General features: G+C 47.0%; 55 protein-coding genes and 5 tRNA genes. 45 read left to right on the top strand and 15 right to left on the bottom strand.

Annotated elements, in window-relative coordinates:
• Positions 1-307 precede the first annotated feature (307 nt).
• Positions 308-802 (top strand): hypothetical protein, encoded by a 495-nt coding sequence (locus G6R30_RS02540; RefSeq protein WP_213821162.1) that lies wholly within the window; start codon positions 308-310, stop codon positions 800-802.
• 490 nt (positions 803-1,292) lie between these two features.
• On the opposite strand, the gene G6R30_RS02535 is transcribed toward G6R30_RS02540, so the two are convergent.
• Complete coding sequence (locus G6R30_RS02535) at positions 1,293-1,988, bottom strand: hypothetical protein (protein WP_213821160.1); 696 nt, start codon at positions 1,986-1,988, stop codon at positions 1,293-1,295.
• Between the two features lie 480 nt (positions 1,989-2,468).
• Here G6R30_RS02535 and G6R30_RS02530 point away from each other — a divergent pair, with 480 nt between their 5' ends.
• The 8 genes from G6R30_RS02530 to G6R30_RS06195 all read left to right on the top strand — a co-directional run bounded on the left by G6R30_RS02530 (position 2,469) and on the right by G6R30_RS06195 (position 11,473).
• Complete coding sequence (locus tag G6R30_RS02530; RefSeq protein ID WP_238476776.1) at positions 2,469-5,588, top strand: type I restriction endonuclease subunit R; 3,120 nt, start codon at positions 2,469-2,471, stop codon at positions 5,586-5,588.
• A 21-nt stretch (positions 5,589-5,609) separates the two neighbouring features.
• The gene (locus G6R30_RS02525; RefSeq protein WP_213821159.1) at positions 5,610-7,253 is read left to right on the top strand and encodes a type I restriction-modification system subunit M; all 1,644 of its coding nucleotides are present in this window, start codon (positions 5,610-5,612) and stop codon (positions 7,251-7,253) included.
• Positions 7,250-8,440: a restriction endonuclease subunit S gene (locus tag G6R30_RS02520; RefSeq protein WP_213821157.1), complete on the top strand. Its 1,191-nt coding sequence runs from the start codon at positions 7,250-7,252 to the stop codon at positions 8,438-8,440. Before G6R30_RS02525 ends, G6R30_RS02520 begins: the two co-directional genes overlap by 4 nt.
• 320 nt (positions 8,441-8,760) lie before the next feature.
• The gene (locus G6R30_RS02515) at positions 8,761-9,123 is read left to right on the top strand and encodes a restriction endonuclease subunit S (RefSeq protein WP_238476775.1); all 363 of its coding nucleotides are present in this window, start codon (positions 8,761-8,763) and stop codon (positions 9,121-9,123) included.
• 120 nt (positions 9,124-9,243) lie between these two features.
• A complete protein-coding gene (locus G6R30_RS02510; protein WP_213821153.1) occupies positions 9,244-9,762 on the top strand; it encodes a restriction endonuclease subunit S in 519 nt (172 codons plus the stop codon).
• A gap of 115 nt (positions 9,763-9,877) precedes the next feature.
• Positions 9,878-10,396, top strand: a complete 519-nt coding sequence (locus G6R30_RS02505) for a restriction endonuclease subunit S (protein ID WP_338018323.1) — start codon at positions 9,878-9,880, stop codon at positions 10,394-10,396.
• A gap of 150 nt (positions 10,397-10,546) precedes the next feature.
• The gene (locus tag G6R30_RS02500; RefSeq protein WP_213821151.1) at positions 10,547-11,029 is read left to right on the top strand and encodes a Panacea domain-containing protein; all 483 of its coding nucleotides are present in this window, start codon (positions 10,547-10,549) and stop codon (positions 11,027-11,029) included.
• Positions 11,030-11,044: 15 nt separating this feature from the next.
• Positions 11,045-11,473 carry a hypothetical protein gene (locus G6R30_RS06195; protein ID WP_238476773.1) on the top strand — a complete coding sequence of 143 codons (429 nt, stop codon included), beginning with the start codon at positions 11,045-11,047 and terminating at the stop codon, positions 11,471-11,473.
• A 73-nt stretch (positions 11,474-11,546) separates the two neighbouring features.
• Here the strand turns inward: G6R30_RS06195 and G6R30_RS02490 are convergent, their stop codons facing one another.
• Positions 11,547-12,476 (bottom strand): site-specific integrase, encoded by a 930-nt coding sequence (locus tag G6R30_RS02490; RefSeq protein ID WP_213821149.1) that lies wholly within the window; start codon positions 12,474-12,476, stop codon positions 11,547-11,549.
• Between the two features lie 141 nt (positions 12,477-12,617).
• On the opposite strand from G6R30_RS02490, the gene G6R30_RS02485 reads away from it, so the two are divergent.
• Together G6R30_RS02485 and G6R30_RS02480 are read left to right on the top strand one after the other, a co-directional pair.
• Positions 12,618-12,983: a hypothetical protein gene (locus G6R30_RS02485; protein WP_213821147.1), complete on the top strand. Its 366-nt coding sequence runs from the start codon at positions 12,618-12,620 to the stop codon at positions 12,981-12,983.
• Between the two features lie 137 nt (positions 12,984-13,120).
• A complete protein-coding gene (locus G6R30_RS02480) occupies positions 13,121-13,591 on the top strand; it encodes a hypothetical protein (RefSeq protein WP_213821144.1) in 471 nt (156 codons plus the stop codon).
• Positions 13,592-13,731: 140 nt separating this feature from the next.
• Here the strand turns inward: G6R30_RS02480 and G6R30_RS02475 are convergent, their stop codons facing one another.
• Positions 13,732-14,295 carry an FUSC family protein gene (locus tag G6R30_RS02475; protein ID WP_213821143.1) on the bottom strand — a complete coding sequence of 188 codons (564 nt, stop codon included), beginning with the start codon at positions 14,293-14,295 and terminating at the stop codon, positions 13,732-13,734.
• Between the two features lie 90 nt (positions 14,296-14,385).
• Here G6R30_RS02475 and G6R30_RS02470 point away from each other — a divergent pair, with 90 nt between their 5' ends.
• From G6R30_RS02470 to G6R30_RS02450, 5 genes are all read left to right on the top strand, one after another.
• Positions 14,386-15,129 carry a nitroreductase family protein gene (locus G6R30_RS02470; protein ID WP_213821140.1) on the top strand — a complete coding sequence of 248 codons (744 nt, stop codon included), beginning with the start codon at positions 14,386-14,388 and terminating at the stop codon, positions 15,127-15,129.
• A gap of 124 nt (positions 15,130-15,253) precedes the next feature.
• Positions 15,254-15,538, top strand: coding sequence for a co-chaperone GroES (locus G6R30_RS02465; RefSeq protein WP_213821138.1), 285 nt, complete (start codon positions 15,254-15,256; stop codon positions 15,536-15,538).
• Positions 15,539-15,612: 74 nt separating this feature from the next.
• Positions 15,613-17,241, top strand: coding sequence for a chaperonin GroEL (gene groL, locus G6R30_RS02460; protein ID WP_213821136.1), 1,629 nt, complete (start codon positions 15,613-15,615; stop codon positions 17,239-17,241).
• Between the two features lie 136 nt (positions 17,242-17,377).
• Positions 17,378-17,821: a DUF3290 family protein gene (locus G6R30_RS02455; RefSeq protein WP_213821134.1), complete on the top strand. Its 444-nt coding sequence runs from the start codon at positions 17,378-17,380 to the stop codon at positions 17,819-17,821.
• Positions 17,821-18,465, top strand: coding sequence for a DUF421 domain-containing protein (locus G6R30_RS02450; protein WP_213821132.1), 645 nt, complete (start codon positions 17,821-17,823; stop codon positions 18,463-18,465). Before G6R30_RS02455 ends, G6R30_RS02450 begins: the two co-directional genes overlap by 1 nt.
• Before the next feature lie 241 nt (positions 18,466-18,706).
• Here G6R30_RS02450 and rpiA read toward each other — a convergent pair whose 3' ends face one another.
• From rpiA to G6R30_RS02440, 3 genes are read right to left on the bottom strand one after another with little or no spacing between them, the layout of a single operon-like run.
• Complete coding sequence (rpiA, locus tag G6R30_RS02445; RefSeq protein ID WP_213821130.1) at positions 18,707-19,396, bottom strand: ribose-5-phosphate isomerase RpiA; 690 nt, start codon at positions 19,394-19,396, stop codon at positions 18,707-18,709.
• A gap of 9 nt (positions 19,397-19,405) precedes the next feature.
• On the bottom strand, positions 19,406-19,681 hold the full coding sequence (locus G6R30_RS06300; protein ID WP_338018324.1) for a PfkB family carbohydrate kinase: 276 nt from the start codon (positions 19,679-19,681) through the stop codon (positions 19,406-19,408).
• The gene (locus G6R30_RS02440; protein WP_338018322.1) at positions 19,624-20,337 is read right to left on the bottom strand and encodes a PfkB family carbohydrate kinase; all 714 of its coding nucleotides are present in this window, start codon (positions 20,335-20,337) and stop codon (positions 19,624-19,626) included. The genes G6R30_RS06300 and G6R30_RS02440 overlap by 58 nt, the downstream gene beginning before the upstream one ends.
• Positions 20,338-20,596: 259 nt before the next feature.
• On the opposite strand from G6R30_RS02440, the gene G6R30_RS02435 reads away from it, so the two are divergent.
• Entirely contained in the window at positions 20,597-21,820 is a 1,224-nt protein-coding gene (locus G6R30_RS02435; protein ID WP_213821128.1) for a NupC/NupG family nucleoside CNT transporter, read from the top strand.
• Positions 21,821-21,893: 73 nt separating this feature from the next.
• On the opposite strand, the gene cbpA is transcribed toward G6R30_RS02435, so the two are convergent.
• Positions 21,894-22,544 carry a cyclic di-AMP binding protein CbpA gene (cbpA, locus tag G6R30_RS02430; protein ID WP_213821126.1) on the bottom strand — a complete coding sequence of 217 codons (651 nt, stop codon included), beginning with the start codon at positions 22,542-22,544 and terminating at the stop codon, positions 21,894-21,896.
• Positions 22,545-22,658: 114 nt separating this feature from the next.
• On the opposite strand from cbpA, the gene pth reads away from it, so the two are divergent.
• The 15 genes from pth to G6R30_RS02355 all read left to right on the top strand — a co-directional run bounded on the left by pth (position 22,659) and on the right by G6R30_RS02355 (position 38,353).
• Entirely contained in the window at positions 22,659-23,225 is a 567-nt protein-coding gene (gene pth, locus G6R30_RS02425) for an aminoacyl-tRNA hydrolase (RefSeq protein ID WP_213821124.1), read from the top strand.
• Positions 23,226-23,227: 2 nt separating this feature from the next.
• Positions 23,228-26,785, top strand: coding sequence for a transcription-repair coupling factor (gene mfd, locus G6R30_RS02420; RefSeq protein WP_213821123.1), 3,558 nt, complete (start codon positions 23,228-23,230; stop codon positions 26,783-26,785).
• Positions 26,775-27,050, top strand: coding sequence for an RNA-binding S4 domain-containing protein (locus tag G6R30_RS02415; protein ID WP_213821122.1), 276 nt, complete (start codon positions 26,775-26,777; stop codon positions 27,048-27,050). The genes mfd and G6R30_RS02415 overlap by 11 nt, the downstream gene beginning before the upstream one ends.
• Before the next feature lie 76 nt (positions 27,051-27,126).
• Positions 27,127-27,513: an FtsB family cell division protein gene (locus tag G6R30_RS02410; RefSeq protein ID WP_213821121.1), complete on the top strand. Its 387-nt coding sequence runs from the start codon at positions 27,127-27,129 to the stop codon at positions 27,511-27,513.
• 45 nt (positions 27,514-27,558) lie between these two features.
• The gene (tilS, locus tag G6R30_RS02405; protein ID WP_213821120.1) at positions 27,559-28,896 is read left to right on the top strand and encodes a tRNA lysidine(34) synthetase TilS; all 1,338 of its coding nucleotides are present in this window, start codon (positions 27,559-27,561) and stop codon (positions 28,894-28,896) included.
• Complete coding sequence (hpt, locus tag G6R30_RS02400) at positions 28,896-29,432, top strand: hypoxanthine phosphoribosyltransferase (protein WP_213821119.1); 537 nt, start codon at positions 28,896-28,898, stop codon at positions 29,430-29,432. Before tilS ends, hpt begins: the two co-directional genes overlap by 1 nt.
• A 67-nt stretch (positions 29,433-29,499) precedes the next feature.
• Positions 29,500-31,587: an ATP-dependent zinc metalloprotease FtsH gene (gene ftsH / locus G6R30_RS02395; RefSeq protein WP_213821117.1), complete on the top strand. Its 2,088-nt coding sequence runs from the start codon at positions 29,500-29,502 to the stop codon at positions 31,585-31,587.
• 52 nt (positions 31,588-31,639) lie between these two features.
• A complete protein-coding gene (hslO, locus tag G6R30_RS02390) occupies positions 31,640-32,569 on the top strand; it encodes an Hsp33 family molecular chaperone HslO (protein ID WP_213821115.1) in 930 nt (309 codons plus the stop codon).
• Between the two features lie 102 nt (positions 32,570-32,671).
• Entirely contained in the window at positions 32,672-34,156 is a 1,485-nt protein-coding gene (gene lysS, locus G6R30_RS02385) for a lysine--tRNA ligase (RefSeq protein WP_213821113.1), read from the top strand.
• 68 nt (positions 34,157-34,224) lie between these two features.
• A tRNA-Asn gene (locus G6R30_RS02380) sits at positions 34,225-34,297 on the top strand.
• Positions 34,298-34,445: 148 nt separating this feature from the next.
• Positions 34,446-35,702, top strand: a complete 1,257-nt coding sequence (locus tag G6R30_RS02375; protein ID WP_213821111.1) for an MFS transporter — start codon at positions 34,446-34,448, stop codon at positions 35,700-35,702.
• Between the two features lie 178 nt (positions 35,703-35,880).
• On the top strand, positions 35,881-37,131 hold the full coding sequence (locus G6R30_RS02370) for an MFS transporter (RefSeq protein ID WP_213821109.1): 1,251 nt from the start codon (positions 35,881-35,883) through the stop codon (positions 37,129-37,131).
• A gap of 173 nt (positions 37,132-37,304) precedes the next feature.
• Positions 37,305-37,377, top strand: a tRNA-Asn gene (locus tag G6R30_RS02365).
• Positions 37,378-37,380: 3 nt separating this feature from the next.
• Positions 37,381-37,453: transfer RNA gene (locus G6R30_RS02360), tRNA-Thr, on the top strand.
• Between the two features lie 141 nt (positions 37,454-37,594).
• The gene (locus G6R30_RS02355; RefSeq protein ID WP_213821108.1) at positions 37,595-38,353 is read left to right on the top strand and encodes an SDR family NAD(P)-dependent oxidoreductase; all 759 of its coding nucleotides are present in this window, start codon (positions 37,595-37,597) and stop codon (positions 38,351-38,353) included.
• A gap of 22 nt (positions 38,354-38,375) precedes the next feature.
• Here G6R30_RS02355 and G6R30_RS02350 read toward each other — a convergent pair.
• Positions 38,376-38,461: transfer RNA gene (locus tag G6R30_RS02350), tRNA-Leu, on the bottom strand.
• 122 nt (positions 38,462-38,583) lie between these two features.
• Here G6R30_RS02350 and G6R30_RS02345 point away from each other — a divergent pair.
• The 4 genes from G6R30_RS02345 (at position 38,584) to G6R30_RS02330 (ending at position 41,859) form a co-directional block, all read left to right on the top strand.
• Positions 38,584-38,919, top strand: coding sequence for a hypothetical protein (locus G6R30_RS02345; protein WP_213821106.1), 336 nt, complete (start codon positions 38,584-38,586; stop codon positions 38,917-38,919).
• Positions 38,916-39,692: a triose-phosphate isomerase gene (gene tpiA, locus G6R30_RS02340; RefSeq protein ID WP_213821104.1), complete on the top strand. Its 777-nt coding sequence runs from the start codon at positions 38,916-38,918 to the stop codon at positions 39,690-39,692. Before G6R30_RS02345 ends, tpiA begins: the two co-directional genes overlap by 4 nt.
• A 180-nt stretch (positions 39,693-39,872) precedes the next feature.
• A complete protein-coding gene (eno, locus tag G6R30_RS02335) occupies positions 39,873-41,198 on the top strand; it encodes a phosphopyruvate hydratase (protein ID WP_213793390.1) in 1,326 nt (441 codons plus the stop codon).
• A gap of 88 nt (positions 41,199-41,286) precedes the next feature.
• On the top strand, positions 41,287-41,859 hold the full coding sequence (locus tag G6R30_RS02330; RefSeq protein ID WP_213821102.1) for a DNA-3-methyladenine glycosylase I: 573 nt from the start codon (positions 41,287-41,289) through the stop codon (positions 41,857-41,859).
• 85 nt (positions 41,860-41,944) lie between these two features.
• Here the strand turns inward: G6R30_RS02330 and G6R30_RS02325 are convergent.
• A tRNA-Arg gene (locus G6R30_RS02325) sits at positions 41,945-42,016 on the bottom strand.
• An 18-nt stretch (positions 42,017-42,034) separates the two neighbouring features.
• Positions 42,035-42,670, bottom strand: a complete 636-nt coding sequence (locus G6R30_RS02320; protein ID WP_213821100.1) for a YigZ family protein — start codon at positions 42,668-42,670, stop codon at positions 42,035-42,037.
• An 86-nt stretch (positions 42,671-42,756) separates the two neighbouring features.
• Between G6R30_RS02320 and G6R30_RS02315 the strand changes: the two genes are divergently transcribed.
• The 7 genes from G6R30_RS02315 (at position 42,757) to G6R30_RS02285 (ending at position 49,582) form a co-directional block, all read left to right on the top strand.
• Positions 42,757-44,052 (top strand): DEAD/DEAH box helicase, encoded by a 1,296-nt coding sequence (locus tag G6R30_RS02315; protein WP_213821098.1) that lies wholly within the window; start codon positions 42,757-42,759, stop codon positions 44,050-44,052.
• Positions 44,030-44,728, top strand: a complete 699-nt coding sequence (locus tag G6R30_RS02310) for a ComF family protein (RefSeq protein ID WP_213821095.1) — start codon at positions 44,030-44,032, stop codon at positions 44,726-44,728. The genes G6R30_RS02315 and G6R30_RS02310 overlap by 23 nt, the downstream gene beginning before the upstream one ends.
• Positions 44,729-44,898: 170 nt before the next feature.
• Positions 44,899-45,882 carry a rod shape-determining protein gene (gene mreB, locus G6R30_RS02305; protein WP_213821093.1) on the top strand — a complete coding sequence of 328 codons (984 nt, stop codon included), beginning with the start codon at positions 44,899-44,901 and terminating at the stop codon, positions 45,880-45,882.
• An 11-nt stretch (positions 45,883-45,893) separates the two neighbouring features.
• Positions 45,894-46,103 (top strand): DUF2969 family protein, encoded by a 210-nt coding sequence (locus G6R30_RS02300; RefSeq protein ID WP_213821091.1) that lies wholly within the window; start codon positions 45,894-45,896, stop codon positions 46,101-46,103.
• A gap of 70 nt (positions 46,104-46,173) precedes the next feature.
• A complete protein-coding gene (locus G6R30_RS02295; RefSeq protein WP_213821089.1) occupies positions 46,174-47,385 on the top strand; it encodes an FtsW/RodA/SpoVE family cell cycle protein in 1,212 nt (403 codons plus the stop codon).
• A gap of 10 nt (positions 47,386-47,395) precedes the next feature.
• The gene (locus G6R30_RS02290) at positions 47,396-48,385 is read left to right on the top strand and encodes a DUF2785 domain-containing protein (RefSeq protein WP_213821087.1); all 990 of its coding nucleotides are present in this window, start codon (positions 47,396-47,398) and stop codon (positions 48,383-48,385) included.
• Between the two features lie 39 nt (positions 48,386-48,424).
• Positions 48,425-49,582, top strand: a complete 1,158-nt coding sequence (locus G6R30_RS02285) for a D-alanine--D-alanine ligase family protein (protein WP_213821085.1) — start codon at positions 48,425-48,427, stop codon at positions 49,580-49,582.
• Between the two features lie 61 nt (positions 49,583-49,643).
• On the opposite strand, the gene G6R30_RS02280 is transcribed toward G6R30_RS02285, so the two are convergent.
• The 4 genes from G6R30_RS02280 to rpsD all read right to left on the bottom strand — a co-directional run bounded on the left by G6R30_RS02280 (position 49,644) and on the right by rpsD (position 52,910).
• Positions 49,644-50,096: a universal stress protein gene (locus G6R30_RS02280; RefSeq protein WP_213821082.1), complete on the bottom strand. Its 453-nt coding sequence runs from the start codon at positions 50,094-50,096 to the stop codon at positions 49,644-49,646.
• A 354-nt stretch (positions 50,097-50,450) separates the two neighbouring features.
• The gene (locus tag G6R30_RS02275; protein WP_213821080.1) at positions 50,451-51,749 is read right to left on the bottom strand and encodes a replication-associated recombination protein A; all 1,299 of its coding nucleotides are present in this window, start codon (positions 51,747-51,749) and stop codon (positions 50,451-50,453) included.
• 65 nt (positions 51,750-51,814) lie between these two features.
• Positions 51,815-52,183, bottom strand: a complete 369-nt coding sequence (locus tag G6R30_RS02270; protein WP_213821078.1) for a DUF1694 domain-containing protein — start codon at positions 52,181-52,183, stop codon at positions 51,815-51,817.
• Positions 52,184-52,298: 115 nt separating this feature from the next.
• The gene (rpsD, locus tag G6R30_RS02265) at positions 52,299-52,910 is read right to left on the bottom strand and encodes a 30S ribosomal protein S4 (protein ID WP_213821076.1); all 612 of its coding nucleotides are present in this window, start codon (positions 52,908-52,910) and stop codon (positions 52,299-52,301) included.
• A 332-nt stretch (positions 52,911-53,242) separates the two neighbouring features.
• Here rpsD and G6R30_RS02260 point away from each other — a divergent pair, with 332 nt between their 5' ends.
• Positions 53,243-54,943, top strand: a complete 1,701-nt coding sequence (locus tag G6R30_RS02260; RefSeq protein WP_213821074.1) for a septation ring formation regulator EzrA — start codon at positions 53,243-53,245, stop codon at positions 54,941-54,943.
• Positions 54,944-54,982: 39 nt separating this feature from the next.
• Here G6R30_RS02260 and G6R30_RS02255 read toward each other — a convergent pair whose 3' ends face one another.
• The gene (locus tag G6R30_RS02255) at positions 54,983-56,392 is read right to left on the bottom strand and encodes an APC family permease (RefSeq protein WP_213821072.1); all 1,410 of its coding nucleotides are present in this window, start codon (positions 56,390-56,392) and stop codon (positions 54,983-54,985) included.
• 112 nt (positions 56,393-56,504) lie between these two features.
• Between G6R30_RS02255 and G6R30_RS02250 the strand changes: the two genes are divergently transcribed.
• Positions 56,505-57,065, top strand: coding sequence for a guanylate kinase (locus G6R30_RS02250; RefSeq protein WP_213821070.1), 561 nt, complete (start codon positions 56,505-56,507; stop codon positions 57,063-57,065).
• Positions 57,066-57,149 lie beyond the last annotated feature (84 nt).

Below are 57,149 nucleotides of genomic sequence, written 5' to 3'. Positions count from 1 at the left end.
ATTTATTGATCGAATCAATGAGGTTTGAAGCCTGCTACACTACCTTGGCCCCGGCGCCGACATCTGGTACGAGCGCGCACAAGAACGCTATCAGCAAAAGTTTCACCAAGATTTTCCAATACTAAACAGCGTCTTTGATTGGCTTAAATCAACTAAAGGAGGCTGCATCACCGCTCGCCGCATGCGCCTATTCTACCACCTCATTTTTTTCATGAACAAACCCTTCAAAGAAGAATATGAAGAGGGGATGATGTTGTGAATTGAAACAAAATGGATGTCACTAAGCACCATACGATAGGAAATTTTTATGCAAGCTATCTTTGACGAACTATTAGACAATGCTCTTAAAAGAGTTTATAAAGTCACTTTTTATAATGGCGAAACAGCACTCGTAACTGTTTTCAAAGAAACTGGTGAATACCACTATTCTGGCTTTGTGGAAGAAGAGTATACTAACCTCTTTCCTGATAAAATCGAAAAAGCTGTCCGACAAAAAATGCTGCAACACGGGGTGTCGCTCGACAAGCACTTTTCAATTGGACAGCCATTACGAAAAATGGGCTCTTTCTACTTTATCTCAATGACTCGTCTTCAAGATGACGATGACATTTTGAAATATGAAATCAGCTATGGTCAGCAAATCATCGATGGATATGCTTGGCTTGATAAAAAGACCGGAAAGTTCACCTATGAAGGAAATGCCATCATCTTAACCAAGGAAGGCACGATTGAAAACGCCCTTCGTAGAATGGCCTATTCGATTCATGGATCCCTAGAACACCTTGCAACTGGAGTAGGATAATCAAACCAAGTAAAAAAGACAGCGCAAGCTGTCTTTTTTCTTTGGCTAAATACGGAAGGTTAATCTACCACGATCCCATGAAAACGCCGACTAGGGGCCTAAACCAATAGGCACGGATTAACCCTGGGAATATTTAAACTGAGTAGGGTCTTTCTAGAAATAACACTCCATAACTTTCTCAATTTCAAGTTCTCGATTGTACGATGTTTCCATTTTACTTTCTGTGGGGAGCTTGTTGTCCATTACCCATTCTTCCAATAGATCCATAACCATGTCTTCCATATCTTTGGACATTCCTAGTTTCATAAATTGACTTTTCATATTTTCAGATAAATCTAAGTCTAGCGGATCATATGCGCAATGATTATTTGAACTTCTTGAAGTATAGAACATTAATTCATTTCGGGTAATTTGTTTTTTTACAAAAATGGAGTGTGTTGATTTTTCGTAATTTAATAAGGTGGATTGGGATTTACTATCGCATTTAGTCTCAGTAGTATAGAGTTTCATGTTTCTTGATAAAGCAATCAATTTTTTTGAAATACTTTTTAGTTAAATTTTGTATAACAACTCCGATAGAATATAGCGCTTTTTCTTTATCTGATAATGAGTCAGGCAAACCCTGCATAAACTTATGTTTTAAGGCATAGTTTAAAAGGCTGTTTACTATTTCTGCTTCTTTTTGGAAATTTATATCTTGTGGATTGAAATGACCATACCGATATTTTGAATAAAAATTATCAAAAATTTGTAAAACGTATTTTTCGGATCCGTTTAATTCTAAAGATCCTTGTTTAATGGTATTTATCAACTTGTTTATCTTGATGTTGCTATGTGAATGCAAGACTTCATCCTCTTCTTTTTCGAAGGAGGAATACTCCGTCATTTTGTCATATTCTTCATCAATGCTTAGATAATAGTCTTTTAGTAGACCGTTTATTTTGTTGGGATACTGTTCCTTTAGAAGAAATAAACTAATAATTTTACCCATTCGTTCAAAAGCAACGCTGTGATTAATTAAAAAAATAAAGGCTGCAGAATTGTCTAAATAGGAAACCTCTTTACTGTTTTTGGGATAAAGAGGCTCATCATTCTCCATCGCTTCAAATCCGTTATACAAGAGTTCGCCGCAAAGAGATAGTTCTCTTCCTAGGTGAAAATTAAAGAAATATTGTTCAGGATTCATTTTTATTCTCCATTTAGTCCTTACTATCCTATTTTAACTTAATATTTGGAATTGTTTTCTTTATATAATTTCCTGCTAGCTGATTACCATCGGCCATTCTTGTCAAATATGTTCAACTTATCCAGGTGTTTTATCTATTACTGATTGGTGAAGTGATCTTTGGAATTTATAAAAAAATATTAAGGCTCCGATACCTATTATTTTTTAAAATACCTCCGTGGGACTTCCACTTGCTTAGGACTCTCGAAAGTGAATCCGAGAATCACATTCAAGATTGTGTAGTGGTAGAAATGATGGAAGAAATCCGGGCAAAACCAGCACTCAATCACCCTGGATTACCTGCAATTATCAATCGAACTAAATTCACAAAAAGCGTATAATATCCTTTATGATTCGGTCCAACAAGAGAGACCGATTTTCGATACAATTAATAGGAGAATATCTATTAATTTAGAGAAGTAAAAGGGAGTATTTTAGGGAATGAATGCCATAGCCGATCAACAACGTGAATTGGAATTTGAAGATGAACTCATTGCTTTTCTTCAACAACTAGGTGGAACTAAGCAATGGGAATATCGTTCAGATATTAAGACAAACGAACAGTTATGGGCGAACTTTAAGCAAATTTTAGAACGCAATAATCCGAAGTTGGATAAGCCACTTTCAGATCAAGAATTCAAGCAAGTTCAAACAGTTATTACAAATATCCAAACACCGTATGAAGCAGGACAATTTCTGTATGGATCAAACGGTACTTCCCAAATTGAAGTTGATTTAGATGATGGCACACACGTCTTTTTGGACGTCTTTGATTCTTCACAAATCGGGGCAGGAAATACGGTTTATCAAGTCGTGAACCAGATTCAGCGTCCCAAAGTACAAGCCGGCCGCGAAAATCGACGTTTTGATACAACCTTGCTTATTAACGGATTGCCAATCATTCAGATTGAAGAAAAGACGAACTCTCATCCTTCTTCTGAAGCCTTGAATCAGATGGAAAAGTACACCCAAGAAGGGCAGTACTCAGATATTTTTTCAATGATTCAGATTCTGATTGCCATGACGCCATCTGACATTCAGTACATGGCGGCTGCAACGGCTGACAAGTTTAACAAGGCTTTTGCCTTCCGTTGGCAGCGAGAGAAAGATAATACCCGTGTTAACGATTGGAAGGAGTTTACAAACGAATTTCTATCAATCCCAATGGCGCATCAAATGGCGACAAACTTTATGGTTTTGGATGGGACGAAGGGCCGTGAAATGCTCAAGGTCATGCGTTCGTACCAAGTATACGCAACGAAGCGTGTCCTTGATAAAGTCGAACGTCATCACTTTGGCATCGATGATCCAAAGCTTGGTTATGTCTGGCATACGACGGGGTCAGGAAAGACGATTTCTTCTTTTAAAGCAGCTTGGTTAGCATCACGTAAGCCGAATGTTGAAAAAGTCGTTTTCATGGTTGATCGTGTCGCCTTAACGGATCAAACCACTTCACAGTACACAGCTTTTGATCCAGACGCTACATCAGATAGTAAAACGTCAGTGGTTTCAGATACGGCTAACGTGTCTGATTTGAAGAAAAAACTTCAATCAAAAGATGTAAAAGGGATTATCGTCACATCGAACCAAAAGATGAATCGTTTAGCTGATAAGTATGCAGCTGAGCGAGACAAATTCGATAAAAATATTCTTTTCGTGGTTGACGAAGCACACCGCTCAACTGGTGGAGAAGGTTTTGAAAAAGCACGTAAATTCTTTAAGAATGCTGCTTGGATTGGATATACTGGAACGCCGATGTTCGAAAAGAATCCAAGTACTCAAGATATCTTTGGTGGATTACTTCATTCCTATACGATTCGTGAGGCCATCGCTGATCACAACGTGCTTGGTTTTAATGTCGAATTCCGAACTACTTTGCCTGAAAAAACGGTGAAGGAAGAGTATCTGCCACAGTATTATGCGGGGCAACATCCAGATTGGGATGACACTAAGATTCAGCAAAAGATTAATACGATGACAGCTGCCGATATCGATCAGGCTGTTGAACCAAATATTTATGATAACAACGATAAGCACGTTGAAGAAGTTGTTTCTGAAATTTTGGAACACTGGCAAAACCGTTCGGCTGACTATAAGTACAACGCCCTCTTTACGACTCACGCTTCAGGAAACAAGCCATCCGTTCCACTGGCAATGAAGTACTATCGTGAATTTAAGAGACAAAACACAGAGGATAATCCAAAGCTAAAGCGAAAGCTGAATATCGCGATTACCTTCTCGTTAAATAAGAGTAACGACGACAACATGAATGAGAATAATGAGGCATGGCGTGAAGCGGTGTCTGATTATTCTGAAATGTTTGGGGGTAAGTTCTCGGAAGAAAACGAGGATGAATATACGGCAGATGTTGCAGCCCACTTAAACCGTTCGTCTGGTGATGGCAAAGTCCTGGATTTGGTTATTGTTGTTAACCGTTTCTTAACTGGTTTCGATGCACCAAAAATGAACACGCTTTACGTTGATCGTACCCTTGCGGGCGCTGGTTTAATTCAGGCATATTCACGTACAAACCGTATCGAAAACAACACGACAAAACCATATGGTTTGATTATCAACTACCGTTGGCCAGAATTGTCAAAGCAAATTATGAATCAAGCTTTGGAACTGTATTCGAACAAGAATTCAGCTGATATTGATAATTCGGGAGATAAAGATGAAGGAGACGGAAACGGCCCCATCCTGGCTAAACCATTCAAGGAAGTCATCGAAGATGCATCCGAAGTAGTCAACAATCTTCGTGCCTTCACTCAAGACTTTATCGACACGCCAAATTCTGAAAATGATCAAGAAGAAATGATGAAGGACTTACGTCGCTATAATCGCTTGGTTAACCAATTAAAGCAATACCCAGAATATAACTACGATGAACCTGAAGCCCTTCTTGAAAAGATTGGCCTGAACGAAGAGCAGGAACGCACGTTAACTGGTTCATTGACGACACAAATCAAAGAAAAAGTTGCCAAACGAGAAGGTGTTGAAATTAGTGAGCTTGACCTTGAAATGACTCACATTTCAGATGTTAAAGTGAACTATGATTATCTGAAAGATTTACTTGCCGACTTGGCTAATCAAGTTCACGACAATGAACACGAAAAGGCCACTAAAACATATGAAGATATTCAAAAGCAAACGAAGCAGTTGGATGATCAAAAGTACGCTAAGCAAGTTCAGCGAACAGCATCTGGACTCCGTTCGGGAGAGATGAAAGCTGGGGATTATCCAGTGAAGGCTGATGATGTTGAAGGCCTATTGAAGGATTCAGAAAATGTTTCCAAACGAGGAACTATCCGTCAGTTCATTAACCAGTGGGGACTGGACGCAAAAGTTGCTGAAATTCAAAAAGTCTTGGACGAACATCAAAAGGGTTCAGATGATTTGAATACGATGGGACAGTTGGATGAATTGCGCCAAAATGGTCAGGCAAATTATAAAGAACTAGCCAATGATCCTGAAGTAAAAAACTTGAAGAAAATTAAGTACCGCAATGCTTTCAGTGAAGCCTTTACAAAGTTTGCGGATGCCTTTGTCGAAGAATACTAAGAAAAGATTGAAGGAGACAGTATGTCTGAACAGAAAACGGCACAGTCAATTACCAGCCAATTGTGGTCCATGGCCAATGACTTGCGGGGAAACCTTGATGCGTCCGAATTCCGAAACTATATTTTGGGATTCATGTTCTATCGGTACCTTTCAGAACACCAAGAAGACTATATGGTTCGAGAAGAGCTCTTGGATGTTAAAGAAGGCGAAAGTGTCAACGATGCTTATCGTCGTGAAGCTCAAGGTGACGACCGTGAAGAATACATTGAAGACATCGCCCGTAGTTTAGGTTATGCCATCGAGCCTGAGTTTACTTGGAAGACGATTGTCGACAAGGTACACTCCGGAGATATTAAGCCGTCTGACTACCAAGACATGTTCGATGAGTTTAACAAAAACGCTCAGCTTAACCAGTCTGCTCAGGAAGATTTTAGTGAAATCTTTGCTGACGTTAACTTGGGAAATTCCCGTCTTGGTAACTCGACCGCTGCTCGTGCCAAGTCATTGGGTGCCGTTGTGGAATCCGTTGATACTTTTGATTATGAAGATGAAAACGGGCATGACATTTTAGGAGATGTTTACGAATATTTGATCGCCGAATTTGCCGGTAATTCTGGTAAAAAGGCTGGAGAATTCTATACGCCCCACCAAGTGTCAAAAATCTTGGCTAAGTTGGTTGCTTTGGATGCCAAGGAAGACGGACAATTTACGGTCTATGATCCGGCCATGGGGTCTGGTTCCCTTTTGCTTACAGTGCAAGACCAGTTAAAGAATGGTCATGACAAGGGACGCGTCGCCTTTGAAGGTCAGGAGTTGAACACAACCACTTATAACTTGGCTCGTATGAACTTGATGATGCACGGTGTTGATTATCAAAATATGGATTTGCGTAATGCTGACACTTTGGAAGATGATTGGCCATCACGTGAGAGTAACGGTGTTTTGTCTCCTGTCACTTTCGATGCTGTCGTTGCCAACCCACCATACTCTGCCAAGTGGGATAACAACGATAACAAGATGAAGGATCCACGCTTCAAGGACTTTGGTAAGTTGGCACCGAAATCAAAGGCTGATTATGCCTTTGTTTTGCACGGCCTTTACCACTTGGACCGTGAAGGAACGATGGCCATTGTTTTGCCTCACGGTGTTCTTTTCCGTGGTGCCGCTGAAGGAATGATTCGTCAGGCTATCATTGAAAAGAACTACCTGGACGCTGTCATTGGTTTACCAGAAGGGATTTTCTTCTCAACCGGAATTCCAACGGTCGTTTTGGTTTTCAAGAAGAACCGGACGAATAAGAATATCTTCTTTATTGATGCCTCGAACGATTATGAAAAAGGCAAGAAACAGAACATTTTGCGTGATAAAGATGTCGATAAAATTATCGAAACCTATGAAAAGCGCGAAGATGTCGAAAAATATGCGCACGTTGCCGAGATGGACGAAATCAAAGAAAATGATTTCAACTTAAACATTCCCCGCTACGTTGACACGTTTGAAGAAGAAGAACCAGTCGATGCTGAAGCCCTTCTCAAAGACATGACCGAAATCGATTCTGAAATCGCCGATTTAACGAAGCAAATTAATGAACAAATGGACGACCTTGTGGCTACTAACCCCGAAAGCCAGAAAACGCTCGATCTGATAAAGCAGGTGTTGAAATGACAGGCCTAAAAAACGATAAAAAAATGGTCCCCAACATCCGTTTCAAAGGCTTCACGGACGATTGGGAACAGCGTAAGTTGAGTACATTCGCAGATCGTTTTGATAATTTGAGAGAACCCATAACAGCCGGTAAACGTGTTAATGGGGATATTCCGTATTACGGGGCTAACGGAATCCAAGATTATGTCGACGGATATACACACGACGGTGACTTTTTATTAATCGCAGAAGATGGGGCAAGCGACCTGTCTAACTATCCTGTTCGTAGGGTTAACGGTAAGGTTTGGGTGAATAACCATGCCCACGTTGTAGCCGGAAAGATGGATGCAGCCGATAATGGATTCCTGTCGAATTCATTTAAAACCATAAATATAGAGCCGTTTCTTGTTGGAGGTGGAAGGGCTAAGTTAAATTCTGATGTGATGATGAAATTAGAATTTAAGTTGCCCGAATATCAAGAACAAAAAGAAATTGGCTCGTTGTTAGACAAAGTTGATAACGTTCTTACTCTTCATCAACGTAAGTTGGAAGGTCTCGAGAAACTCAAAAAACTACTTCTCCAAAAAATGTTCCCCCAAAATGGAGAGTCGGTTCCTGAATTGAGATTCAGTGGATTTACTGATGATTGGGAACAGCGTAAGTTAGGTGAACTGACTACTTGGTCAAAAGGATTTGAACTATCGAAAGATAAGCTGAATAGTGAAGGGGTTGGATCCAAAGCATTGCATTATGCTGATTTGTATAAATTTAAACCCGTAGAGCGTGATGTGATTCATTGGACGACTAGTGAAGAGGGATATGACTTAAAAAGTAATTCGTTGTTATTCCCAATGTCTGATGTAACCTCTGTAGGGCTTGCTAGAACATCGTATTTAACTGATAATAGTGTGAAAATTGGTGGAGATGTTCTTATTGCTGAATTGAATAAGGACACTGAGGCAGGTTTTTTATCTTATCAGATTAATGCAGTACCAAATAAGATTATTCCGTTTGTAACTGGAACTACAATACGTCATATTAATTCAAAATCACTTTCAAAAATTATCTATTCTATTACTGGTACCCAAGAGCAAAAGCAAATTGAAACTATTTTGTTAAGTCTAGGTAGCCTCATCACTCTTCATCAACGAAAGTTGGAAAAACTTGAATCAGTTAAAAAATCTCTTTTGCAAAATTTGTTTGTTTAGGAAGAGAAGATACCATCGTTTGCTTTAATATTTAGAAAAAATATTTTTATTCCTGATAAGTATAATTCTATTTAAACATTTCTACTGCTTTATACGAATAGTTATAAGTAGAATAGCTTCATCAAAACAATAAGATAAATGTGAACTGATAGTATAAAATACTATCAGTTTTTTATTTTGGTTGGGAACAGCGTAAGTTTGGCGAAATATACAGTAAAGTGATAGAAAAAAATGACGGATAATTTGATTCAAGTAAAATTATTTCTGTCGCCAATATGTACTTTAAAGATTCACATGTAAATAAATCTACTATGGATTATATGAAAACATATAATGTTTTCAGACAGGGGGACATAGCGTTTGAAGGTAATAAAAGTAAAAATTTTGCTTATGGAAGATTTGTTGAAAATACTATCGGAGAGGGTATAGTATCCCATGTTTTTGATGTGTTTAGACCAAGGATTTCTTTTGATAGTTCTTACTGGAAATACTTTATTAATTATGAACCTATTATGGGGCGGAAATTAATGAGGTCTACAACAAAAGCTACAATGATGAGTAATCTTGTAGCAAAAGATTTTTTAAAACAGAATGTAGTTGTTCCAAAATATGTAGAACAAAAAAAGATTGGTGAATTATTAATCGAAATTGAATTACTTCTTACTCTTCATCGGCGTACATGACATTTTGTTTAGAGATATAAGCATTGCATATTCAGTTATGTTTTAAAATAATAGTTACGATTTTTCGACGGACATATTTCCAAACTAAATACAGATTAATGTATAAAAGGATGATGTTTAATGAAAAATTATTGGGAACAGCGTAAGCTTTCAGAATTAGCATCTATTTATTCTGGAGGAGGAACACCAAAAACCGGAGTTACAAAATACTGGGGTGGTAGTCTTCCTTGGATTCAATCATCAGACTTACAAGAAAATAATTTGTATGATGTTAATTATCGAAAATGGATCACGAATGAAGGACTTCAAAAATCGGCAGCAAAGCTAGTGCCTAAAAATTCTATCGCGCTTGTTACCCGTGTAGGAGTTGGTAAATTAGCGTTTATAGGAAATGAGTATTCCACTAGCCAGGATTTTATTTCTCTAAGTAACTTGCAAGTTAAGCCTGATTTTGCTGTATATTTATTATTCAAATTGATGAACAAGTTAGGTAATGCAGCACAAGGAACTTCAATTAAAGGGGTTACTAAAACAGAATTGATGCTACAACAGATCAATGTTCCTGCAAATTCTGTTGAACAGCAGCAAGTGGGACAGTTAATAAAAAAAGTTGATAAGCTCATCACTCTTCATCAGTAAATAGAAAATACAAAGTAACTATTATACATTGAGTTTAGAAAGATAAGTAAATTCTTCAAGACGCATTGTATACTAAACTTTATTATTTATTTTGTTTTACAAAATAGCTTCTCACGTGAGTCCTTGGGAACAGCGTAGGTTAGGGGAATACGCTTTCTTTCGGCGCGGATCGTTCCCACAGCCATACGGTAATCCAGAATGGTATGGCGGGAAAGGGGCTATGCCGTTTATTCAAGTTGTTGATGTAAATAAAGATTTATCGTTAGTTCCTGAAACAAAGCAGAAAATTAGCAAAGTAGCTCAACCAAAAAGTGTGTTTGTTCCCAAAGGTACCGTTGTTGTCACGCTTCAAGGTAGTATTGGACGTGTTGCCGTCACGCCGTACGATTCCTACGTAGACAGAACCCTTTTGATTTTTGAGAACTATCTTAGGAAAACTGATGACCACTTCTGGGCGTACGTGATTCAAAATAAATTTAATATTGAAAGCAGAAAGGCCCCTGGCGGAATTATTAAAACAATAACCAAAAAAGCCCTATCGGACTTTCAGGTTAAAATTCCTGGATACGAAGAACAAAAAAGTATTGGTGAGTTGACCAGTAAAGTCGATAAGCTTATTACTCTTCATCAGTAATGAAAATTCTTGTATCCTCATATTTTAGAATTAATTTTTGGCGTTAATGCGAGTTAGGGCTTTGTTGATGACTGGTTTTAAAATATGTAGTATATTGAATTCAGAAGAATAATTTGATTTAAAGATTGAACAGGAAGGAGTGTCCAATCCATGGTTGAATTTAGCGCTTTACAAATTACAAATTGGTTCCGTGCCACGAATTATGCTGATATGCAGCATAAAGAAATGGTGGAGCCGTTATCGCAGATGAAGGTGATGAAGTTACTTTACTATGCACAGGGCGTCATGCTGGCTGCCTATGACCGGAAACTTTTTTCGGACGATATTGTTTGTTGGAAGTACGGTCCAGCGGTTGAAAGTGTTCATGCTAAGTACAAGGGACAAAAAGAAATTGTTCCTTCTGATGGAATAGAAACGCTTAGTAATGCGGATTTAGATGATTTTCAATTGGTAGCAAGTGATGAAGAGGCCGTTTCTGTCTTATGCGCGGTTATGGCGAAGTATGGTGATCGAAGCGCCATTGATTTAATGAATATGACCCATCAGGAAACACCCTGGAAAGAAACAGCACAAAGTTCAATCATTAGTCCTCGGTTGATTCAGGATTACTTTAAAATGAACGTTCTTGCTTAAGTTCAGGTAGATACGATGCCGAAAAAGATTGATTTACGTGAAAGTGATTCTGCTTTTCCGACCAAGTTGAGTGTGAATCAAAGGAATATGCACAATGAATGTATGGTGTTTAATTTTTCATTTCTCACAAAGCATAAAAAATATAGTCTCTCAAAATTGGAGAAAGATGTTTACAAAGCGCTTTTTCATGCAGTCGAAAAGTTGTCGAATGAACACATTACCATTATCTTGAATCGACCAAAAGAACAGGGTGTTGAATTCATTGAACGACTAAAACACGTCATTACACCTGAGGAATTTATTCAAACAGAACGTGAAAAGGAATGTGATGATAAATTCTGTGTCGTCCGTATTAGTAAAAAGGGACGATTGATTGGCAAGTTAAACGGTAATTTGTTTTATGTTCTGGCGGTGGATACAAAGTTTGATTTGTATGATCATTAATGAGCCATGGTTTTCTTGTTACTTTGAAAAAGGCGTTCAGCTTGCATAGCTGAACGCCTTTTATGATCCATTCTTAGCTTAAACCTGATAATGAACGCATAACTAAATCGACGTCTTGGTTTTCTAATTCTTGGATAATGTGAAGATAGGTTTTCTGTGTGGTGGTCATGGAGGCATGACCAAGTCGCCGAGCTACACTGGCGATCGAAACACCGGCAAAGAGAAGGAGAGAGGCATGTGTATGTCGAAGACCGTGAATGGAGATGGTTGGGACTTCGGCATCTTTACAGTGACGAAAGAGTAGGTTGTTGATTGTTGAGTTATAAACCTTTTCTTTTTCTTGCACAAAAATTGGTTCGTCTTCGGGAAGGTTTTTGAGTAATTCAGAAAACTGGATGACGGTTTGCCAATCGATTTGGATTTTACGAACGGAAGACTGGTTTTTAGTGGGTAAAAAGCCGCCGCTTTCTTTATAATTCCAGGTTTTGTTGATGGTTAGCATTTGATGCGCAAAGTCGAAATCGTTTGGAGTTAATGCGAGTGCTTCGGAAAAGCGCATGCCGGTTTTGGCAATGAGAAGGATAAACCAGTCCCAATTGACCTCTGAACCAAGATCAAGTTGCGTTAGCATGGTGTGTAGTTCGAATTGATTGAGATACTTTGGCTTTTTCGTACGTGGTGTTCGTCCTTTGATAATCGCTTTGCGTGTTGGATCACGTTCGATTAAACCATCGTCGACAGCATCTAAAATCGCCCCTTTTAATTGATGATGGAAGTCCATAACCGTTTGTCGTTCGTGCCCCTCTGCATAGTCGTTTAATAGTTGCTGATAATTGATTCGAGTCATTTCGCTGACTTTTAAAGAGGGCGCTAGCTTGATTACCCATTGATGGGTCATTAGGTATTTATTCATCGTGACTTTACGAATGGCACCTTCTTTATACATACTAATCCAGCGTTTGTAGTAGCGATGGAAGAGCTCGTTTTGGTTCGCCTTGGTCATGTAGTGTCCTTTCAAGTTAATCTAGTTAGTGAAAAAGCAGCCGGGAAAGACTGCTTTTTCTTCTTTGTTTTTATATATAATAGAGTAATCGTTTGTAACAATTAGGTTTATGAAAAATTGGAATATAAAAGGTGAAGATTTATGACACGAATTTGGGATTTTATGACTAGCGGCTTGTCTGACGAAGAATACACGAATAAAAAGAATTATTACGTACAAGAAAAAACAGTTGATGCGATCAAAGCGGGGATAATAAATACTGAAAATAATTTGAAACTTTGCGATTCAACCGTGTCGATTGTTGTGCCAATTCTTTCGGCAATTGTAGGCCTTTTTTTGAAGGGGTACGTTCCTGCATCTGCTGTTTTATCTTTTATTATGATACTGGGGATGATTTTTATTGGAATCGAATTAATGCTTTTAATTTCAGTTCGGCCAAAAATTTATGCAGAATTAGCGACTTATAAAGACGCGCTAGATGAAAAGAGAGAGGCTGATAAAAAATAGTGAGAGATTTTTTTACTACGAAATTTCAGCATTTTTATATATGAAATTGCTAAAAATAACTTGATTCTCTGAAGGAATAATAAGTTGTATCCGGTGTAGATAAAATGAAGTGAGGGCAACAAGTCGTGAAGAATGAGATGGATCGATTCAATGTTAGAAACGTAGTTAAGAAGGCTATAGAAGAAATAGAAAATCCTTCTCGTATAAAGAAAAGGAATGATCGACAATCTACGTGGGATAGAATTGTGTCAGGTATTGGTTTTTTCTTTCATTTCGATCAGAAAGATGTGAAAAGATTTAATGACTATATAAAATTAAAAGAAGAGGCCAAATATTATGATGATGAATATTTGGAATATCTTATTTTAGAATTAACGAATGAAATCGATTCGTCACGTTCTTATATAACCGTATATTTACCTGCGTATTTTTCAATACTTTTCTTTGTGTCCCAGATAAAGGGATTAAGCATATTTAAAGTTTCTGCAATAGTATTATGTGCTTTATATGTACCGATATATTTTTTTACTCGTCATGGAATAAAAAAATCGGAGCAGCGTTTACTTGCGTATCGTTCGGAATATAGTGGTCGTGATACAAGAAAGTGATTTTTGATTAATTTGTTTTAATACGAAATTTCATCATTTTTGTACACATGAAATTGCTAAAATTTTGTTGAGAGCTCGGGAAAAGAATTTCTTATAATCAGCTTAGATAATAAAAAGCCTTCCGTCTGGAAGGCTTTTGTTTATTTTTCGCTTGGTTTGTGTTCGATTTTTTGGATCACTTTTTTGGCCTCTTGTTCGACCTTGGCCACTTCGGATTCGACCTTTTTTAGTTCGTCAGGCATGGCGAAGCGGTTGATGGCAATGGCGAAGAGGACACCGACGAAGACATCCATGACCCGCAAGAAGACGTAGTCGATGGTGGCGTCGAGGGGGATGGTTAGGGCGATCATGAGGAAAGCGGCCATACCGCCAACGATGCCGATGCTTTGGTCGAGCTTGTTGTGAATGATGATGCCGACCATGACCAGAACGGGCACGAGGATGATCGTGATCCAGTCCGCGTTGTGGGTGTATTCGCGAAAGAGGTAGAAGATGATGGCTAAGCCACCACCGACTGCGTTGGAAACCAGTCGGACTTTGGCAAAGGAGAGGGTGTTATCCCAGCTCTCCCGCAGGGCAAAGACAGCCGCCAGGGCGGGAACGAAAGCGGGACGGTCGATAAAGTGGTAAGCCATCATCACGAGCATGACGGCCAGGCCGGTTTTAAATGTCCGTAAGCCAATGTGGACATGGAAGAAATTCATGGGTGCTCCTAGAAATTATTTTTTGAAAAGTGTAAGATGGCCCTAGAGCCACACAAGTATAAAAGTATACACCGATTACAGGAGGTTGTCATGGAGAATAACGAAGTCTTAAAGCAATTGCAGGCGCACGCATCGATTCGTGCCTTTCAAGAAAAGCCCGTGTCAGATGAAACGATGGACACGATTTTTAAAGCGGCCTTTGCCGGACCAAACATGCAAAACTACCAACCCGTTACCTTTATTGAGATTACAGACCAGGACTTGAAGCAGAAGATCACCGACACGGTCCACATGGGCTACATTGCCTCAGCACCCCGTTTCTACGTGGCCTGTGTTGATTGGAACCGTGATTTGATCGGCCAGTCAGATGAAAACAAGGCCATCATTGAAGACCGCATCCAACACTACCAGTTCTTAGAAGGTGGAATTGTTTCCACGGCCATTACCTTGGGACGTGCACAGGTCGCAGCCGAATCACTTGGTTTGGGAACAGTCACGATGGCCGGAGTCATGGGCGCCTTCGAATTGTATGAGAAGGAACTGGACCTGCCAAAGTACGTCAAGCCAATCATGGGCTTCTCAGTCGGCTATCCTGACCAGACGCCAGGGGTTAAGCCTAAGTTGCCATTGTCTGGTTCCGTCATGCAAGATCGCTATGACGAAGGCAAAGTCGAATCTGCCGTTAAGGATTACGACAAGACCATGGCTGACTACTACAAGGAACGTGGCATGGACACGAACTGGACCAAGCACAACGCCAAGTTGTTCAATATGATTCCAGCCGATCCACGCCTGTCTAAGTACCCAATGGATAAGGGCTTGAACTTGAAATAAGAAATGACGAGATCGCCTCCGGACGGTCTTTTTTAATTGGCATTTAATGCCTGCTGGGGTATACTAGAGATAGTAATTAGCAGTCTTATACAAAGAGTGCTAAAAAATCTTGGAGGTCATTGTGATGTTGAAACCATTGGAAGACCGGCTGATTGTAGCCGTAAAAGAAGCAGGGGAACAACAGGTTGGTGGCATTGTCATTGCCCAGGCCCAGGAAGAACAACCGGTATCGGGCAAGGTGGTTGCGGCCGGTCCCGGTCGTGTCAGCGAAGCCGGACAAACGATTTCGATGACGGTCAAAGAAGGCGACCAAATCCTTTTCGACAAGTTCGCCGGTCAGGCGATCGAAGTCGATGGGCAAAACTACCTGGCCTTGCGTGAAAAAGACGTCATCGGCATCTTGGATTAAGCAAGGAAGCGACTGTTCGGCTGCATGGCCGAAGGACTTTTTCCATTAAAAGAAAGCAAAAAGGAGATTTTATCATGGCAAAAGAGCTCAAATTCTCTGAAGACGCCCGCAGTAAGATGAAGGTCGGCGTCGACAAGTTAGCAAACACGGTCAAGACGACCATCGGGCCAAAGGGGCGCAACGTCGTCTTGGAAGAATCTTACGGTTCGCCCACGATCACAAACGATGGGGTCACCATCGCCAAGGCCATCGAACTCGAAGACCACTTTGAAAACATGGGGGCCAAGTTGGTCGCTGAAGTGGCCTCGAAGACCAATGACATCGCTGGTGACGGTACGACCACGGCCACGGTTTTGGCCCAAGCCATCGTCGGCGAAGGCTTGAAGAACGTGACGGCCGGTGCCAATCCCGTTGGTATCCGGACTGGAATTGAAAAGGCAACCGCCGCTGCCGTGCAGAAGTTGCACGACATGTCGCACACGGTTTCGACCAAGGACGAAATCGCCCAAATCGCCTCGATTTCAGCGGCGAACGAAGAGGTCGGCAAGCTCATTGCCGATGCCATGGACAAAGTCGGCAACGACGGTGTCATCACGATCGAAGAATCTAAGGGAATCGAAACGACTTTGAAAGTTGTCGAAGGAATGTCCTTTGACCGCGGCTACATGTCCCAGTACATGGTGACCGATAACGAAAAGATGGAGGCCAACCTGGACAACCCCTACATCCTGATTACCGATAAGAAGATTGGTAACATCCAAGACATCCTGCCGGTTTTGCAGGCTGTTGTCGAACAGGGCCGCTCCATGGTCATCATTGCCGATGACATTACCGGTGAAGCTCTGCCAACCCTGGTTTTGAACAAGATGCGCGGAACCTTTAACGTCGTGGCCGTCAAGGCCCCTGGCTTTGGTGACCGGCGCAAGGCCATGTTGGAAGACATCGCCGTCTTGACTGGTGGTACAGTGATTACGGACGACCTGGGCTTGAACCTGAAGGATGTGACCATCGATCAACTCGGTTCGGCAAACAAGGTCAACATCTCCAAGGATGCCACGACGATTGTCGAAGGCGCTGGGGACAAGGCAGCCGTTGCCAACCGGGTCGAAAACATCAAGAAGCAAATTGAGGAAACGACGTCGACCTTTGATAAGGAGAAGTTGCAAGAACGCCTGGCCAAGATGGCTGGTGGTGTGGCCGTGATTAACGTCGGGGCGGCAACGGAAACCGAGTTGAAGGAGCGCAAGTACCGCATCGAAGATGCGTTGAACGCTACCCGTGCCGCCGTTGAGGAAGGCTTCGTTGCTGGCGGTGGTACGGCTTTGGTCAACGCCATGGACGCTGCCGCTGCCGTGGAAGCCGAAGGGGATGTCGCCACTGGTGTGAAGACCATTGTTGCAGCCTTGGAAGCACCGGTTCGCCAAATCGCCGAAAACGCTGGTTTGGAAGGCTCCGTCATCGTCAACAAGCTCAAAGAGCAGGCGGAAGGAACGGGCTACGATGCCAAAAACGACCGCTGGGTCGACATGGTCCAAGCCGGCATCGTGGATCCAACCAAGGTGACCCGTTCGGCCTTGCAAAACGCGGCCTCTGTTTCAGCCCTTCTGTTGACAACGGAAGCGGTGGTTGCTGAAGCGCCAAAAACTGAAGACCCTGCTGCTTCGGCAATGGCCAACCAAGCTGGCATGCCGGGTATGATGTAAAAAAAATCAGGGCTCTGTCATCGTTAAAATGGCGGTCAGACAAGCGAGCGAATGCTCGCTTTTTTTAATGGAAAGCCGCTGGAAATCCTTCTGCCAGCCCATTTCTTGTGCTACAATACATGACATGGAGGGTCTCATGACATTTTATTCCCTAAACTACCTTGTGAACCAAAACAACCTGACCAACAAGGTCTACATCGCCCTGTTGATCATCACCTTTATTGCCGTTGGCGTCGGTCTCGTCGCCTCGCTCCGGCACCGCTTTAACATGCGCTACCGGGACCTGACAATCATCGCCTTTTTGGCCTTTCTCTTCTTTGCCGGGTTGACCTACACCAACCTGCAAAACACGCAGACGCAAAACCTGCAGCAAAACGAGATGGCGGCCTTTGCCAAGTCCTATGAAAAGGACCAGAAGGTCAAGGCATCCGACCTGGCCTTTAACTCGACGACCATGCAAGACGGCATGATTGCTAAAGAAGGCAGCAAGTTCTACCAAATCGCCTTGTCCAAGGATCAAAAGTCCTACAGCCGGACCCAGGTGTACTTGATTAATGCCAAAGCGGAGGTGGCCCAATAATGTCAGTTTACATGCCAATCTTTTTAAAGCTAGGAATTGGTCTGGTTGTCATCATCATTCAGATCAACATCTTTGGTAAGGGAAACCTAGCGCCAACCAACGCCTTAGACCAGGTCCAAAACTATGTACTTGGTGGTATTATTGGTGGAACGATTTATTCCGAGGCCATCACGGTCTTCCAGTTCATGATGGTCATGATCATCTGGACTTTGCTGGTCTTAGTGCTTAAGTTTGCCAAGGAGCACAACCGCTTTGCCAAGGTGCTGCTCGATGGGAAGCCCACGATTTTAATCGATCGCGGGAAAATCAAGGTCCACGCCGTCATGCAGGCAGGACAGTCGGCCGCTGATTTGATGTTTAAGCTTCGTGAACAAGAAGTTTATGACATTTCCAAAGTCAAGCGTGCCGTCTTGGAGCAAAACGGCCAGTTGACGGTCATTGAGTATGGCGATGAATCACCCAAGTATCCAATCATCTACGATGGTCAGTCTAATGACGATGTCTTGGATGCCATTGAAAAAGATGAGGATTGGCTTCGAGAGCAGGTCGTGGCCCAAGGCTACGACGGCATCGGGGATATTTTCGTCGGCGAATACATCTCTGGCGACGTTCGCTTAACGCCATACGATGGCACGAAGAAATAAGTGAATTTTAGAATAGATGGACGCTTTTGAAGCCAGTGGCTTTGAAAGGCGTCTTTTTTTGTTTTGAGGAAAGTGGGACGGGTTTGACCTGAAGGAAGTGGGCGAACGAGCTGGCATTAGAAAAAAGCCTTCGTTGGAAGACTTTTTCTGATTGCTTCTTTGGCTGCTTGGAATTTGTCGTTTGCCACGGCTTTGCTGCTGCGAGCTTTTCTGCCAGCGGTCACTTCTTTGGCAATTCCTCCTACGCTTCTCTTGGTCGCGTCAGCGTTTTGATGGGCTGACTGCCGATGATGACCTCGTCGCAAATTCCTAGGAAGAGGCCGTGCTCAACCACCCCAGTAATGGCTTTGAGCTGGCGGGCCAGGGCGGGTAAATCGTTTTGCTGTGACAAATCGACGTCGATAATCTGGTGGCCGGAGTCGGTGTAACGCCGTTCTTCTTCGTTTTTCATGCGGAAGCGGGGATGCAAGTTCATGTGCACCAGGGTGCGGTAAACCTGCTGGGCTCCGAACTCGATGACTTCGATTGGCAAGAGAAAGCTACCCAGTCGTGGGCTGAGCTTGGACTCGTCGACTAGCCAGATGTTTTTCTTGGAGCGCAGGGCCACGACTTTTTCAAAGAGCAGGGCCGCACCGCCACCCTTAATCCCGTCGAGATTCGGGTCGACCTCGTCGGCGCCGTCGACGGTGACGTCAATGGCCGCCACGTCGTCAATGTCTTGGACCCGCAGGCCGAGAGAACGGGCGAGTTCGGCGGACTCTTTGGAGGTGGCAACGGTTGTCAGCTGCCAGTCTTCTTCGTGAACGCGCTTGGACAGCGCTTTGATAAAGTAAGCGGCGGTGGAACCGGTTCCCAGACCGACCGTCATGTGGTCTTGAATGCGGGCAAGGGCTACTTGGGCAGCGTGTTGCTTTTGTTCGTTTTGGTTCATTGGGCCTCCTTAGTTCATCGCCATGGGCGCAAGCTTGCGGGCGATTTCTTCCTGTGTTGGAATCGCTGGAATGGCGCCGGGCCTTGAAACGACGATGGCCGAAGCCGCGCTGGCCTTTTGTAAGGTTCGTTCCATGTTGGCAAAGTCGGGCTCGACCGTCGTGGCAATGGTCCCGATGAAGGTGTCACCGGCCGCCGTGGTGTCGCATACTTCGACCGCAAAGTTTGTCACCGGGCCGACCCGGTCGTTGACTGCAAAGAAGGCGCCGTCCTCGCCAAGGGTAATGACGAGTGGATGCCCAGCTGTTCGCGGTAGAGTGGCAGGCGGTCTTTTAGTGTGTGGTAGTCGGTTGTTGGGGGAAGGTTTAACAAAGCGGCGGCTTCGGTTTCGTTTGGCACGAGCAGATCCGTGTTTTCGAGAATGGCGGACTCGATTCGCTCGGTGACTGGCGCCGGGTTGAGAATGGTCATGCCACCAGTTGCCTTTGCAATTTCAAAGCCCCGTTGAATGACTGGGCGGGGCACTTCCAACTGCGCGATGACCACGTCGGCCACCTCGATTAGGCCCCGGGCCTCTTCAACGTCTTGTACGTTGAGGGCGGCGTTGGCGCCACCGTGAACCAGAATGGTGTTGTGGCCGTCTTCTTCCAGCATGATATAGGCCTTACCCGTTGGCCCATCTTTGACGGAGAGAAAGCGGGTGTTGATGCCTTCGTGTTCCAGTAGGGCCCGGAAGCTGCCCCCTTCCGGGTCGGAACCGATGGCCCCGATGAAGGAAACGGCGGCACCCTGCCTAGCCGCTGCCACGGCCTGGTTGGCCCCCTTGCCACCAAAATTGCTGGATTTGTTTTGGATGATTAACGTTTCCCCCTCGACGGGTAACCGGTCGATTTGCATCAACACGTCCACGTTCAAACTACCAATCACCACAATGTTTTTCACTGTTAGCTCCTCCTGGGTTTTCTTTTAGTTTAAGGAGCAACTGCTGGGAAATAGAAGGGCTGTGGCAAAAGAGGGTACTTTTTTGTCCTAAATAACAAAATCTGCCAGAAGAACTAGCAAACCCGGTCCCGTTTTGCTTGACTACAGGTAGTAAGTGTTGCCCTGCCTTTTCTTGGAAAAGAAAAGGAGGGGGGACCCGGGTTGGCTGCCAATGGTGCCGGTTGACTTTGCAATGGAAGAAAGAAGAGGGTGGTAAAGAATGTTAGTCGTCGTGAACATTATTGGCATCGGGGCCTTTGTCCTGATTGCCTATGGATTGTCCAACAATCGCCGGCAAATTCAGTGGCGGTCGGTGAGCACAGTCTTGGCCTTGGAACTCTTGCTGGCCTGGCTATTCACCCAGTTTTCCGCCGGACGGGCAGCGGTCCTCTTGTCAGCCCAGGCCTTTAGTTGGCTGGTTTCGGCTGCTTCGAAGGGGATTGCCTTCGCCTTTCCAGAATGGCTGACCTCAAATAACGGGGGACCAAACTTTGTGACTGCCGCGCTCTTGCCCATGTTACTGGTGGTGCCCCTCTTTGATATTTTGGCCTACCTACGCTTTTTACCCTGGGTCATTAAATGGGTGGGCAAGAGCCTGTCGAAGATTACTGGGCAACCAAAGTTCGAGGCCTTCTTTTCCATTGAAATGATGTTTTTGGGGAACACCGAGGTCTTGGCCGTTTCAAAGGCCCAGCTGCAAAGAATTTCGCCGCAACGAAACCTGACCTTGGCGATGATGGCCATGTCCTGCGTGTCGGCGGCCATCATTGGTTCCTATACCCAAATGGTGCCTGGTCAGTACGTGTTAACGGCGATTCCCTTGAACATTCTGGGCTCGATTGCGGTTTCCGCCTTGCTCAACCCCGTTCACGTGCCAGCAAAAGACGACGTGATTGTCCAAGTTGAGGGCGAAGCCGGCCAACGGGAACCCTTCTTCTCCTTTTTGGGTGGCTCGATTTTAGGGGCGGGAAAGTTAGTGCTGATTATTGCCGCCACGGTCATTGCCTTTGTTTCCTTGGGGGAATTGATCAATCAGATTTTGGGGCTTACGGGTTGGTCCTTTTTGACGCTGGAAAACATCTTTGGCGTGCTGATGTTTCCCTTTGCCTGGCTCCTCGGCTTTTCTGTGAGCGATGCCTTCCAACTGGCCCAGTACATGGGAACGAAGTTGGTGACCAATGAATTCGTTGTCATGGGCGAGGTTTCCAAGACGATGATGGCGGGTAGCGGACTCTTTCAAAACGCCCACGCGCGGATTGTACTGGCGGTCTTTTTGACCTCCTTTGCAAACTTTGGCACGATCGGCATGATTGTCGCCTGCTTCAAGGGCCTAGTTAATCAGGAGACAAACGATTACATCGCGGCTCGTGTGCCGGAAATGCTCTTAGCGGGGATTCTTGTTTCCTTGTTGTCTTCGGCCATGGCCGGGCTTTTTGTCTGGTAGCGTCGCGCCGTCATCAATGGCGTTTTGGACAGAATAAAATGACACAAAAAAAGCCGTCCGTGAGGACGACTTTTTACATGAATTGGGAGAGGTCTTCTTGGGCGACCACGAAGAAACGCTTGCGTTCCAACTTAGTAATGATTTTTCGGAGAACGGGTGAATCGACGGTCAGCGGAAGGGTGAAGAGCACGGCCAATGGCCCTTGGTTTTGTACCTGGAGGGACAACACGGATTCGATGTTGGTGTACCGTGTAATAATGCGGGCCATGCGTTGCAGGTCGCCGCGGCGTTCGCGATCCTTAACGGCGATGGCAACGCCACCCTTGGCCAGCGACCATGATTTGGAAAGCAAATCCATCAGTGCCGAGTGGGTCAAAATCCCAACGAAGTGGTGGCCATCGTCGACGACGGCGATGTAGGGCAGGTCACGAATGGCGAAGAATAATTCGTAAAAGTCGGCCTTGGTCGAGATGAACTTCGTGGAGTTGCGCATGATCGCCGTTGCTTTTTGACTGAGATCACCCTTGGCCGCCACGTATTCGTAGACGTGCTGGCGGTAGATGTTGCCACGGAAGAGGTGGCCGGTCGCATCAAGAATGGGGATGGTGCGCAGGTGCTTGCCTTCCTTGGATTCTTCGAAGAGCTCGTAGACTTGTCCGATGGTCGTGTCTTCGGTGATGGTCAGCAGATCTTGCTTTTTGATAATCATTGACTTTGGAAACATGAAAAAACCTCTTTTAAAATGGCGCTCTTTCCTATATCCTAGCATACTTTTGCCGAAAATCAGCGGCTTTACATGTTAAGATTAAAGTACAAGACATTTTGGAGGGAAAAATCCATGAAATTCATCTTTGGCTTAGGTAATATCGGCAAGCAATACGATCAAACACGGCATAACATTGGCTTTATGGCCTTGGATCACTTTGCAGAAAGCCAGGGTGTTTCCTTTACCCCGACAAAGCTCTTTGCTTCGGCTGCTAAACTGCAGATCGATGGCGAAACGGTTTGGCTGGTTAAGCCAACCACTTATATGAATGATTCGGGCCAAGCGGTTCGTGCCTTCCTGGACTTTTATGGGGGAACGGCCGACGATTTGTTGATCTTGCACGATGATTTGGATTCCGACTTTGGCAAGTTGCGCTTTCGGGCCAAGGGATCGGCTGGTGGCCACAATGGTCTGAAGTCGATTATTGCCCACACGGGAACGCAGAACTTTCTTCGTTTGAAGTTTGGGATTGCCCACCCCGAGCATACGCATGAGGCCGTCATCAAATACGTGCTTGGTAAGTTTTCAAAGGAAGATTTGGCCCACTGGGACGACACCTTCCAAAAGACGGATCAGGCCTTGCTGGACTGGATTAAAGGAGCAGACGCAGCGGCTTTGAGTAACCGCTACAACGGATAGTAATGAAGTTAACGGACTACTTACAAAAAGAAAAAAGCTTTCAACAATTAGCAGCAGACGAAAGGGTCGGGCAGCGCCAGCTCCTCTTGGGACTGAACGGTTCGGCCAAGGCGGCGGGGATTGCCAGCCTCTACCAAAATCGAAAGCGGCCCATTCTGGTTTTGACCGACACGGTCGCACACGTGGAAGAAATCGCGCAGGATCTGACGGATTTACTCGGCGCTGATTCAATCTACCGGTTTGTTGCCGAAGAAGCTGTGGCCACGGAGCTGGCCATTTCGTCCAATAGTCACGTCGCCGATCGCGTGGCGGCATTAACCGCTTTGGCTAAGGGCCAAAGGGGTGTTTTTGTCACGAATTCGGCCGCCTTTGCGCGCTACGAACCAACAGCTAAAACACTGCTTGACGCCTGTCTTGACGTCCAAGTCGGTCAGCAATACGACTTTGCTTCCTTGAAAGGACGTTTGGTGACCTTAGGCTACGTCAATGCCCCCCAAGTCGAGCAAATTGGTCAATTCGCCCAGCGTGGTTCGATTATCGACATCTATCCGGCGGACCAAGACGAGCCCTTCCGACTCGACTTTTTTGATGATGAACTCGACGCCATCAAGACCTTTGATCCGGTTAGCCAAAAGTCGACGGGTGCCGTCCAAAGCGCTGAGATCCTACCCGCCTCTAATTTGGTGATGTATGACGCCGCTTACGAAAAGGGAAAGGCGGACCTGGAAGAAGCCTTTGCGGCTTATCGGCGCGAGGCCGACGGGGTGGAAAAGAAGCACATTACGGAAGGTTTTGCTCCAACCCAACGGGCCCTTGAGGAAAAACGCCGGGACGAGGCCATTTTGCCCTACCTGGCTTACTTTTATCCCGAAAAGCAAACGATTCAAGATTACCTGCCAGAAGACGGCCTGCTCTTGATCGACGAATACGCACGTTTACAGGAATCCTTGCTAACACAGACCGGTTTGGACCAGGACTGGTTCGATCTGCAGGTTGAAAACAAGCAGTTGGTACCGCCCTTGGCCTTACGAGCCGAGCTAGCGGACCGCCTAGCAGCCTTTCGGGGACCTTCGACCTACTTGGCCAATTTGAAGCGTGGCCTGAACCAGTTGACCTTTGACCACCTGCTCGAATGGACCTCCCGTCCGGCTAAGCAATACTTTGGCCAGCTCGACGCCTTGCTACCGGACCTGACTTTTGCAAAGGAACGTGGGTTGACCTGGGTCCTTTTAGTCGGCTCACAAAGTCAGGCGGACCGGCTCGTCGAATTCCTGGACGCCCGTGATTTTCAAGTACCCATCCATGAACAGGTGCAGGAAAACCAGGTTCAGGTGGTCGTTGGCAACCTGTCGTCTGGCTTCGAATGGCCGATGGCCCACCTGACGGTTTTGACCGAACGGGAACTTTTTGCCAAGGCTCGCAAGCCCATCGCCCGCAAGCAGAAGAAACTGCAAAACGCCGAACGGCTCAAGTCATATAACGAACTGGCCGTCGGCGATTACGTCGTCCACTTAAACCACGGGATTGGGCAGTACCAGGGACTCGAATCCCTGGAAGCCAATGGCGGTAAGCAGGATTACCTGGTCATTGCTTATCAAAAGAACGCCAAAATCTTTCTGCCCGTCACGCAGCTGAACTTGATTCAAAAATACATCGGTGGTTCTGATGCCGGTAAAAAGCCCAAGATTAACAAGTTGGGCGGGACCGAATGGCAGAAGACCAAGGGCCAGGTACAGGCAAAGATTGAAGACATTGCCGACGATTTGCTGGCCCTCTATGCCGAACGGGAGGCTAAGCAGGGTTACGCCTTTCCAAAGGATGACCAGGCCCAGCTGAAGTTTGACACGGCCTTTCCCTATCCCGAAACGCCCGATCAGATTCGCTCCATTGAAGAGATCAAAGTCGATATGCAAAAGAAACGGCCAATGGACCGCTTGCTTGTCGGTGATGTCGGCTTTGGAAAGACCGAAGTGGCGCTGCGGGCCGTCTTTAAAGCCGCCCATGCTGGGAAGCAGGTCGCCCTGTTGGCGCCGACGACGATTTTGGTCCAGCAGCACTATGAGACTTTGGTTGACCGCTTTTCGGACTTTCCAGAAATTCGGATTGGCCACCTATCCCGCTTTCAAACAGCGGCCGAAAATAAGAAGACCATCGAGGCCTTGGAAAAACACGAAATCGACATCGTGGTCGGCACTCACCGCTTGTTGTCAAAGGATGTTGCCTTCGCCGACCTTGGCCTCTTGGTCATTGATGAAGAGCAGCGCTTTGGGGTGAAGCACAAGGAACGGTTGAAACAGTTGAAGGCCAACATTGACGTGTTGACCTTAACGGCAACACCCATTCCCCGTACCCTGAACATGGCGATGGTGGGGGCCCGGGACCTTTCCGTGATTGAAACGCCACCCTTGAACCGTTTTCCCATTCAGACCTACGTGGTGGAACTCGACTGGACCTTGATCCGGGACGTGATTCAAAAGGAACTGGCCCGCAACGGTCAGGTCTTCTACCTGCATAACCGGGTGGCTGACTTGGACCGGATTCGTTCACAGATTGAAGACGTCGTGCCCGATGCCCGCGTGGCTGTCATTCACGGGCAGATGTCCGAGGTGCAGTTGGAGTCGATTCTCTATGACTTTTTGAATCAGGAATACGATGTCTTGGTGACGACTACCATTATCGAAACCGGGGTCGATATTCCAAACGCCAACACGCTGATTGTCGACAACGCCGATCACATGGGGCTGTCCCAGCTCTATCAGTTACGTGGTCGCGTGGGCCGTTCGGCTCGTTTGGCCTACGCCTACTTCACCTATCCCTTTACAAGAACGCCTTCGGAAGAAGGGGAAAAGCGCTTGGAGGCGATTCGCGACTTTACCGAATTGGGTTCTGGTTTCAAGATTGCCATGCGCGATCTGTCCATTCGAGGGGCCGGTGATCTGCTGGGTAAGCAGCAGCACGGCTTTATCGATTCAGTGGGTTACGACCTCTATACGCAGATGCTCAAAGAAGCGGTCGCAAAGAAGCAGGGTGACCAACCAACGGTTGAGCAGCCGGCGACCGATGCCGAATTGGTCCTTGGCGTTTTGGCCTTCTTGCCGGACGACTATGTCTCGGATAACGCGCAAAAAGTCGCCCTCTACCAGCAAATTCGACAAGCCCGCAGTGACGAGGACTTTGACCAAGTCGAAGATGATTTGACCGATCGTTTTGGTGAACTACCAGACGAGGCGGTCCGGCTGATTTTGGTTTCTCGTTTGAAGACGGTGGCCGATCAGGCGCAGGTCACTCAAATTCGCCGGCAAAAAGACAAGGTCACCATTCGTTTCAACGAGGCAATGACCAAGGAACTGGCCGGCGAAAAGATTTTCGCCGCTTTGAAAGACGTTCCTTACAAGGCGGTGGTGGATGGCAAGTCCGCCCAGCTGGCGGTTGTGCTGACCGTTGATTTGAAGCAGGAGTCGGCCTACTGGCTAAACGCCGTCAAGGACTTTTTGGAAGCGGCCATGGCGGAAATGGCGGATGCCCAGACAAAAGAAAAGGAAGCAGAAGATGCGGATTGATAAATTTTTGAAACTATCACGAATTATTAAGCGGCGGACGGTCGCCAAGGAATTGGCTGACCAGGGGCGAATCTCAATCAATGGCAAAGTCGCTAAGTCTTCGGCGAACGTTGGCACCAACGACCAAGTCGAGATTCGCTTTGGAAACAAGACGTCGACTTTTAAAGTCTTGAAATTGCAAGACATTGTCAAAAAGGATGAGGCGGCTGATCTCTACGAAATCGTGAGCGAAAGCTACGAACGGGATTACCAAAACGAAGATTAAGAAAGAGCAAAACTTCAGGCTTCGTCTTGTAAGTTGGCTTAAAATGTGTAAAAATAAAATCTAAGGAGGAGTGGCGATGGCAGATAACAGTCGTTTACAACCAAATATTCGACCATTAAACGCACGAATTGCACAGCAAATCGCCGCTTCGGACGCCAAGCGTGAGGCGACCCGACAACACTACGCCCGGGCCCACCGCCGTCGCAAAAAACAGATCGTCTTCGTCGGTCTGGCGATTGCTTCGGTCTTCATGCTCCAATTGATTTTTGGTCAGGTTCGCTTGCACGCAGCCAACAAAACCTTGACCAAATCAGAAAACCAACTGGCCGTTGTCCAAAAGAGCAACGACTCCTTAAAGAAGGAAGCCAGTCAGCTGCAGGATGAAAACTACCTGAAGCAAATCTTGCGTGACCGCTATGGTTACTCCAAGAAAAACGAAACGATTTACAACCTGCCAAACTAGGCAGTGATTAAAAAGCCACCCTTTGGGGTGGCTTTTCTAGAAGGTATGCAAAAAACGATTCAGGAAACAATTCAAGCATTCGACCTACCCAAGCGGGTGGTGGTTGGTTGTTCGGGCGGGCTCGATTCGACGGTCCTAGTCGACAGTCTGCACCGCTTTCGCCCGGACGTTGAGGTGGTTGTCGCCCACGTCAACTATCGGCTGCGAGCAGAAAGCGATGGGGATGCCGACTTTGTCAAAGCCTTGGCGGCTGACTATCAGATGGCTTTTGAAGAACGGGTTGCCGATTTATCCCAGCAGGCTTCGGCCGTCGAGGAAAAGGCGCGGGCCATTCGCTTTGACTTTTTTGAGGCAGTTAGCAAAGCACACGAAGCAACGGCCGTCGTGCTCGCCCAGCACCAAAACGACCAAGTGGAAACGGTCTTATTGCAGATGGTTCGCGGTGGCTTGTTGCAGAAGAAAACGGGGATGTCCAAACGACAAGGGCGACTTTTACGGCCCTTTCTCGACCTGCCAAAGTCTGCCCTGCTGGCTTATGCCAAAGAACAGGGCCTGTCCTGGCGAGAAGACCTGACCAATCAGGATGCCAATTACACCGGACGTAACCAATTGCGCCAGGTCGTGCTGCCGGCACTAACGACTGTCAATGCCCAGGCGGGTCAGCACATCCTGCAACTGGCCGAGCAGCTACAGGCCGATGAGGCGCTGATTGAGAGGACGGCCAAGCACTATCTGCCGGCTTTTGAAAGGGACTTTTGCTCGGTGGAGGAGGACTGGTGGCAGCCCTGTTTGATTGTTTTGGCCAAGCAGGCCGGCCTCTATCAGCTGACAAAAAACCAGCTGACGGCCATGCTGACCCTGCTGTCCAATTCGCAAAAGCCTCAGGGCCGAATGGATTTGGCGGACGGCTTTTACTTCCAAAAAAGCTACCAGCGTCTTGGCTTTTTTAGAGCCAGTCCGGAAAAGGGAAATTCGCAAGAAAAAAACAAGAAAGTCGGGCAACAGGCCGGCTCTCTTGTGTTAGAATTAGACCAATGGTATTTCTGGCATGGTTTATGCATTCGACACCAATCAAAAGACGAGCGAAAAGCAGGGCTTGAGTCGTTGACTTTGCCCGACGATTTGGCTGGTCCGTTGGTCTTAGAAAGGGCCAGGCAAGACGATCAAATCCCCTTGAAAAAGGGGCATAAGAGCGTTCGCCGCCTGTTAATTGATGAAAAAATACCAGCAGAAGAAAGGCCGCAAACCGATCTTCTTAAGGACCGAGAAAAGAATGTTTTGGCGGTTTTTTTAGGCCAACGGCGCTGGTATTTCACCAGCCATTGGCCAAAGGATCGACCAAGTGGCAAGCAAAGCTTAGTATGGCGAATTGAGGAAAACTAGTGGATAACGATATTGAAGAAGTATTATTTGACCAAAAGCAAATCCAAGAGGCTGCTGATCGGCTCGGTCAGACGATCACAGAGGATTACGCCGGTCAAAAGCCCTTGCTGCTCTCCGTTTTGAAGGGGGCTTACCTCTGGACGGCCGATGTCATCCGAAAGATTGATTTGTACGTTGATCTGGAATTTATCAAGATTTCTTCTTATCATGGTGGGGTTTCTTCTTCGAACGAAATCGCCCTCGTGACCGACGTTCAATCAGACGTGAAGGGTCGCGACATCTTGATTCTAGAAGACATCGTCGATACGGGTCAGTCGCTGCAGTTCTTAGAGGACCTCTTGCTGTCGCGCGGCGCCCATTCGGTTCGAGTGGCCACTCTTTTGGATAAGAAGGAAGGCCGCAAAGTCGACATCAAAGCCGACTACGTTGGCTTTGACGTCCGCAACGAATTCGTTGTTGGTTACGGCCTTGATTACAAGGGCCTCTACCGCAACCTGCCATACGTTGGCATTTTAAAACAAAGTATTTATAGTTAAGCGGGTGTTTGCTCGTCAATTCTTTTAGGGGAATTGAAAATTTTTAGATAAGGATTGAGGATTTCAGATGAAAAACCAAAACGGCGGCTTCTTTCGAAGCTCCTTCCTATATGTCATCATCTTCCTGGCGGTAATCGCTGGGATTTACTCTTTCATGGGTGGCTCAAAAACAACAACGAAGACGGTTTCACAGTCCGAGTTTGTCAAGTCACTTTCCGATAAGGAAATTGATTCCTTTACGATTCAACCTGGAAACGATGTTTACACCGTTAGCGGAACTTATAAGAAGAGCCAATCACAAAAGAGTTCGAACTCTGGCTTGAACGCCTTGATTGCCCAGCAATCATCGACAACTAAGTTCCAAACGTCGGTCTTGCAAAACGATTCATCAATCAAAGATATTACGGCGGCAGCCAAGAAGACTAACACCGAAATGACGACGAAACCAGCGGCTTCATCTGGTTTCTGGTTGAACTTGATCATCTCCGTTGTCCCAATGCTGTTGATCTTGGGAATCGCCTACATGATGATGTCTCAGTCAGCCGGTAAGGGTGGCCAGGGCGGCATGATGGGTAACTTTGGTAAGTCAAAGGCTAAGCCTTCTGATCCAAAGGACAACAAGACCCGCTTTGAAAACGTGGCTGGTGCCGACGAAGAGAAGGAAGAACTTGTCGAAGTTGTTGAATTCCTAAAGTCACCAAAGAAGTTTACCGAAATGGGTGCCCGCATTCCAAAGGGTGTCTTGCTCGAGGGACCTCCGGGAACTGGTAAGACGATGTTGGCCAAGGCGGTTGCTGGTGAAGCATCCGTGCCATTCTTCTCAATTTCTGGATCCGACTTTGTCGAAATGTTTGTGGGTGTCGGGGCATCACGTGTCCGTGACCTCTTCGAACAGGCCAAGAAGAACGCGCCGGCCATCATCTTCATCGATGAAATTGATGCCGTTGGCCGTCGTCGTGGTTCCGGTGTTGGTGGTGGAAACGACGAACGGGAACAAACGCTGAACCAAATCCTGATTGAAATGGATGGTTTTGATAATTCGGAAGGGGTCATTATTTTGGCCTCAACCAACCGTTCGGACGTCTTGGATCCCGCCTTGCTTCGTTCTGGTCGTTTTGACCGGAAGATCATGGTTGGTGCACCAGACGTGAAGGGCCGTGAAGCCATCTTGAAGGTCCACGCCAAGAATAAGCCATTGGCTGATTCCGTTGACTTGAAGGCGATCGCCCACCAGACCCCTGGCTATGTCGGGGCCGATTTGGAAAACTTGTTGAACGAAGCTGCCTTGCTGGCTGCTCGTCGTAACAAAAAGACCATTGATGCTGCTGACTTGGACGAAGCCGAAGACCGGATCTTCCAAGGACCAGCGAAGGCAAACAAGACCATGTCAGACCTTGAGCGCAAGACGACCGCCTTTCACGAGGCTGGTCACGCCTTGGTTGGTCTGGTTAAGTCCAACGCCTCCGTTGTCCGTAAGGTAACCATCGTTCCCCGTGGCCGCATTGGTGGTTACGCCTTGATGACGCCAAAGACGGATCGTTATAACATCCGTTACTCCGAAGCCTTGGAGCAATTGGCTGGTTTGATGGGTGGCCGTGCTGCCGAATTAGCAACCTTTGACGAAGCTTCGTCAGGGGCTGCCAACGATTTCCAACAGGCAACCAACTTGGCCCGTCAGATGGTGACGGCCTATGGAATGTCTGACAAGTTGGGCATGGTTCAACTGGAAGGAAACGCCTCCGTTTCATACAACGAGGGTGGCGGTGCCAAGTCTTATTCAGAGGAAACGGCTGCTTTGATTGATGAAGAAGTTCGTCGATTGACTAAGCAGGCCTTTGAAGAAGCAACGAAGATTTTGACTGAAAACAAGGAAAAGTTGGCCCAAATCGCCAACGCCTTGCTTGAAGTCGAATCACTTGATGAAAAGCAAATTAAAGACATCTATGAAACGGGTCACTTCACGCCAAAGAGCGAAGAAGAGGACGATGATGCCAAGTCTTATGACCAAACGAAGGAAGCCTTGAACCACAAGGAAGACGAAGTTGAAGAGGCGGAAGAAAGCGGCAAGGCCGATCCTGACCAAGCATTGGATGACGATGCAGAGGCCAAGGAAAGCCCTGACGACACGCCTTCAGATGACGATTCAAAGGCATAAGAACACAAAAAAGTTGGCTTCGGCCAGCTTTTTTTCTTGAAAGGAGAAAGTAATGGCAGATCAATTAATCAAAGTTATTACAAAGGATGAGGCCTTTCGTGCCTTTGCCGTTGACGGGACAAAGCTCGTCCAAGAAGCAGCTAGTGCACATGAAACCTCGCGCCTGGCGACCGTTGTTTTGGGCCGGGCCCTCTTAGCGACCGAAATCTTGGCCCAGGCAACGTTAAAGGGTGAAGAGCGGCTCAACGTGAAGATGGCTGGCCGTGGTCCGATCGGCCAAATTGTAACGGAAGCCGATACAAAGGGAGCGGTTCGTGGTTATGTGTCCAATCCAACCATCGAGCCAATCGTCAACGATGATAACCAGTTGAACGTGGCGGGTGCCGTTGGCAACAATGGCGCCTTCCAGGTCACGAAGTTTGCGCCCTATTCCAACCCTTACATTGGCCAATCGATTATGGTTTCTGGTGAGATTGGTGACGACTTTACCTACTACTTAACCCATTCCGAACAGATTCCCTCCGTTATTGGTGTTGGGGTGACCATGAATCCAGATGACACAGTCAAAGCCGCCGGCGGCTTCTTGGTTCAAGCTCTGCCAGGGGCTAGTGATGCACAATTAGCAGACCTTAATGAAAAGTTGCAAAACATGCCATCCTTGGCCAGTCTCTTAGGCGACAAGAAGGGCCCCTTGGCCATCTTAGATGCCATTCTCGGAAAAGAAAACTACAGCAAGTTACAGGCGGTGACAATTGGCTTGGCTGCCGAGCCGGACAAGGAAGCCTATGCCAAGCAGTTGGCGACCCTGCCATCCTCTGAAATCCAAGCGATGATTGACGAAGATGGGGGCGCCGAAGTGCGCGGCAAGTTCTCTGGTAAGCGCCACCAGTTTACAGCTCACGAATTAGACATTATTTTACAAGATGTCTTGAAACGTGAAGCTGAGGAAAAAGAAGACGATTCTTCCGATTCAACGAAATAATCGTCAAAAGTCGGCTTTGGCCGACTTTTTAAATGCTTTGGCATTTGCTATACTGATTAGTAGATAAATGCGAGAAAATCGCCGACAGGAAGGTAATGAACCATGGCTGAAGAAAAAGCCCTTAACGATCAGATGCGTGCGCGCCGTCAAAAGATGGCCGCTTTGCAAGATGATCTTCATATCGATCCCTTTGGCCACCGTTTCGATCGCGATTCGTTGGCTGCAGATCTCCACGAAAAGTTCGATGGCAAGAGTCAGGAAGAACTGGAAGCAAACCCGGTTAAGGTGATCATCGCCGGCCGAATGGTTGCCAAGCGTGGGGCTGGTAAAGTCATTTTTGCTGACATCCGCGACCGCTCGGGTCAAATTCAAATCTATGCCCGTCGTGACGACTTGGGGGAGAACTATCCCATTATTAAGCGTTCCGACTTGGGTGACTTTTTAGGTATTGAAGGACAGATGATGAAGACGGAAGCCGGCGAGTTGACGGTTTTGGTTTCACACTTGACCCACCTTTCCAAGGCCTTGCGCCCAATGCCCGACAAGTTCCACGGTATTTCAGATGTTGAAACCCGCTACCGTAAGCGTTACCTGGACTTCATTGCCAACAATGATTCACTGGTACGCTTCCAACAACGGTCAAAGATTGTTTCAGCCATTCGTGCCTACATGGAAAAGAACAACTTCTTGGAAGTGGAAACCCCAATTTTGCAAACCCAGGCCGGTGGTGCGGCTGCTAAGCCATTCATTACGCACCACAACGCGTTGAACATTGACATGTACATGCGAATCGCCACGGAGCTTTATTTGAAGCGGTTGATTGTGGGTGGCATGGAACGGGTCTTTGAAATCGGCCGGATCTTCCGTAACGAAGGAATGGATGCCAAGCACAACCCTGAATTTACGACGATGGAATCCTATGCGGCATACTGGGACTTCAAAGACGTGATGGATGAAACGGAAGGCATCTTTAAGGCCGCTGCGGCGGTTGTTTCAGACGACTTGAAGATTACCTACCAGGGAACGGAAATTGACTTAAACAAGCCATTTGCTCGCAAGCACATGGTTGATTTGATTAAGGAACAGTCCGGGGTCGACTTTTGGCCTGAAATGTCCGTTGAAGAAGCCCAAAAGCTGGCGGATGACAAGGGCGTGAAGTACGAAAAGTTCTGGGGCGTTGGCCACATCATTAACGCCTTCTTCGAAGAATTCATTGAGGATACGTTGGAACAGCCAACGATTGTCTATGGTCACCCCGTTGAAGTATCACCATTGGCTAAGAAGAACGCCGATGATCCACGTTTCACGGACCGTTTTGAGCTCTTTATCATGGGTTCTGAATACGGAAACGCCTTTACCGAATTGAATGATCCGATCGATCAACGTGCCCGCTTTGAAGCACAGGTTGCCGAACGCGAAAACGGTAATGACGAGGCCGAAGCGATCGATGAAGACTTCATCGAAGCGCTGGAATACGGCATGCCACCAACAGGTGGATTGGGGATTGGAATCGACCGGCTGGTCATGCTTTTGACGGATACGGACACTATCCGTGACGCCATTCTTTTCCCAACAATGCGTCCTTAATTGACTTTCTTTATTGACGTGCTTAACTTTTCTTTGTATACTTATTGAGTTAGTTAAGCACTAATTATTCCGAATTAGCTCAGTTGGTAGAGCACACGACTGTTAATCGTGTTGTCGTCGGTTCGAGCCCGACATTCGGAGTGACGAAAACGTCGCCTTATTTGAGGCGGCTTTTTTATTTGCTTTTAAAGTCCTTTTTTTGTATAGTAGCCAATAGCGAAATAATCGAATTGCTTCGCTCGCAAAATAACTGATGCCCGAGAGCATCGATTTTGAAAGGAATAAAATCATGCAAGAACCCACTACGGAAGTTGAGTACTTACGCTATCGTGACTTCTCGACCAACCAGAAGCTGACGCTCTGGTCAACGACGGCAGGCTTTGGATTAGAGCACATGGATCAGCTCTTCATCTCCTTTGCCATGTCATCAATCATTGCTTCATTGCACATTTCAAACTTTGCCGGCGGCTTCATTTCGACGATTTCAATGTTTGGAAGCCTTGTGGGTGGCCTTTTCTTTGGTATGTTGGCTGACCGAATTGGTCGTGTCCGGGTCTTTACTTGGACCCTGGTCATCGTCGCCTTTGCGACGGGTGCCATCTACTTCGCCCATAACATTTGGCTGGTTTATACCTTTCGATTCATAGGCGGTATCGGTACCGGTGCCGAATATGGGGCAGGGGTTACCCTGATCGCCGAAAACTTCGCTGGTAAGAAGATTGGAAAGCTGACGTCCTTGACGCAAATCGGTGGCCAAGTTGGTGCCGTCTTGTCGGCTGTCGCTTCCGCCATTATCATTCCAACCTTTGGTTGGAACGCCCTCTTCTTGGTTGGCTTGATTCCCGTGTTGTTGGCCTTTGTTTTGCGCCGACACGTCAAGGAATCCGACGAGTTTATCCAAACAAAAGAGGCCCGTCGAAACGGCAAGGAATCGGTTGTTGAAAAGGCGCCGATTTTGGAAGTCTTTAAGACACCAGCCTTAGCCTACCAGACCTTTGCCTTGATCATGATGATGATGATTCAGATCGGTGGTTATTACGGTTTGATGAACTGGTTGCCAAAGATCATGCAAAAGCAGTTGCACCTGTCTATCTCCGGTTCATCGCTCTGGATGATTGTGACGATTGTCGGCATGTCGCTTGGGATGTACATCTTTGGCTTTGTCCTTGATAACTTCGGCCCTCGTTTGGCCTTTGGAACATTCTTGCTCTTAGCCGGTGTTTCCATTTACCTCTTGCTCTTTGCCAAGACGGCCTGGTCACTACTCTTCATCATGATGGTCGTTGGTTTCTTCTCGAACGGTATGTATGGCGGTTACGGCGTGGTCGTTTCACGTTTGTACCCAACCTTTGCCCGTGTGACGGCCAACTCGGTTGTTTCATCAGTTGGTAAGTTGCTTGGTGGCTTCTTCCCACCAATCATTGGTTGGCTAATGGATAAATACACTTTGAGCCACGTTATGATGTTCTTCACGGCCATGTACCTGTTCTCATTCTTGATCATGTTGACCATTCCGGCCTTCCGACGCAAGGATATTGAGTTCTAATAAAAGTTAATTAAAACCATTCGAGAGTCGCTTTTGCGGCTCTTTTTTCTTTGTGAAAAAGAGCTTGCCTATGGCCAAGACATTCTGTATAGTTACTCTTGGTGAAAAAGACAAAATCAAACACCCACAGAAATAACTGACGCCTGTGAGCGTCGATTTTGAAAGGAAAATCAACTTAATGACAAAAACATCAAATGATGCTGATGCCATCCACTACAAGGACTTTACCAAGCAGCAGAAGGTGACCATGCTTTCGACGACTGCCGGATTCAGTCTGGAACACATGGATCACTCGCTGATTCCAATCGCCACGGCGGCCATTGTGAGCTCGCTTGGCGTCACGCAAGCGGCAGCAGGGTTAATTACGACTTTTGCCATGACGGGAACCCTCTTGGGTGGTCTCTTCTTCGGTATCTTGGCTGACAAGATTGGCCGTGCGCGGATCTTCAATTGGACGATCTTCGTTGTTGCCTTTTCAACGGCAGCACTGTACTTTGCCGATAACATCTATGAAATCTATGCCTTGAAATTCATCGCTGGTTTTGGAACCGCTGCCGAATACGGGGCGGGTGTGACGTTGATTGCCGAAAGTTTTGCCGGCAAGAAAATCGGTAAGCTAACTTCTCTAGCCCACATCGGTGGACAGACGGGAACCATTTTGGCTGCTTTGGCATCTGCCGTTATCCTGCCTCGCTATGGCTGGAACGCGCTTTGCCTCTTCGGCTTGCTCCCAATCGCCTTTGCTTACTTTGTTCGTCGTAACCTGAAAGATTCGGCCGAATTCGAAGAAGCCCGTCGCAAGCGTGCTGAAGAAAAGAAGAAGCAACAGTTGCCACTTTTCGAAGTCTTCAAGACGCCTGCCTTGGCCTACCAGACGATTGCCTTGATTCTGATGATGATGGTCCAAATCGGTGGCTACTATGGTATCTTGACCTGGTTACCAAAGACGATGCAGGCTCACTTGGGCTTGTCCGTTGGAAAGTCGACGATGTGGACGGTTGCCATGGTCGTTGGAATGTCCTTTGGAATGTATCTTTTCGGTGCCTTTTTGGACAAGTTCGGACCACGTAAGGCCTTTGGACTCTTCTTGTCCATGTCGGCCGTTGCCCTTTACTTGCCAACTTTGGCATCGGGCTACTGGTCACTTTTGGCCATCATGGTTGTCGTTGGGTTCTTCTCAAACGGCATGTATGCCGGATTCGGTGTAATCGTCTCTCGTTTGTACCCAGCAGAAGCACGTGTCACGGCCAACTCTGTCGTTGCCTCTGGTGGTAAGTTCTTGGGTGGATTCTTCCCAGCTATCATCGGTGTTTTGATGGACAAGTTGACCTTCAACCACGTCTTGCTCTTCTTTACGCTGATCTACGTTTTCTCACTCTGTGTGATGTTAACGATTCCAGCTTTGCGTCGCAAGGACGTTCAATTCTAATGACGATGATTCGAGTCGCCCGACGGGCGGCTCTTTTTTATTGGTTTTCTTTTTTAAAAGTCTCATGGGTCTTTTCGTCTCAAAAAAACTTTTCTTTTTTACGAAAAAACGTTGACAGTAATGGGGTGAGATGGCATAATTAAATAGTTGTTTTGATACAGCAAAGACATTATTCCGAATTAGCTCAGTTGGTAGAGCACACGACTGTTAATCGTGTTGTCGTCGGTTCGAGCCCGACATTCGGAGTATGCCGATGTAGCTCAGTTGGTAGAGCACGGGTATCGTAAACCTGGGGTCGAAGGTTCGAATCCTTTCGTCGGCATCCCAAACGTCTCACAGTTGTGAGGCGTTTTTTGTGTTAAAAAATTGGCCTAACTGACCAAAAAACGGTCACTTTCTAGCAGTTAAGCAGTCCCTGTGTTTGAATGAGTGTAAGAAAACAATCAGGGGAAGGGGAGTGGCAATGAAAAAAATTCTGATAACTGGTGGAACGAGTGGGGTGGGATTAGCGATTGCAAAAGACCTGGTGCAACTTGGTCATCAAGTGATCTTGGTTGGTCGAAATGCCGGCAGAGGCAAGGCGGTAAAGGAAAGCCTGGGCGAGTTCGCCACCTTTTTCTCTGCTGATATAACGATTCAAGAAGATTTGCAACGGCTTGATGAATTTGTGTCTGATCACTTTGGCCGTTTAGACGTTCTCATTCATTTCGCTGGCATCTATCCCAAGGATGCTGAAGAAAATCGGCGTTTCAATTTAAAAGGCCATTATGATGTAACTGTTCGTTTGAAGAAATATTTGGCTAAAGGACGGGTGCTGATGGTGACCGGAAATCCTGTCGCCGTTCAGCACGCCCCCGTGTTGAGGAGCCAAAAGACGGGCCTGCTTCGTGCCGCCTGGATGTTGAGTCGAAAAACATTTTTGATGCTCTATTTAGCCGAGCAATTAAAGAAGGAAAAGATGACGGTGAACGCCTTCTTTCCGGGTGATGTCAAGAGCCGCCTAATGCCCTATACCAGTCGGTTAACCAATGAGCAGGTGCCGGTGGGTGCCTACCTGGCATTGTCTGAGAATGTTGCTGATATCAGTGGGACTTTCTTTGATGAAGACGGCCGAGTCGTTTTGCTAAAAAAGGGGAAGTATCATTTTGCCAAGGCAAAACAAATTCTTGAACAGACACTGGACTTACACGCGTTTAAAAGGGCACAAAAAAAGCAGGCCTGAAGGCCTGCAATTGCTGTTTTTATGCGGATGGCGGGAGTCGAACCCGCACGTCCTAAAGCGGACACAGGATCCTTAATCCTGCGCGTCTGCCAATTCCGCCACATCCGCAACTTAACTTTTAAAAGTTTACCGGGAAAGGCGACTTTTGTCAAGCTTATCGAAAAAATTGCTATTCTTTTCATCGGGGGCGTAAATATTTGATAAACTAGTACAAGATTGGAGAAATGCTGATGAAGTTATTTAATTGGTCGAAACAAGACCAGCAACGAAAAACTGAATTGAGCCGGGTGGAATTCTTACAAGAAGAAAACGACCAGCTTTTAGATCAGATTGAGTCCTTAAAGCTCGATGTGACAGAATTGGAAGCAGAAAAGAAGCGTCTCCAGGAAATGTTGGAACGTTCAGGTTTCAAGCGCCGAGTCCTGCGAATTGGGATGGGGCTGATTATTTTGGCGATCACCTACGCCGTCTTGGTGCTTGTTGGGGAACGCAACAGCAATTTGCCATGGTTAATTCTAATTGAAGCGGCCTTTATTATTTTCATGGGCCGAGGTGAAGAGAAATGACCGGGGCAATGCGTCGGCCATTGGTCTTAGCCAATTGGAAGATGAACATGCTGCCAGCCCAGGTCCAACCTTACTTGGACCAGGTGATTCCCGAAGTTGAAAAAGATACGGCGGCTGACGTGGCCATTGCCGCTCAGGACTTGTATTTGGCAGAGATGGTTCGTCAGAGTAGCCAGAGTCGTCTGATGATTGCTGCCGAAAACGCCCATTGGACCGATGATGGGGCCTACACGGGTGAAACCTCACCGAAGGCTTTGGCCCAGGTCGGCGTTCATTATGTGCTGATTGGGCACTTTGAACGGCGCAAGCTCTTTAACGAAACGGATGAACGGGTGAATTGGAAGACCAAGGCTGCCCTTCGGAACGGGCTGAAGCCCATTGTCGACCTGGACGAAGACCTAACCGCCTATGAGGGTGACGACGCGAGTCAAGTGGTGTTGAAGCAGTTGGCAGAGGCACTTGATGGCTTGACTGAAACGGACCTAAAGGACGTGACGATTGCCTACGAACCAACCTGGGCAATTGGATCGGGCGAAGCAGCTTCCGCCGCTCAGGCTGAAAAGTCCGCTGCCCTGATTCGAACAAGTCTGGCCAATCTCTATAGCCGTGAGCTGGCGGATCGAACGCGAATCCTCTACGGGGGGTCAGTGACCACAGAGAACGCGGCCGACTTTTTATCACAAAAAGACATTGATGGGATTCTAGTGGGCAAAGCCGCGCTGGATCCTGAAAAGTTCCTCGAATTAATTGATATTGCACAAGAAACTCGCTAATTGAGCGTCCGTCAATCATCAAGATAACCGAAATTGTCAGTTGACCCTGGTCAACTGACTTTTTTATTCCAAAATAAAGCAGAAGTCTTCTAGTTTATTGTTCAATTTGCTAAATAAGGGTGGTATACTTTAATTGGAATTATTTAAAGAATAACCCACAGACAAAAGGAGAACAGCTAAATGTCTTTGATTTCAGATATTATCGCACGTGAAGTTCTGGATTCCCGTGGAAACCCTACGGTTGAAGCCGAAGTAATCACCGAAGTTGGTGGATTCGGACGTGGTATCGTCCCATCTGGTGCCTCAACTGGTGAACACGAAGCCGTTGAATTGCGTGACGGTGACAAGAACCGTTTCGGTGGTAAGGGTGTAACGAAGGCCGTTGCCAACGTTAACGGTGCCATCGCTAAGGCCTTGGTTGGTAAGTTTGACGTAACTGACCAACGCGCAATCGACCAAGCCATGATCGACTTGGACGGTACGAAGAACAAGGGTAAGTTGGGTGCCAACGCAATCTTGGCTGTCTCAATTGCCGTTGCTCGTGCAGCTGCTGACGAATTGGGTATGCCATTGTTCGCTTACATCGGTGGTATGAACTCATACGTGATGCCTACGCCAATGATGAACGTTATCAACGGTGGTGCTCACTCAGATAACAAGGTTGATTTCCAAGAATTCATGATCATGCCTGTTGGTGCTCCTTCAATCAAGGAAGCCATCCGTTATGGTTCAGAAACTTTCCACGAATTGAAGAAGTTGTTGGCCGCTGATGGCAAGGCAACGTCTGTTGGTGATGAAGGTGGCTTTGCCCCTGACTTTGCAAACAACGAAGAACCTTTGCAATACTTGATCAAGGCCATTGAAGGTGCTGGTTACAAGCCAGGTAAGGACATCGCCATCGCTGTCGATGTTGCTTCTTCTGAATTGTGGGATGCTGAAAAGCAAAAGTATGTTTTGCGCTGGTCAACTAAGGAAGAATTTGCTACGGCAGACTTCATCAAGTACTTGGAAGACTTGGCAGACCGTTACCCAATCATCTCGATCGAAGATCCTATCGATGAAAACAACTGGGATGACTGGGCTGAAATTACGAAGGAACTTGGCAAGAAGGTTCAATTGGTTGGTGACGACTTCTTCGTTACGAACACGGAATACTTGGCTAAGGGAATCCGTATGGGTGCCGCTAACTCAATCTTGATCAAGGTTAACCAAATCGGTACGATGACTGAAACGATGGAAGCCATCGAAATGGCCAAGGAAGCTGGTTACACAGCAATCGTTTCTCACCGTTCAGGTGAAACGGAAGACACGACCATCGCTGACTTGGTTGTCGCTACAAACGCTGGCCAAATCAAGACTGGTTCAATGTCACGTACTGACCGTATCGCAAAGTACAACCAATTGATCCGTATCGAAGAATTGCTCGGCGACACTGCCAAGTACAAGGGTGTTCACTCATTCTACAACTTGTCAGCACAAGCTCGTGAAGCAATCCAAGCAAAGTAATTTGTTTAAAAAAGACGCTCCTTTGGGAGCGTTTTTTTAGTTAAATTCGTATTATTGAGTAAAGCCAATGCGAAAAGGAGAAATTGCCATGTTAACACGTTGTCGCTGGGTAACGAGTGGCTTGTTACTACAAGAATTAATTGATTATCACGATCATGAATACAGCCGGCCCCTGCACGATGAACAACAGGCCTTTGCTTATCTCTGTTTGGAGCTTTTCCAGTCCGGCTTGTCCTGGCAGACGATTTTGAAAAAGCGATCGGCTTTACAAGAGGATTTCTTCGACTTTGACATTGAGCGCGTGGCGGCCATGCGACCTGTTGATGTGGAGCGGCTGATGGCCGATCCACGGATTATTCGAAACCGTCGAAAGATCGAGGCGGTCATTCAAAACGCCCGAGTGCTGATGGATTGGCATCGACAGAATCAGCAGCTCATTGACTGGCTCTGGCATTTTACCGATAATCAAAGCATTGATATTGGCCCCAAAGCAGGGGAAAAGTTACTGGCCAGCACGAACTTATCCAAAGTGATTTCGACTGAATTAAAACAGGCGGGCTTTTCATTCACTGGTCCGGTTGTCGTGGAATCCTTTTTGCAGGCTGTTGGTATTCATAATGGGCATAATCAGGACTGTGATTGGCATGATTTAATGAACTAAAAAAGAGGAGGCGCCTGGGCGCTTCCTCCTTTTTGTTTGACTGTATCACAACCCATACAAACGTTGTGATACCAGTGTTATCATATGCGCGATCCGGGAGTCGAACCCGGATTGCAAGAACCGGAATCTTACGTGCTATCCATTACACCAACCGCGCGAACTATGTTATTATAACCTACTTTTTTGGAATTTCCAAGTAAGTCTCGCCAATCTTTTTGAAGTGGATCCGTCCTGAAAAGCGGTTCGTTAAGGCGTTTTTAAAGTCCGTGGCCGTCGCTGGATCGACGGCGACCTGGTGATGAACGGCCGTGTCAAAAGTCGTATCGACAATTGGATAGTCTTCTTCCTTAAGCCAATAGGAGAGTTCGTCGTTATTGGAGTAGTCGACGGTTAATTCAAGAACCAGTCGGTTTAACCGAACGACGAGACCAAGAGCGTCTAGACCCTGAGCCGTTGTGCCAGCATAGGCGCGAATCAAACCACCCGCTCCTAGCTTGATGCCGCCAAAGTAGCGGGTTACCACGGCCAAAACGTTGTGGACACCTTGCTTTTGGAGAACTTCGAGAATGGGGACACCAGCGGTTCCCGATGGCTCGCCGTTGTCTGAGTAGCGTTTGATTTCGTCGTTATCGCCGATGACATAGGCAAAGACATTGTGCGTGGCCTTATAGTGTTCCTTATTGATTTGCTCAATTTTTTCCTGGGCCTCTTCTTCGCTGTTGACTCGGGCAAGGTAGATGAGAAAGTCGGACTTCTTAATGGTCTGCTGCCAGTGTCCTTCTTCAGGTTTTAATAAGTAAAAGTCTGTCATGCTTCGTATTATAACATGAAGGGTTCGGGCTGCGAAGTGAGACGGCAAGCAGCCTGGTCTTATGAAAAAGTTCAGGGAGGACGACCTTGGAAGAGAAGAAGTTATACGGGCGTTTGCAGACTTGGCCGAAGAACCAAACCATTCCGCCGGCTGCTCAGGTTTTACCGGTTCGAGAAAAGGGGCGCTGTTTTCGTTGCCAGGGAAGAAGCCGGGCCCCGCTGCCGAATGGTCATTCTTACTGCTTAGACTGTTTGATGATTGGTCGGGTTTCTTCGTTGGACTGCCTTTTAACGATAGCGGAGCCAAACGACTTTTCCTCGGGGAGTAAGTTGCGTTGGCAAGGAAAGCTAACGAGGGAACAACAGCGAGTCAGTGACCAGCTGCTGAAGCATGCACAGGCCGGCAGAAACCAACTCCTTTGGGCGGTCACGGGGGCAGGCAAGACCGAGATGCTCTATCCCCTTGTTGACTGGGCCCTCAGTCAGCGTCAGCGGGTAGCCATTATCGCCCCTCGCGTCGATGTCGTATTAGAGTTGGCCCCTCGAATCCAGGCTGCTTTTGATGTTTCCTTGCAGGTGCTATACGGCGATCAAGAAGCCCCTTATGATTATAGTCAGCTGGTTGTCGCGACTGCCCACCAGCTCTTTCGTTTTTACAAGGCATTTGACCTGGTGATTATCGATGAAGTCGATGCCTTTCCCTTCCGTGGCAATCAGTCACTGCAGAAAGCGGTGGCGCGTGCAGCGAAGGTGGATGGCTGCTTCTTGTACTTAACCGCAACGCCGGACCGACTGCTACAGCGGCAGGTCAAAGCAGGCAAAATCGATATGGTGAACTTACCAAAACGTTTTCATGGTGGGAAAATCCCTGGATTAACCGTGGTATACAGCGCTGCCTGGCCTGACCGTTTTCCTAAAAAGGTGCTGGAGTCTTTGAAGCGCTGGTTGAAGGATGGCAAGCCCTTCTTCATCTTTGTGCCAACGGTGGCTGATCTGGCCCGTGTTTGGCAGCAACTTGAAAAGGTGCTTCCGACGACAGTTAAGGGGGCGACCGTTCATGCCAACGACCCGAAATGTGTTGACAAAGTCCAGGCCATGCGAGCGGGCGACTATGACTTTTTATTGACAACGACGATTTTGGAGCGGGGCGTGACACTTGCCAATTTGCAGGTGCTGATTCTTGGTGCCGATGATCCGACTTTTACAACAGAAACCCTGGTTCAGATGGCTGGTCGTGTTGGCCGTGATCGAAAGTATCGAGAAGGCGAGGTGCTGGCCTTAGCCAAAGGACCCAGTCGGTCAATTCGGCGAGCAGAAAAGATGATTCGCCATTTAAATCAATTGGCGGAGGAGGACGAAGATGCTGACTTGTTTGCTTTGTGAAGGGGCCGTGCCCTTTGAGTTGAGCTTGCCCTACTTGTTGACGGGCCGATTGCGCCTGTCGGATCGACTTTGCCCAGATTGTTGGGCGGCTTTTGAGCGAGTCGATTCGAGTGCTTGTCCGAACTGTGGTCGCCAAATGGGTCGCACCACTTTGTGCTCGGACTGTCGTTTGTGGCAGGAAAGGGGGCAGGGAGCGCTTAATAACCAGGCCCTGTATCAGTATAATGACCAAATGAAAGATTACATGGCCCGTTATAAGTTCATTGGCGATTACCGATTAAGAATGATTTTTCAAAAAGAAATGAAAGCAGCCATTCGAAAACGAATGAAAGATGACCAAATTAACGCCATTGTGCCCATTCCGCTGAGCCAAGAACGATTGGATCAGCGTGACTTTAACCAAGTCAGGCCCTTTCTGCCAAACGACTGCCCGATCATCAATGCCTTGGCCGTACGTCCTGGCAAGCATCGTGACCAATCGAGCCGAACGAGATTCGAGCGATTGGCAGCCAAGCAGCCCTTTGTTTTAAAAGAAGAAGCGCGTCAAGCGATCGCCTTTAAACGAGTACTCATCGTCGATGATGTGTATACGACGGGCCGCACACTCTATCACGCCGCAAACTGCTTATTAGCGGCAGGGGCAAGCGCCGTTTTTAGTCAAACACTTGCCCGGTGATTAAAAAATTTCACAAAACTTTGGCGCTGCTTGGGGATGGTAACTTAAGAAATCCTTAGGTTTCGGGTGAAAGCCCGGTTTTCCGATTGCTAAATATGGTATAATTGAAAGGATTTTAGGGAAGTGTTTCATCCTTCCTCAAGTAAGCTAAATTTTGGAGTAAATGAACCATGGCAAGAGATATTGGAATTGATTTGGGAACGGCCAATGTGTTGATCTATGTTGAAGGCGAAGGAGTGGTTTTGAACGAACCATCCGTTGTCGCTGTTGATGACAAGACCGACCGTGTATTGGCTGTTGGAGCGGAAGCCTACCGAATGGTTGGTCGTACGCCTGGTAACATTCGGGCCGTTCGTCCCTTGAAGGATGGCGTGATTTCCGACTTTGACATTACGGAAGCGATGTTGACATACTTCGTCAACAAGTTAAACGTGAAGGGCTTCATGTCAAAGCCAAACATCATGATCTGTGCGCCAACGAACATTTCTGAAATTGAGCGTAAGGCAATCATTCAAGCTGCTGAAAAGGCTGGTGGTGCCAAGGTCTACTTGGATTACGAACCAAAGGTTGCCGCTATCGGTGCTGGTTTGGATATTTTCAAGCCCGTTGGTTCAATGGTCATCGACATGGGTGGTGGAACTTCTGATATCGCGATCTTGTCACTTGGTGACATCGTGGTTGCCGAATCCATCCGTGTCGCCGGTGATCGGATGAATATCGATATCGTGAACTACTTGAAGCGCGAACACAACTTGGTTGTTGGTGAACGTTCAGCTGAAACGATCAAAATCGAAATTGGTTCTGCCTTGCCTTCTGAAAACCCTAAGACAATGGCTGTCCGTGGACGTGATAACTTCCAGGGAATGCCTCAAACGATTACGGTTAACGCAAACGAAATCGAATCTGCCTTGCACGAAACGTTGGCCCAAATTGCTGACGCCGCCCACTTGGCTTTGTCAAAGTTGCCACCTGAATTGGCCGCAGACATCATCGACCGCGGTATTATGTTGACCGGTGGTGGTGCCTTGCTTGAAGGAATTGATAAGTTCTTGGCAGACCGTCTTGGTGTTCCTGTCTTCATCGCGGATTCCCCATTGGACAACGTTGCCAAGGGAACGGGTGCTTTGCTCGAACACATGATGGCTAAGGACTAAGGAGTTTTTTGATGTCGAAGAAAAATCAGAGCTTTGCTGTTTCCTTAAAACAGGAAGACGATTTGACAAAGGTTTTCGTTGAAGAACGAGAAGTTGGTCAAATTGAAAAGAACCAGGGCGTTTTTGTTGGTACCTTGGGTAAGCAGGTTGTGATTGCTTCTGCCCAATCAGAAGACGAAGCATTGCAGGCCATGCTTGCAGCTTACAACCTTTACTATTAAGTTTGAAAAAGAATCCTTTGCCTCGGCAAGGGGTTTTTGTACATAAAGACTCATCATTAGGGAGAAAACGATGCAACGTATCGGTGCTCATCAATCAAACCGGACCTCCGCCTCCGAATTGGACTGGGGAATGATTCTGGTGCTAATCTTACTTTTGCTGATTGGCCTCTATTCACTTTACTTTGCAATCTTAAACGGCGGAAAGGGTGCTTCACCTGTTCGTGCAGTGATTATGCAGCTGCTTTACTGGGTGGTGGGTGCCCTGATGATTGCCTTCATCATGCGTTTTGATGCTTTTCAGCTCTGGCGTCTGGCGCCCGTTGCCTATGGCTTGGGGATTGTGTTACTGATTGGCGTGTTGATCTTTTATAACCGTGCCTTAGCTGCCTCAGCGGGTGCCAAATCTTGGATTGCCTTCGGACCGATTTCCCTTCAACCTTCCGAAGTAGTCAAACCGGCATTCATCTTAATGCTTGCCAAAGTCGTGGCCAATCACAACCGGTTGTATCCTGAACACACGGTGGATTCGGACTGGTTGTTAATTGGTAAGATGGTCGGTGTTTTCCTGCCGATTGGCTTGTTGATTGCCTTGCAAAACGACTTGGGAACCCTCTTGGTTTTCATGGCCATTCTTGGTGGAATTACCTTGGTTTCTGGCGTTACTTGGCGAATCTTAGGGCCGGTCTTGATTGCCGTTGGAACCTTTGGTTCGATTATGATCTTCCTGGTGACTTCCGCCGTTGGTCGAAACATCTTGGGTGCCTTTGGTTTCCAGGCCTATCAGTTTGCACGAATTGATGCCTGGTTACACCCAGGCCAAGATACGTCAGATACGGGTTATCAAACCTATCAGAACTTGAAGGCCATTGGTTCTGGCCAGTTCTTTGGTTCCGGCTTTGGTAACATGCGGGTTTTTGTGCCCGTTCGTGAGTCGGACATGATTTTTTCGGTCATGGGCGAATCCTTTGGCTTTGTTGGGGGCGCCTTCTTGATTGCTGTGTACTTCCTCTTGTTGTACCTGATGATTAAGGCAACCTTTAAGGCCCGAAACTCTTTCTATGCCTATATTGCGACGGGCGTTGTGGTGATGGTTTTGTTCCACGTTTTCGAAAACGTCGGGATGAACATCGGCCTTTTGCCACTGACTGGAATCCCACTGCCATTCATTTCGCAGGGTGGTTCTTCCCTTCTGTCGAATATGATTGGGGTCGGGTTGATTATGTCGATGTCTTACCAGCAGCAGAGCCGGACCTTTAACGAATCGAATGACTTCTCACTCTAAGGGGGCATTCATGGATCAACTACAAACTATCCAAGAAAAGCAAGCGATCTTGCTTCGGCAATTACGGGCGGGCGATCTTTTTGAGTCGCTCCCTGATTTATTGCGAGCAATTCGAGAGGAAATTCATTACGAAGCGGCTAGCCCAATCAGTCCCATCTTGTCTGAGGAGGAATCGGTTCGCCAAATGACGACTTATCAGAGTCGTTGGGCGGATCAAGATCAGTTGGTTCCGGCCTATCTTGACGATGAGGATCTCCGCCGTTTCGTCCTCTTGCTCTCATCGACGAAGGAGCCTGTCCGTGATACTGGGGCGTTCTTCTTTTTAGGAAACGCCATTCAAAACGGGCATTTGAGTCGTCCACAGTTACAGTGGCTGACAGCCGAAGTGATGGACGATGATCGACTTTTTTCCCATCTCTTTGAAGAAGAAAACGATGGAGCCTATTACCGTTCTTACGCGGTAGCTATTTTGGCCATTCTGTTGAACGAAAACCTCGCTGCCGACGAACCCTTCCTTAACCAATCGTTTATGGAAAGCATCGTTAGTCAGTTAGGCATTTATCTGCTAGTTGAAAAGGACAGTCGGGGTTATGTCGAAGGCCATGGCTGGGTTCATGCTTATACGCACCTGGCCAATGTGCTTGGCTTGCTCTTTGATCAAGAGAACCTGAAGCGGGCAGATAAGCTTTACCTGCTGGCCTGCTTGATGACGAACCTGCGCTCCTTGGACACGCCTTTGACAATGGGGGAGATGGGCCGATTGGTTGGAACGGTTTTGAACCTGGCCAAAAAGCACAAGCTCTATGGCGATTATCTTTTATTAACCCTTAAGCTATGGCGTCAGGACTTAGTGAATGAGCCCTTTGATTCGAGTCGCTCCAGTTGGCAGATGCTTTATAACCGAGTCGACTTTTTCCAACAGATTTTAGCCTTTGGGGAAGCGGCGAGCCCAGAAGACATTTGGCAGTACGTCCAAACAACAAAAAACTATTTATCATAATCACCGGCCGAAAGGCCGCGTTTAGAAAAGGAAATTCTCATGGCAAAACAACACGTTGTCTTACTCTTTGGTGGTAATTCTTCCGAACACGATGTGTCAAAGCGTTCCGCTTATAACTATTACAAGGCGTTGGAAGAAACGGGCAAGTATGACTTGTCCGTTGTCGCCATTGCTCAAAACGGTTACTTCCTCGATGCCGCGCGTTCGATGAAGATTATGATGCAAGAAGACGAGCAGCCTCTCGTCGATTCCTACATGAAGGAATTGGGCGAAAAGGGCATCTTGTCACCAATCAAGGCTTTGGAAGATTTGCCAACGATCGACATCTTTTTCCCGGTTGTTCACGGAAACCTGGGTGAAGACGGGACCCTCCAAGGATTATTCCGTCTCTTAGACAAGCCATATGTTGGCGCAGCCCTTCGTGGCCACGCCGTCTCCTTTGACAAAGTCTTGACGAAGGAAATTTTGACGCAAAACAACGTCCGGAATACCAAGTATCTCGTGACCTATGCCGCTGATGCCAAGCCACTGACTTGGGCAGAAGTCGAAGCAAAACTGGGCTCCGTTGTCTTTGTCAAAGCCGCCAACCAGGGCTCTTCTGTTGGAATCTCCCGTGCCGAAAACGAGCAGGAATTCCAAGCAGCCCTGAAGGATTCTTTCCAATACGACCGTAAAGTCTTAGTGGAAGCCGCCGTTAACGGCCCACGTGAATTGGAAGTCGGTGTGATTGGGAACGACGAGATTCTGGTTTCTGAAATTGGTGCTCACCAAGTACCTGATCAGGGTGGCGACGGTAAGGGCTGGTATGATTACCATTCGAAGTTTGTCGATAATTCGGAAGTGGCCTTTGAAATCCCAGCTAAGTTACCAGATCCTGTCACGACTGAGATTAAGGAAATGGCCAAGAAGGCCTATCAGGTCTTGAACCTTCAGGGCGAAGCGCGAATGGACTTTTTGATTGATGAGGATAACGTGCCCTACCTGGGTGAGCCGAACACCTTGCCTGGTTTCACCAACATGTCCTTGTTTAAGCGACTTTGGGACTATTCAGACATCGATAATGCCAAGTTGGCCGATCTCTTGGTTCAATATGGCTTTGACGCGTACAAGAAATCAAAGGAAATTTCTTATTCCTTTGAAAGCTTGGGCGAAGAAAAAGTCGGTACCTTCAACGGAAAAGACGGCAACAAAGCCTAATAAAAAAGCAGACCTCTGGTCTGCTTTTTTATTGCTTCGACATTTGTTTGGTATGATCAGCTTATTTTTCACGAACCACCAGCACGTCGACCGTGCTAATGCGGGTCACGTAAGAGGTGACGGAACCGACAACCAGGCGTTCCACCGCGTTCAAGCCGGTAGCCCCGATCACAATCAGGTCGGCATGAATCTCTTCTGGAATATCGTGAGCCAGGATGGCCTTTGGTGAGCCATAGTCAATGCGATAATCGACCGTTTGAACGCCTGCTTTTTTGGCTTCCGCCTGATAATTTTCGAGCATTTTACGTGCGTCTTCCGTGACGGTGTCGACCATGCTGTTATCAAAGGTTGAAATGTTGTGGATGGCACGGGTGTCAATGACATTGGCCAATGTCAATTGACTCTGCTGGTCTTTTTCTTGACTCTTGGCCAGCTGAATGGCTCGCTGTAGCGCAGCCTGCGATTCCTTTGAGCCATCCATTGGAACGAGAATTTGTTGGTAGAATTCAGACATGTATCGTGCTCCTTTTTTCTTTAGTATAGTCCAAGGCAGAAAAAAATGACAATAAAAAAAGCCCACCCGCAGGTGGACTCGTAGGTCATGCCTACGATACTTCCTTGGCACCGTTAATCGCTGCTCAGATTTTCCTCGAAGTTATCGAGGTGGGCGGTGCATACTTGAGCCGGCCTACCAAATGAGAAGGCTTGGCTGACTGGTCGCAATTCCCGTCCAAATAAAAAGGTTGTAAGGAAAAAGCTGGTATTGCAGCAACGCGTATACCGAAGTATTCGTCTATAGTATAGGGAAAAAATTCTTAAAATAACAGTCTTGACATGCTGAAATTTCATTATTAACCGGACATGCTCCTTATGAATGGCCGCGAAGTCCTTTTTCTTGCTTGTCCTTCAAGGTTTCGTTAACCTCTTTTAGCTGCTTTTCAAAGGACGAATTACCCTTTGGTGCAAAATAGCGGTCCTTTTTGATGGCATCTGGCAAATATTGCTGTGGCACCCAATCGTTGTCAAAGTCGTGTGGGTAGACGTAGTCATTGCCGTGCCCCAACTTCGAGGCCCCGGAATAATGGGCATCCTTCAAGTGTGCAGGAATGCTTTGGGCTTTGGAGCGGCCGGCTTGGGAAAGGGCGGCGTCCATTGCCGTGTAGGCGGCGTTTGACTTTGGCGAGAGAGCGAGTTCAATGACGGCGTTGGCCAGTGGAATTCGCGCTTCGGGTAAGCCGAGCTTTTCCGCTGTTTGAATGGCAGTCACTGCTCGAAAAGCCGCATTGGGATTGGCTAGGCCAATATCCTCATAGGCGATGACCGTCAGGCGGCGAACCAAGATTGGTAAGTCACCGGCAGCAATTAATCGGGCTGTATAGTGAAGGGCGGCGTCGACGTCGGAACCGCGAATCGACTTTTGCAGGGCAGAAATCACATCGTAGTGAGCATCGCCGTCCTTATCGGCCACCAATGCCTGCTTCTGTGAGGTTTCTTCCACCACGTCCAGTGTGACCGGAATCACGCCATCGTCGTTTTCCTTTGTTGACAAGACGGCCAGCTCCAATGAATTCAGCGCGGAACGCAAGTCACCGTTTGTGGCCTGGGCCAGGTGGGCCTTTGCTTCATCGGAAAGCGCGACTTGGTAGTTGCCCAAGCCGTTTTCCTTATCGGCTAGCGCTCGATCAATGGCCTTTTCAATATCGGCCGTCGATAAGGGGTGGACTTGGAAAATTTGTGTTCGTGAACGAATGGCCGGTGTGACGTTCAGATAGGGATTTTCGGTTGTGGCCCCAATTAAAATAATGGCTCCTGATTCAAGATGGGGAAGTAAAAAGTCCTGCTTCACCTTGTTGAGTCGATGAATTTCATCTAAGAGCAGCACAACGGTACCAGACATTTTGGCTTCCTCAGCCACTGCCTGCAGATCCTTTTGTGAATCGGTTGCCGCGTTGAGCGCACGAAAAGCAAAGTTGGTCGAGCCGGCAATCGCTGAAGCAATCGAGGTTTTGCCGGTTCCGGGCGGTCCGTATAAAATCATGGATGAGAGCCGCTTAGCTGCCACCATGCGCCAGATGATTTTGTTTTCGCCGACAAGGTCTTGTTGTCCGACAATGTCTTCAATGCGTTGTGGCCGCATGCGAAAAGCTAATGGTTTTTGTCCTGCCATGACGACTCCTTTCTTTTGAGGCAAAAAAATAAAAGAAAGGCTGACACAAAGTCAGCCCAGTAACATTAAAGATCGATATTTGGTAAATTAACGGCTGTCTTGCTTGCTAGAACAAAGGCATAGGGATCAGTCGTTTGTTTCGACACTTCATTATTGGAAAGAAGGGTGTAAGGATTGCCTGACTTGATGGCCAGCTGCAGATAGTCGATGTAATCTTCTCCTGCTCGATCTTGGTCGATCAGCAAGGTGGCATCGGGATAAGCCTTTAACTTGTCGGCTAAGGCGTCCTTACTTGCTTGGCTGCCAACTTGTGAAAGGTGGATGGCCAAAATGACCCGCTCACGAAAGGTTCCGAGGTAAAGTCTTTTCTCGTCGGGCTTTAAATTTGGGCCGGAGCCGTTTTGGTTCTGTTCGAGTCGTTCGTTGACGTCCATGTCATTGCCTCCCGTTTTATCTGCTATCTACTATTATACGGAAAAAGAAAGGCAGACACAAAAAAGCCGCTGCATTTGCAGCGGCTTTTCGAATACAACCAGAAGTGATAAAGAATTATCCCAAACGGTTGTAGTATTCGACGATCAATGCTTCGTTGATGTCGGCATCGAGTTCTTCGCGTTCTGGCAAACGAACAAGCTTACCTTCCAACTTATCAGCGTTGAATTCCACGAATTGTGGACGTGAAACAACTGATTCAACAGCGATTTGGATAGGAACGATGTTCTTTGACTTTTCGCGAACGGAAATCACTTGGCCAGGTACCACTTCGTATGAAGGGATATCAACGCGCTTACCATCAACCAAAATGTGGCCGTGGTTAACCAACTGACGTGCTTGTTGGCGCGTCGTTGCCAAACCGAGACGGTAAACCAATGAGTCCAAACGACGTTCGAGCAAGATCATGAAGTTGGTACCGTGAGTACCTTGACGGATCTTACCGGCCTTGTTGAACAAACCGTGGAATTGACGTTCAGTCAAACCGTAAGTAAAGCGCAACTTTTGCTTTTCGCGAAGTTGAACACCATATTCAGAAACCTTACCGCGACGACCTTGTCCGTGGTCACCAGGGGCGTAGGCACGACGTGCCAATTCCTTACCAGTTCCTGAAAGAGAAACACCTAAACGACGTGAAACACGCCACTTTGGTCCAGTATAACGTGACATAATATATGTCCTCCAAAATGTAGTTTGCTGTACATTTGAGGGCCTACACCAGATGCGTGCAACGTCAATTGATTCGTTTCTCAGAAACCGTAGCTCAGTTCTTACTAACGAGTAGGGACGTTGTTGACGCGCTTCTTTGCAGACTGCTACTCAATACAACTTCGATTAGTATAGCAAATAAGACGATTGAAGGCAAGCGACTTTGGCAATGGGCGGGGAATTTACTTGGGCGAAAAAGTTAAGAAAAGTCTAAAAAGTTCGATCCTGGAAAGTTTTGACGAACAACTAGTGTAGAGTGGAAAGTAGCATATAGAAGAGATGAGGGCAACACCATGTGGATTATCATTGGCATCATTCTTGTTCTGCTGGCATTTGCAGCAGTCGCCTGGGCCATTTTGGAACAACGAAAGGCAGCCGGTCAGGTTGCTGATTTTGAGTTGGCCAAGCGGGCACTCTTGAATGAGCACGTGGATCAGGCAATTCAAGCGGCCAAGAAGATTTCATTATCCGGCCAGGCTTTGAAAGAATACGAAACCATTCAGGGCCAGTATTCTTATTTGAAGAAAAACCTCTTTGCCAAAATGGATCAAGAACGGGCCTATGCGGAATCAAAGACCGCCGGGCTCAATGTGTGGGCGACAAAGAGTAGTCTGCACCGTCTGCTTGCTTTAACAAAGGAAGCGGCTCAGGTGCAAGCCAGCATCAAAGACGGCCTCGATAATTTATACAAGCAAAACGATCGCCATCACGAAGCCATTCGTCAACTACACGATGATCATGGAAAGATTCTGGAGCGAATTGAAAAAGAGCCAGAGACCTTTGGCCCATCGGCGACGGCCTTAACGACTTTTATCAAGGAAGGCGAAGAAAATTACCAGGATTACCGACGGTTAGTGGAAGAAGATAAGGCCATGGAAGCGTCTGAAGCCTTTGAAGCGCTTGGCATGGAAGCTGGTCAATTGACGCACTACCTGCAGTCAATTCCGTTGATTTTCTCTAAGTTGAACGGCCAGTTCGTCGAACAAATCCAAGAAATCGTGGATGGCCAGGCCGACTTGGAAAAGCGTGGCGTGATCTTTGATCAGCAAGCTATTTCCCAGTCACTCGATCAAATCGACCAGAATCGGCTGTCGGCATTGAGCGCTTTGGAAGGCTTGAAAATAAAGGAAGCCACTGATTTGCAGTTGCACATCAATGATCAAATTCAAGCCCTGTATGATTTGCTAGAAGGCGAATTAACGGCCTACAAACGTTACTTTAAACAGGCCGAACTGGTTCAGCAAGCCTTTGATCGGATTTCCGAGCAAAACCATTCATTGATGATTGAACTGGCCTACCTGAAAGGCCGTTTCCAGCTGACGCATGATGAAGAAAAGAAGCAACAGGAAGCCGCCAAGGAAATCGCTGACTTGGTTGAAGGGCAAAAGGAAGTCAGTGCGGCTTTGGCAGACAAGACGATGACCTATTCACAGGCCTGCCAGCGGCAAGAAAAGTGGTTGACGATTTTTGCAGAGATGGATCAGGAGCAAGTGGCTTTGTACAAGCAGATTGAAGGCTTCCAACCCGCTCTAAAGTCGGCCAAGGCCCATTCTGCCGAATCCATCAGTCAATTGAAGGACTTGAAGCGAAGCCTGGAACGGCGGGACTTACCAGGGCTTCCGCAGATCTTCTTGGATCACTTCTTTGCCTTGTCTGATGAAATGACCCGCTTGGATGACGCCGTCAACGCCTCACAAGTCGACTTGGATGGCGTTCAACGGCAGTTAAACATTGTTTCCTCTGACTTGGATACCTTGGAAGAGGAGGCCAAAGTCGTCGCCGAACAGGCGGACTTGGCCGTTACTTTGTTACAGTATTCCTCTCGCTATGCAGAAAACAGCAAGATGCAGCAGACGCTGCAGGAAGCACAGCGCGACTTTGACGAGAACTATGACTATGCGAAGGTGATCGATCAAATCAAGCCGGTGTTAAACGAATTGGAGCCAGAGGCCTATGCGCGTTTGGTTGCCAACCAAGATCCAATGACCTTATAAGTAAAAAAGGAAGACCAGCATTGCTGGTCTTCCTTTTTGTTAGGACTGTTTTGTTGAAATAGCGGAGTGCTTGATACCATAAGTGAAGTACCAAATCAGCCCGATCAAAACCCAGAGAGCATAGAGCTTAAGGGTGAGGATTGGTAGGCGAATAATGAGAAAGAGGGACAGGCCGGCGGCAAGGGCTGGCAAAACGGGATAGAAAGGCATCTTGAAGCCTTCGTGTGCTAAGTCCGAACGCTTGCGAAGGAAGAGTACCCCGAAAGTAATAAACATAAAGGCCGTTAAGGTCCCGATGTTAATCAAATTGGTCAAAGTCGAAAGCGGAATGAAACCGGCTAAGAAAGCTTCAACAATGACGGCCAGTAGAATGGCGTTCTTTGGCAGGTGGGCGGCATTGACGCGGCCCAAGCCCTTTGGCATCAAGCCATCACGACCAAAGGAGTAGGCCAGACGGGACGAGGCAAAAATCAAAGCTAGAATGGCGGTGAACATCCCAATCAGCGCGCCAATCGTGATGACCACGGAGAACTGGGTCTGCTTGATTGTCTGCAGCGCAAAGGCGGCGGGGTCGTCGACACCGAGCTTTTTGTAATTAACGATCCCGGTTAAGACGATAGCAAAAAGCGTGTACAGGGTAGAGGAAATGACGACAGTACCAAGGATACCACGCGACATAGTTTTCGTTGGGTTCTTCACTTCGGCAGCGTGGGCAGCGATGGTGTCAAAACCAAGGAAGGAGAAGATGATCGAAGCCGTTGCTGCAGTAATGCCGCCGAGTCCGAACAGACCGGTTTGGAATTGCTTGGGGTAAAAGTCGGCGTAGTTGCTTGGTTTAATGAAGAAAAGGCCACCGATGACAAAAAGCAAAATGATGGCGATCTTTAGGACAACGCCCGCGTTTTCGACTTTTTTCGATTGGGAAAGTCCGGCAAAAAGAATGAAGGTGGCGATTAAAATGACGAAGATGGCCAGCAGATTCACGAAGCCGCCCTGGTCCGGTCCAGCTTGCAAGGCCTTTGGGAGCGCCAGACCGATTTGACTAAGTAGTGAATTCAAATAGGCAGCAAAGCCGGTGGCGATGGCCGAGACGGCCAAGAAGTATTCGAGAATCAAGGACCAGCCAAGCAGCCAGCCGATGACTTCACCGTATATTACTGATCCATAAGAATAAGCGGAACCAGCAACGGGCATTGCAGAAGAGAACTCAGCAAAGGCCATACCGCAAATACCAGAAAAGACAGCGGCCAGCAAAAAGGCAATGGCCACAGCGGGTCCGGCGTTGTTAGCAGCCTCGTGGCCGGGTAAAATAAAGATTCCAGAACCGATAACCGTTCCGACACCCAGTCCAATCAAGTCTTTTGTTGATAGGACGCGGGCCATTTGACCGTCTTTTTCCAGGTAGCCGGCCACCGACTCCTTTTGAAAGGCACGTGATAATAGATGCATGGTGTTTTCTCACTTTTTTCTAATTATTATAAGGACAATTGTAGCAGGTATAAAATGGCTTGTCGATTCTTTTAATGGTAGAATGAATCCATTATTGAGAGGAGAAGTGGAAATGGAAAAGCGCGTCATTGTCCTGATGGGACCGGCAGGAGCCGGAAAAAGCTCGGTTGCTTCCTATATAAAAGAAAAATGGCAAGTGCCACAAGTCATTACTCATACCACGCGTGCTAAGCGTCAGGGAGAAGAAGACGGGCGAGACTATTATTTCGAGAGCGACCAAAGCTTTGCGCAAAACCACTATCTCGAATCCGTTCATTACGGGGGTCACCAATACGGTTCCTCAATGGAAGGTCTTGAGCGCGCTTTTGAAAAGAAAGCCCTTGTCTCCATTGTCTTGGACACAAAGGGGGCTTCGACTTACCGGAAGATTCTTGGTGATGAAGCTTGGCTCTGGTACATTACGACTTCTGATCCAGCAAAATTAAAGAAGCGCTTAGTGGCCCGTGGCGATTCGAAAGAGGCGATTGAGAAGCGGTTAACTTCAGCGGAGTTTCAACGCGACTTGGCACTGCCTGCGGATCTTGAAGGCGTGGCGACGGTCATCAAAAATGACGATTGGACTGAAACGAAAGCGCGGATTGACGACTTGGTAGCAGGGGCTTTGAAGAGCTAAAGACTTTCTTAATCATTTTCTTCTAAAAAACCATTGACCTGCCCCTGCAAAGTCAGTATACTAATTATTGTTCCTTGCGAGGGA

Origin of the sequence: Fructobacillus parabroussonetiae (assembly GCF_018437265.1) — a bacterium.
Lineage (GTDB): Bacteria > Bacillota > Bacilli > Lactobacillales > Lactobacillaceae > Fructobacillus > Fructobacillus parabroussonetiae.
This window is presented reverse-complemented; position numbering and strand designations above follow the sequence as displayed.

Excerpts from the sequence above, each read along its gene's own strand:
- G6R30_RS02345 (WP_213821106.1), top strand. The coding sequence starts at position 38,584 with ATGAAGTTATTTAATTGGTCGAAACAAGACCAGCAACGAAAAACTGAA.
- G6R30_RS02415 (WP_213821122.1), top strand. The coding sequence starts at position 26,775 with ATGCGGATTGATAAATTTTTGAAACTATCACGAATTATTAAGCGGCGG.
- G6R30_RS02280 (WP_213821082.1), bottom strand. The coding sequence starts at position 50,096 with ATGTCTGAATTCTACCAACAAATTCTCGTTCCAATGGATGGCTCAAAG.
- G6R30_RS02485 (WP_213821147.1), top strand. The coding sequence starts at position 12,618 with ATGACACGAATTTGGGATTTTATGACTAGCGGCTTGTCTGACGAAGAA.
- rpsD (WP_213821076.1), bottom strand. The coding sequence starts at position 52,910 with ATGTCACGTTATACTGGACCAAAGTGGCGTGTTTCACGTCGTTTAGGT.
- G6R30_RS02260 (WP_213821074.1), top strand. The coding sequence starts at position 53,243 with ATGTGGATTATCATTGGCATCATTCTTGTTCTGCTGGCATTTGCAGCA.
- lysS (WP_213821113.1), top strand. The coding sequence starts at position 32,672 with ATGGCTGAAGAAAAAGCCCTTAACGATCAGATGCGTGCGCGCCGTCAA.
- G6R30_RS02475 (WP_213821143.1), bottom strand. The coding sequence starts at position 14,295 with ATGAATTTCTTCCATGTCCACATTGGCTTACGGACATTTAAAACCGGC.
- G6R30_RS02275 (WP_213821080.1), bottom strand. The coding sequence starts at position 51,749 with ATGGCAGGACAAAAACCATTAGCTTTTCGCATGCGGCCACAACGCATT.
- G6R30_RS06195 (WP_238476773.1), top strand. The coding sequence starts at position 11,045 with ATGCCGAAAAAGATTGATTTACGTGAAAGTGATTCTGCTTTTCCGACC.
- G6R30_RS02375 (WP_213821111.1), top strand. The coding sequence starts at position 34,446 with ATGCAAGAACCCACTACGGAAGTTGAGTACTTACGCTATCGTGACTTC.
- cbpA (WP_213821126.1), bottom strand. The coding sequence starts at position 22,544 with ATGTTTCCAAAGTCAATGATTATCAAAAAGCAAGATCTGCTGACCATC.
- rpiA (WP_213821130.1), bottom strand. The coding sequence starts at position 19,396 with ATGAACCAAAACGAACAAAAGCAACACGCTGCCCAAGTAGCCCTTGCC.
- G6R30_RS02255 (WP_213821072.1), bottom strand. The coding sequence starts at position 56,392 with ATGCATCTATTATCACGTGCCTTTCAAAAGGAGTCGGTGGCCGGCTAC.
- G6R30_RS02465 (WP_213821138.1), top strand. The coding sequence starts at position 15,254 with ATGTTGAAACCATTGGAAGACCGGCTGATTGTAGCCGTAAAAGAAGCA.
- mreB (WP_213821093.1), top strand. The coding sequence starts at position 44,899 with ATGGCAAGAGATATTGGAATTGATTTGGGAACGGCCAATGTGTTGATC.
- G6R30_RS02520 (WP_213821157.1), top strand. The coding sequence starts at position 7,250 with ATGACAGGCCTAAAAAACGATAAAAAAATGGTCCCCAACATCCGTTTC.
- G6R30_RS02290 (WP_213821087.1), top strand. The coding sequence starts at position 47,396 with ATGGATCAACTACAAACTATCCAAGAAAAGCAAGCGATCTTGCTTCGG.
- G6R30_RS02355 (WP_213821108.1), top strand. The coding sequence starts at position 37,595 with ATGAAAAAAATTCTGATAACTGGTGGAACGAGTGGGGTGGGATTAGCG.
- G6R30_RS02310 (WP_213821095.1), top strand. The coding sequence starts at position 44,030 with ATGCTGACTTGTTTGCTTTGTGAAGGGGCCGTGCCCTTTGAGTTGAGC.
- G6R30_RS02525 (WP_213821159.1), top strand. The coding sequence starts at position 5,610 with ATGTCTGAACAGAAAACGGCACAGTCAATTACCAGCCAATTGTGGTCC.
- G6R30_RS02270 (WP_213821078.1), bottom strand. The coding sequence starts at position 52,183 with ATGGACGTCAACGAACGACTCGAACAGAACCAAAACGGCTCCGGCCCA.
- G6R30_RS02470 (WP_213821140.1), top strand. The coding sequence starts at position 14,386 with ATGGAGAATAACGAAGTCTTAAAGCAATTGCAGGCGCACGCATCGATT.
- G6R30_RS02455 (WP_213821134.1), top strand. The coding sequence starts at position 17,378 with ATGACATTTTATTCCCTAAACTACCTTGTGAACCAAAACAACCTGACC.
- G6R30_RS02330 (WP_213821102.1), top strand. The coding sequence starts at position 41,287 with ATGTTAACACGTTGTCGCTGGGTAACGAGTGGCTTGTTACTACAAGAA.
- tilS (WP_213821120.1), top strand. The coding sequence starts at position 27,559 with ATGCAAAAAACGATTCAGGAAACAATTCAAGCATTCGACCTACCCAAG.
- tpiA (WP_213821104.1), top strand. The coding sequence starts at position 38,916 with ATGACCGGGGCAATGCGTCGGCCATTGGTCTTAGCCAATTGGAAGATG.
- G6R30_RS02510 (WP_213821153.1), top strand. The coding sequence starts at position 9,244 with ATGAAAAATTATTGGGAACAGCGTAAGCTTTCAGAATTAGCATCTATT.
- ftsH (WP_213821117.1), top strand. The coding sequence starts at position 29,500 with ATGAAAAACCAAAACGGCGGCTTCTTTCGAAGCTCCTTCCTATATGTC.
- G6R30_RS02450 (WP_213821132.1), top strand. The coding sequence starts at position 17,821 with ATGTCAGTTTACATGCCAATCTTTTTAAAGCTAGGAATTGGTCTGGTT.
- G6R30_RS02535 (WP_213821160.1), bottom strand. The coding sequence starts at position 1,988 with ATGAATCCTGAACAATATTTCTTTAATTTTCACCTAGGAAGAGAACTA.
- G6R30_RS02480 (WP_213821144.1), top strand. The coding sequence starts at position 13,121 with ATGGATCGATTCAATGTTAGAAACGTAGTTAAGAAGGCTATAGAAGAA.
- G6R30_RS02490 (WP_213821149.1), bottom strand. The coding sequence starts at position 12,476 with ATGACCAAGGCGAACCAAAACGAGCTCTTCCATCGCTACTACAAACGC.
- G6R30_RS02530 (WP_238476776.1), top strand. The coding sequence starts at position 2,469 with ATGAATGCCATAGCCGATCAACAACGTGAATTGGAATTTGAAGATGAA.
- G6R30_RS02515 (WP_238476775.1), top strand. The coding sequence starts at position 8,761 with ATGAAAACATATAATGTTTTCAGACAGGGGGACATAGCGTTTGAAGGT.
- G6R30_RS02295 (WP_213821089.1), top strand. The coding sequence starts at position 46,174 with ATGCAACGTATCGGTGCTCATCAATCAAACCGGACCTCCGCCTCCGAA.
- G6R30_RS02435 (WP_213821128.1), top strand. The coding sequence starts at position 20,597 with ATGTTAGTCGTCGTGAACATTATTGGCATCGGGGCCTTTGTCCTGATT.
- G6R30_RS02320 (WP_213821100.1), bottom strand. The coding sequence starts at position 42,670 with ATGACAGACTTTTACTTATTAAAACCTGAAGAAGGACACTGGCAGCAG.
- G6R30_RS02500 (WP_213821151.1), top strand. The coding sequence starts at position 10,547 with ATGGTTGAATTTAGCGCTTTACAAATTACAAATTGGTTCCGTGCCACG.
- G6R30_RS02540 (WP_213821162.1), top strand. The coding sequence starts at position 308 with ATGCAAGCTATCTTTGACGAACTATTAGACAATGCTCTTAAAAGAGTT.
- pth (WP_213821124.1), top strand. The coding sequence starts at position 22,659 with ATGAAATTCATCTTTGGCTTAGGTAATATCGGCAAGCAATACGATCAA.
- eno (WP_213793390.1), top strand. The coding sequence starts at position 39,873 with ATGTCTTTGATTTCAGATATTATCGCACGTGAAGTTCTGGATTCCCGT.
- G6R30_RS02300 (WP_213821091.1), top strand. The coding sequence starts at position 45,894 with ATGTCGAAGAAAAATCAGAGCTTTGCTGTTTCCTTAAAACAGGAAGAC.
- groL (WP_213821136.1), top strand. The coding sequence starts at position 15,613 with ATGGCAAAAGAGCTCAAATTCTCTGAAGACGCCCGCAGTAAGATGAAG.
- G6R30_RS02250 (WP_213821070.1), top strand. The coding sequence starts at position 56,505 with ATGGAAAAGCGCGTCATTGTCCTGATGGGACCGGCAGGAGCCGGAAAA.
- mfd (WP_213821123.1), top strand. The coding sequence starts at position 23,228 with ATGAAGTTAACGGACTACTTACAAAAAGAAAAAAGCTTTCAACAATTA.
- G6R30_RS02370 (WP_213821109.1), top strand. The coding sequence starts at position 35,881 with ATGACAAAAACATCAAATGATGCTGATGCCATCCACTACAAGGACTTT.
- hslO (WP_213821115.1), top strand. The coding sequence starts at position 31,640 with ATGGCAGATCAATTAATCAAAGTTATTACAAAGGATGAGGCCTTTCGT.
- G6R30_RS02410 (WP_213821121.1), top strand. The coding sequence starts at position 27,127 with ATGGCAGATAACAGTCGTTTACAACCAAATATTCGACCATTAAACGCA.
- G6R30_RS02285 (WP_213821085.1), top strand. The coding sequence starts at position 48,425 with ATGGCAAAACAACACGTTGTCTTACTCTTTGGTGGTAATTCTTCCGAA.